Origin of the sequence: Pseudomonas sp. NKUCC02_KPG (assembly GCF_019345465.1) — a bacterium.
Classification (GTDB): domain Bacteria; phylum Pseudomonadota; class Gammaproteobacteria; order Pseudomonadales; family Pseudomonadaceae; genus Aquipseudomonas.
The window spans coordinates 173,014-230,684 of sequence record NZ_JAHKRC010000009.1 but is presented as its reverse complement, the minus strand read 5'-3'; the positions used below and the strand labels follow the sequence as shown (position 1 = coordinate 230,684).

At 58.4% G+C, this 57,671-nt stretch carries 49 protein-coding genes and 1 pseudogene (2 of these 50 only partly in view); 32 read left to right on the top strand and 18 right to left on the bottom strand.

All coding sequences use genetic code 11. The annotated features are described in order from the left end of the window. The 9 genes from hutI to KO536_RS14525 all read left to right on the top strand — a co-directional run. Positions 1-671: the 3' portion of an imidazolonepropionase gene (gene hutI, locus KO536_RS14565; protein WP_133079157.1), read on the top strand. 535 nt of this gene lie to the left of the window's left edge; only the last 671 of its 1,206 coding nucleotides appear in the window; its start codon lies beyond the left edge, outside the window; its stop codon occupies positions 669-671. 11 nt (positions 672-682) lie between these two features. Next, positions 683-1,489: an N-formylglutamate deformylase gene (gene hutG / locus KO536_RS14560; protein ID WP_133079158.1), complete on the top strand. Its 807-nt coding sequence runs from the start codon at positions 683-685 to the stop codon at positions 1,487-1,489. A gap of 174 nt (positions 1,490-1,663) precedes the next feature. After that, a complete protein-coding gene (pip, locus tag KO536_RS14555) occupies positions 1,664-2,635 on the top strand; it encodes a prolyl aminopeptidase (RefSeq protein WP_133076781.1) in 972 nt (323 codons plus the stop codon). After that, positions 2,632-3,069 (top strand): D-aminoacyl-tRNA deacylase, encoded by a 438-nt coding sequence (dtd, locus tag KO536_RS14550; RefSeq protein WP_133076780.1) that lies wholly within the window; start codon positions 2,632-2,634, stop codon positions 3,067-3,069. Before pip ends, dtd begins: the two co-directional genes overlap by 4 nt. Before the next feature lie 231 nt (positions 3,070-3,300). After that, the gene (locus KO536_RS14545) at positions 3,301-4,992 is read left to right on the top strand and encodes a glucan biosynthesis protein G (RefSeq protein WP_133076779.1); all 1,692 of its coding nucleotides are present in this window, start codon (positions 3,301-3,303) and stop codon (positions 4,990-4,992) included. Further along, the gene (gene mdoH / locus KO536_RS14540) at positions 4,985-7,537 is read left to right on the top strand and encodes a glucans biosynthesis glucosyltransferase MdoH (protein ID WP_133076778.1); all 2,553 of its coding nucleotides are present in this window, start codon (positions 4,985-4,987) and stop codon (positions 7,535-7,537) included. Before KO536_RS14545 ends, mdoH begins: the two co-directional genes overlap by 8 nt. A gap of 291 nt (positions 7,538-7,828) precedes the next feature. Further along, complete coding sequence (locus KO536_RS14535; protein WP_133076777.1) at positions 7,829-8,626, top strand: transporter substrate-binding domain-containing protein; 798 nt, start codon at positions 7,829-7,831, stop codon at positions 8,624-8,626. Between the two features lie 107 nt (positions 8,627-8,733). Continuing rightward, the gene (locus KO536_RS14530) at positions 8,734-9,693 is read left to right on the top strand and encodes an amino acid ABC transporter permease (protein WP_374105708.1); all 960 of its coding nucleotides are present in this window, start codon (positions 8,734-8,736) and stop codon (positions 9,691-9,693) included. Then, positions 9,686-10,420, top strand: coding sequence for an amino acid ABC transporter ATP-binding protein (locus KO536_RS14525; protein WP_133076775.1), 735 nt, complete (start codon positions 9,686-9,688; stop codon positions 10,418-10,420). The genes KO536_RS14530 and KO536_RS14525 overlap by 8 nt, the downstream gene beginning before the upstream one ends. Before the next feature lie 49 nt (positions 10,421-10,469). On the opposite strand, the gene KO536_RS14520 is transcribed toward KO536_RS14525, so the two are convergent. The 11 genes from KO536_RS14520 to ubiE all read right to left on the bottom strand — a co-directional run bounded on the left by KO536_RS14520 (position 10,470) and on the right by ubiE (position 20,220). Further along, a complete protein-coding gene (locus KO536_RS14520) occupies positions 10,470-12,035 on the bottom strand; it encodes a methyl-accepting chemotaxis protein (protein ID WP_219262191.1) in 1,566 nt (521 codons plus the stop codon). 97 nt (positions 12,036-12,132) lie between these two features. Then, the gene (locus KO536_RS14515; RefSeq protein ID WP_219262190.1) at positions 12,133-14,049 is read right to left on the bottom strand and encodes a methyl-accepting chemotaxis protein; all 1,917 of its coding nucleotides are present in this window, start codon (positions 14,047-14,049) and stop codon (positions 12,133-12,135) included. A 141-nt stretch (positions 14,050-14,190) separates the two neighbouring features. Beyond that, positions 14,191-14,901, bottom strand: a complete 711-nt coding sequence (locus KO536_RS14510) for a 16S rRNA (uracil(1498)-N(3))-methyltransferase (RefSeq protein ID WP_133076772.1) — start codon at positions 14,899-14,901, stop codon at positions 14,191-14,193. Beyond that, positions 14,898-15,695 carry a twin-arginine translocase subunit TatC gene (gene tatC, locus KO536_RS14505; RefSeq protein WP_133076771.1) on the bottom strand — a complete coding sequence of 266 codons (798 nt, stop codon included), beginning with the start codon at positions 15,693-15,695 and terminating at the stop codon, positions 14,898-14,900. The genes KO536_RS14510 and tatC overlap by 4 nt, the downstream gene beginning before the upstream one ends. 4 nt (positions 15,696-15,699) lie before the next feature. Beyond that, entirely contained in the window at positions 15,700-16,107 is a 408-nt protein-coding gene (gene tatB, locus KO536_RS14500) for a Sec-independent protein translocase protein TatB (protein WP_219262189.1), read from the bottom strand. 10 nt (positions 16,108-16,117) lie between these two features. Beyond that, positions 16,118-16,396 (bottom strand): twin-arginine translocase TatA/TatE family subunit, encoded by a 279-nt coding sequence (locus tag KO536_RS14495; protein WP_019825245.1) that lies wholly within the window; start codon positions 16,394-16,396, stop codon positions 16,118-16,120. 23 nt (positions 16,397-16,419) lie between these two features. Next, the gene (locus KO536_RS14490) at positions 16,420-16,752 is read right to left on the bottom strand and encodes a phosphoribosyl-ATP diphosphatase (RefSeq protein ID WP_016783168.1); all 333 of its coding nucleotides are present in this window, start codon (positions 16,750-16,752) and stop codon (positions 16,420-16,422) included. Further along, the gene (hisI, locus tag KO536_RS14485) at positions 16,745-17,146 is read right to left on the bottom strand and encodes a phosphoribosyl-AMP cyclohydrolase (RefSeq protein WP_133076769.1); all 402 of its coding nucleotides are present in this window, start codon (positions 17,144-17,146) and stop codon (positions 16,745-16,747) included. The genes KO536_RS14490 and hisI overlap by 8 nt, the downstream gene beginning before the upstream one ends. A 79-nt stretch (positions 17,147-17,225) precedes the next feature. Continuing rightward, on the bottom strand, positions 17,226-18,830 hold the full coding sequence (gene ubiB, locus KO536_RS14480; protein WP_133076768.1) for a ubiquinone biosynthesis regulatory protein kinase UbiB: 1,605 nt from the start codon (positions 18,828-18,830) through the stop codon (positions 17,226-17,228). Further along, on the bottom strand, positions 18,827-19,450 hold the full coding sequence (locus tag KO536_RS14475; protein WP_219262188.1) for an SCP2 domain-containing protein: 624 nt from the start codon (positions 19,448-19,450) through the stop codon (positions 18,827-18,829). The genes ubiB and KO536_RS14475 overlap by 4 nt, the downstream gene beginning before the upstream one ends. Continuing rightward, positions 19,450-20,220: a bifunctional demethylmenaquinone methyltransferase/2-methoxy-6-polyprenyl-1,4-benzoquinol methylase UbiE gene (ubiE, locus tag KO536_RS14470; RefSeq protein ID WP_016783172.1), complete on the bottom strand. Its 771-nt coding sequence runs from the start codon at positions 20,218-20,220 to the stop codon at positions 19,450-19,452. The genes KO536_RS14475 and ubiE overlap by 1 nt, the downstream gene beginning before the upstream one ends. Positions 20,221-20,326: 106 nt before the next feature. Here ubiE and KO536_RS14465 point away from each other — a divergent pair, with 106 nt between their 5' ends. The 3 genes from KO536_RS14465 to KO536_RS14455 all read left to right on the top strand — a co-directional run bounded on the left by KO536_RS14465 (position 20,327) and on the right by KO536_RS14455 (position 22,153). Beyond that, positions 20,327-20,602, top strand: coding sequence for a polyhydroxyalkanoic acid system family protein (locus tag KO536_RS14465; RefSeq protein ID WP_133076766.1), 276 nt, complete (start codon positions 20,327-20,329; stop codon positions 20,600-20,602). 242 nt (positions 20,603-20,844) lie between these two features. Next, on the top strand, positions 20,845-21,276 hold the full coding sequence (locus KO536_RS14460; protein WP_133076765.1) for a hypothetical protein: 432 nt from the start codon (positions 20,845-20,847) through the stop codon (positions 21,274-21,276). 139 nt (positions 21,277-21,415) lie between these two features. Further along, positions 21,416-22,153, top strand: a complete 738-nt coding sequence (locus KO536_RS14455; protein ID WP_133076764.1) for a phasin family protein — start codon at positions 21,416-21,418, stop codon at positions 22,151-22,153. Positions 22,154-22,223: 70 nt separating this feature from the next. Here KO536_RS14455 and KO536_RS14450 read toward each other — a convergent pair whose 3' ends face one another. The 6 genes from KO536_RS14450 to KO536_RS14425 form a co-directional block, all read right to left on the bottom strand. After that, a complete protein-coding gene (locus tag KO536_RS14450; RefSeq protein ID WP_219262202.1) occupies positions 22,224-22,595 on the bottom strand; it encodes a gamma-butyrobetaine hydroxylase-like domain-containing protein in 372 nt (123 codons plus the stop codon). A 140-nt stretch (positions 22,596-22,735) separates the two neighbouring features. After that, entirely contained in the window at positions 22,736-24,070 is a 1,335-nt protein-coding gene (gene hslU / locus KO536_RS14445; RefSeq protein WP_133076762.1) for an ATP-dependent protease ATPase subunit HslU, read from the bottom strand. Between the two features lie 68 nt (positions 24,071-24,138). Further along, positions 24,139-24,669, bottom strand: a complete 531-nt coding sequence (hslV, locus tag KO536_RS14440; RefSeq protein WP_003438754.1) for an ATP-dependent protease subunit HslV — start codon at positions 24,667-24,669, stop codon at positions 24,139-24,141. 243 nt (positions 24,670-24,912) lie between these two features. Further along, on the bottom strand, positions 24,913-25,605 hold the full coding sequence (locus KO536_RS14435) for an SPOR domain-containing protein (protein WP_133076761.1): 693 nt from the start codon (positions 25,603-25,605) through the stop codon (positions 24,913-24,915). Position 25,606: 1 nt separating this feature from the next. Then, a complete protein-coding gene (gene argS, locus KO536_RS14430; RefSeq protein WP_219262187.1) occupies positions 25,607-27,343 on the bottom strand; it encodes an arginine--tRNA ligase in 1,737 nt (578 codons plus the stop codon). A gap of 165 nt (positions 27,344-27,508) precedes the next feature. Next, positions 27,509-29,728, bottom strand: coding sequence for a primosomal protein N' (locus KO536_RS14425; RefSeq protein WP_133076759.1), 2,220 nt, complete (start codon positions 29,726-29,728; stop codon positions 27,509-27,511). A 219-nt stretch (positions 29,729-29,947) separates the two neighbouring features. On the opposite strand from KO536_RS14425, the gene rpmE reads away from it, so the two are divergent. From rpmE to KO536_RS14405, 4 genes are all read left to right on the top strand, one after another. Next, the gene (gene rpmE / locus KO536_RS14420; protein ID WP_019825265.1) at positions 29,948-30,199 is read left to right on the top strand and encodes a 50S ribosomal protein L31; all 252 of its coding nucleotides are present in this window, start codon (positions 29,948-29,950) and stop codon (positions 30,197-30,199) included. A gap of 5 nt (positions 30,200-30,204) precedes the next feature. Next, positions 30,205-31,032, top strand: coding sequence for a thermonuclease family protein (locus tag KO536_RS14415; RefSeq protein ID WP_133076758.1), 828 nt, complete (start codon positions 30,205-30,207; stop codon positions 31,030-31,032). 181 nt (positions 31,033-31,213) lie between these two features. Beyond that, positions 31,214-32,482, top strand: a complete 1,269-nt coding sequence (locus KO536_RS14410) for a malic enzyme-like NAD(P)-binding protein (RefSeq protein ID WP_019825268.1) — start codon at positions 31,214-31,216, stop codon at positions 32,480-32,482. A gap of 223 nt (positions 32,483-32,705) precedes the next feature. Continuing rightward, positions 32,706-34,736, top strand: coding sequence for a lipase family protein (locus KO536_RS14405; RefSeq protein WP_257622926.1), 2,031 nt, complete (start codon positions 32,706-32,708; stop codon positions 34,734-34,736). 73 nt (positions 34,737-34,809) lie between these two features. Here KO536_RS14405 and KO536_RS14400 read toward each other — a convergent pair whose 3' ends face one another. After that, positions 34,810-37,233, bottom strand: coding sequence for a penicillin-binding protein 1A (locus KO536_RS14400; RefSeq protein WP_374105707.1), 2,424 nt, complete (start codon positions 37,231-37,233; stop codon positions 34,810-34,812). A gap of 206 nt (positions 37,234-37,439) precedes the next feature. On the opposite strand from KO536_RS14400, the gene pilM reads away from it, so the two are divergent. The 16 genes and pseudogenes from pilM to gspE form a co-directional block, all read left to right on the top strand. Continuing rightward, positions 37,440-38,402 carry a type IV pilus assembly protein PilM gene (gene pilM, locus KO536_RS14395; RefSeq protein WP_219262186.1) on the top strand — a complete coding sequence of 321 codons (963 nt, stop codon included), beginning with the start codon at positions 37,440-37,442 and terminating at the stop codon, positions 38,400-38,402. Then, complete coding sequence (locus tag KO536_RS14390) at positions 38,402-38,968, top strand: PilN domain-containing protein (protein WP_133076755.1); 567 nt, start codon at positions 38,402-38,404, stop codon at positions 38,966-38,968. Before pilM ends, KO536_RS14390 begins: the two co-directional genes overlap by 1 nt. Continuing rightward, positions 38,968-39,588: a type 4a pilus biogenesis protein PilO gene (locus KO536_RS14385; protein WP_219262185.1), complete on the top strand. Its 621-nt coding sequence runs from the start codon at positions 38,968-38,970 to the stop codon at positions 39,586-39,588. Before KO536_RS14390 ends, KO536_RS14385 begins: the two co-directional genes overlap by 1 nt. Beyond that, positions 39,585-40,112, top strand: a complete 528-nt coding sequence (locus tag KO536_RS14380; RefSeq protein ID WP_219262184.1) for a pilus assembly protein PilP — start codon at positions 39,585-39,587, stop codon at positions 40,110-40,112. Before KO536_RS14385 ends, KO536_RS14380 begins: the two co-directional genes overlap by 4 nt. Before the next feature lie 108 nt (positions 40,113-40,220). Beyond that, a pseudogene (locus tag KO536_RS14375) lies at positions 40,221-41,474 on the top strand (type IV pilus secretin PilQ); the annotation flags it as partial. Between the two features lie 4 nt (positions 41,475-41,478). Next, positions 41,479-41,997, top strand: a complete 519-nt coding sequence (aroK, locus tag KO536_RS14370; protein ID WP_133076751.1) for a shikimate kinase AroK — start codon at positions 41,479-41,481, stop codon at positions 41,995-41,997. A gap of 147 nt (positions 41,998-42,144) precedes the next feature. Beyond that, entirely contained in the window at positions 42,145-43,245 is a 1,101-nt protein-coding gene (aroB, locus tag KO536_RS14365; RefSeq protein ID WP_133076750.1) for a 3-dehydroquinate synthase, read from the top strand. A gap of 10 nt (positions 43,246-43,255) precedes the next feature. Continuing rightward, complete coding sequence (locus KO536_RS14360; protein ID WP_219262182.1) at positions 43,256-44,821, top strand: AAA family ATPase; 1,566 nt, start codon at positions 43,256-43,258, stop codon at positions 44,819-44,821. 332 nt (positions 44,822-45,153) lie between these two features. Further along, positions 45,154-49,602 carry a glutamate synthase large subunit gene (gene gltB / locus KO536_RS14355; RefSeq protein WP_133076748.1) on the top strand — a complete coding sequence of 1,483 codons (4,449 nt, stop codon included), beginning with the start codon at positions 45,154-45,156 and terminating at the stop codon, positions 49,600-49,602. Between the two features lie 33 nt (positions 49,603-49,635). Continuing rightward, positions 49,636-51,054, top strand: a complete 1,419-nt coding sequence (locus KO536_RS14350; protein ID WP_219262181.1) for an FAD-dependent oxidoreductase — start codon at positions 49,636-49,638, stop codon at positions 51,052-51,054. Positions 51,055-51,289: 235 nt separating this feature from the next. After that, positions 51,290-52,357, top strand: a complete 1,068-nt coding sequence (gene hemE, locus KO536_RS14345) for a uroporphyrinogen decarboxylase (protein WP_133076746.1) — start codon at positions 51,290-51,292, stop codon at positions 52,355-52,357. Between the two features lie 389 nt (positions 52,358-52,746). Beyond that, entirely contained in the window at positions 52,747-54,219 is a 1,473-nt protein-coding gene (gene gbpA, locus KO536_RS14340) for an N-acetylglucosamine-binding protein GbpA (protein WP_219262180.1), read from the top strand. 73 nt (positions 54,220-54,292) lie between these two features. Then, positions 54,293-54,805, top strand: a complete 513-nt coding sequence (locus KO536_RS14335; protein ID WP_219262179.1) for a cytochrome b — start codon at positions 54,293-54,295, stop codon at positions 54,803-54,805. A 101-nt stretch (positions 54,806-54,906) separates the two neighbouring features. Next, positions 54,907-55,395 (top strand): type II secretion system protein N, encoded by a 489-nt coding sequence (locus KO536_RS14330; RefSeq protein ID WP_133076787.1) that lies wholly within the window; start codon positions 54,907-54,909, stop codon positions 55,393-55,395. A 9-nt stretch (positions 55,396-55,404) separates the two neighbouring features. After that, a complete protein-coding gene (gene gspD, locus KO536_RS14325) occupies positions 55,405-57,330 on the top strand; it encodes a type II secretion system secretin GspD (RefSeq protein WP_219262178.1) in 1,926 nt (641 codons plus the stop codon). Beyond that, positions 57,327-57,671, top strand: the 5' end (the start) of a protein-coding gene (gspE, locus tag KO536_RS14320) for a type II secretion system ATPase GspE (protein WP_307876324.1). 1,302 nt of this gene lie beyond the right edge of the window; only the first 345 of its 1,647 coding nucleotides appear in the window; its start codon is at positions 57,327-57,329; its stop codon lies off the right edge, out of view. Before gspD ends, gspE begins: the two co-directional genes overlap by 4 nt.

The following is a 57,671-nucleotide window of genomic DNA, read 5'->3' as shown; positions in this document are numbered from 1 at the left end:
ACCGTGCCGACGACTATATCGAGCATATCTGCAACGAGATGCTGCCCGCGTTGGCTGCCGAAGGTCTGATAGACGCGGTGGATGCGTTCTGCGAATACCTGGCGTTTTCGCCCGCCCAGGTTGAGCGGGTATTCAAAGTGGCGCAGCAATTGGGCTTGCCGGTCAAATTGCATGCCGAGCAGTTGTCCTCATTGCATGGCTCAAGCCTTGCGGCGCGCTACCAGGCGTTGTCGGCGGACCATCTGGAATTCATGACCGAAGAAGACGCCATTGCCATGGCCGCCTCCGGCACCGTGGCCGTGCTCTTGCCCGGTGCGTTTTACTTCTTGCGTGAAACCCAGTTGCCGCCGATGGACGCCCTGCGCAAGCACGGAGTGAAAATCGCCATCGCCAGCGACCTCAACCCCGGCACGTCCCCTGGCTTGTCGTTGCGCCTGATGCTGAACATGGCCTGCACCTTGTTCCGCATGACCCCCGAAGAAGCCCTGGCTGGCGTCACCCAGCATGCAGCGACGGCATTGGGCATGGGCGAGACCCACGGTTCGCTTGAACCCGGCAAAGTGGCTGACTTTGTTGCCTGGAACATTGATCGTCCGGCAGACCTGGCCTACTGGCTGGGTGGTGATCTGGACAAACGCGTCGTGCGCAGCGGCGTTGACGTAACGCTTTAGGAGAAAAGCTTGTGGACAAGGTTCTGACATTCAAACAAGGCCGTGTGCCATTGCTGATCAGCATGCCCCATGCAGGCTTGAAGCTGACACCTGCGGTCAAGGCCGGGCTGATCCCCGAAGCGCAAAGCCTGCCGGACACCGACTGGCATATCCCGCGGCTCTATGAGTTTGCCGCCGAACTGGGTGCCAGCACCCTGGCGGCGGAGTATTCGCGCTTTGTGATCGACCTCAATCGCCCGCAGGACGATGCGCCGATGTATGTAGGTGCGACCACCGGGCTGTTCCCGGCCACGCTATTCGACGGTGTGCCATTGTTTCGCGAAGGGCAGGTGCCTTCTGCCGCAGAGCGTGCAACGTATCTGGAGCAGATCTGGAAACCCTACCACCTGACCCTGGAGCAGGAACTCAAGCGCCTCAAGGACGAGTTTGGCTATGCGCTGCTGTTTGATGCGCACTCCATCCGTTCTTGCGTACCGCACCTGTTTGACGGGCGCTTGCCGGACTTCAACCTGGGCACTTTCAATGGTGCCAGTTGCGATCCGACCCTGGCCCGCGACCTTGAAGCCATTTGTGCCGAGCATCCGGCCTATAGCCACATCCTGAACGGACGCTTCAAGGGCGGTCATATCACTCGTCACTACGGCAGTCCGGCGGACAACATCCATGCCGTGCAGCTGGAACTGGCCCAGTGCACTTATATGGAAGAGTTCGAGCCGTTCAACTATCGTGAAGACCTTGCGGCACCGACCCAGGTGGTGCTCAAGCAGTTGCTGGCGCGGATTATCGAGTGGGGCCAGCAGCGATACTCCAAGGGCTGAGTCGGGTTGTATGGGAGCGGGCTTGCCCGCGATGCCATCGCGGGCAAGCCCGCTCCCACAGGGTTTAAGCAACAGCCCGATATTCAACCACAGTGTTTTTAAGGGCATGCTCATTGCACCCAATCGGGTTTATGATGCCAGAGGCAACATTATCCCGACCTCCCGGAGTGCGTAATGCAGACCTTGTTCCCGCAGATCAAACCCTACGCCCGGCATGAACTGGCAGTCGATGGCCCGCATGTGCTTTACGTTGACGAGAGCGGTTCGCCAGACGGCCTGCCAGTGGTGTTTGTCCACGGTGGACCGGGTTCGGGCTGCGATGCCAACAGCCGCTGCTACTTCGATCCGGGCCTGTACCGCATCATTACCTTTGATCAGCGCGGTTGCGGGCGTTCAACCCCCCACGCCAGTCTGGACAGCAACACGACGTGGGACCTGGTTGCCGACATGGAACGGATCCGCCTGTTCCTGGGCATCGACAAGTGGGTGCTGTTTGGTGGCTCATGGGGCTCGACCCTGTCACTGGCGTACGCGCAAAGCCATCCGGACAAGGTGCACGGGCTGATTCTGCGCGGGATCTTTCTGGCTCGTCCTCAAGAAATCGAATGGTTCTATCAGGCAGGTGCCAGCCGGATCTTTCCGGACTACTGGCAGGAATACATAGCGCCAATCCCGCCGGATGAGCGTCATGACCTGATGAGTGCCTTTCATAAGCGCCTGACAGGCAATGACCAGATTGCCCAGATGCACGTGGCCAAGGCCTGGTCGACCTGGGAAGGCCGTGCGGCTACCTTGCGGCCAAACCCGCAAGTGGTCGAGCGCTTCTGTGACCCGCACCGGGCACTGTCCATTGCCCGCATCGAATGCCACTACTTTATGAACAACGCGTTCCTGGAGCCCAATCAGCTGCTGCGTGACATGTACAAGATTGCGCATCTGCCGGCGGTCATCGTGCATGGTCGCTACGACATGATTTGCCCGCTGGATAACGCCTGGGAGCTGCATCAGGCCTGGCCGGGCAGTGAGCTGCAGATCATTCGTGAAGCCGGACACGTCGCTTCCGAACCCGGGATTACCGATGCATTGGTACGCGCCACCGAGCAAATGGCCCGCAGCCTGCTCAACTTGCAACCGGACGAAGCATGAGGGGGTTGTTGCAGCGTGTCAGTGGGGCGCGGGTTGAGGTCGCGGGGGAGATAGTCGGTTCAATCGACCAGGGGTTGCTGGTGCTGGTCGCCGTCGAACCCGGTGATACCGAGGCAAGCGCCGCCAAGTTGTTGCACAAGCTCCTCAACTACCGGGTGTTCAGCGATGCCGAAGGCAAAATGAACCTTTCGCTGGCCGATATTGGCGGTGGTTTGCTGCTGGTATCGCAATTTACCCTGGCGGCAGACACCAAAAGTGGCCTGCGCCCCGGCTTCTCCACGGCGGCCCCTCCTGCGTTGGCCGAGGCGTTGTTCAATCATCTGCTGGGAGAGGCCAGACGTCTTCACCCGACAGTAGAATCAGGTCGTTTTGGGGCCGATATGCAGGTGCATTTGGTCAATGATGGCCCTGTGACATTTCTGTTACAAATCTAAAACCCTTAAAAACCGCGTTTTCGTCTGAAAACAGGCGGTTTTAGCGAGAAATACTTGCTGACAGTAGATGCGTTGTCACGCGGGCTACTAGATAATCCTGCGCTACACAGAGACTAATCCGACGCGTCTGGGGAATCATTCATTCCTTTGACGGTCGGAACAGTGCTCGCCAACCTGGCATTTAGATCGCTGGCCGTTGGTTTCATCATCTGTTTTCGGCGAGGTTTGCTCGTGATTGTTAGTCCATTTAATGCACCAAAAATGTCTGCCAAGCGGTTACGCAACGCACTGGTGACGGGCTCTGCGCTCTTTTGCTTGTTCGGTGCGGGTCAACTGTGGGCATTCAGTCTGGATGACGTGGCGGCTGAGGCTAAAACCCTCGCCGAACAGAAATACCAAGCGCCACGCAGCAATTTGCCAAAAGAGTTCCGCGACATGAAGTTCGCGGACTACCAGAAGATTCAATTCAACCGTGACAAGGCCCAGTGGGCGGGCGATAAAACCCCGTTCAAATTGTCCTTCTATCACCAGGGCATGCATTTCGACACGCCGGTGAAAATCAACGAAGTGACGGCCACCACGGTTGAAGAAATCAAGTACGACGCCAGTCGTTTCGATTTCGGTGATGTCCAGTTTGATCCAAAAGCTACCGAGAACCTCGGTTGGGCGGGTTTCCGCGTGCTGTATCCGATCAACAAGGCGGATAAGCAGGACGAAATCATGACCATGCTCGGCGCGAGTTACTTCCGCGTTGTGGGCAAGGACCAGATCTACGGCCTGTCGGCCCGTGGTATGGCGATCGATACTGCATTGCCGTCGGGTGAAGAGTTCCCGCGTTTCACCGAATTCTGGATCGAAAAACCCAAGCCTAACGACAAGCACCTGGTGATCTTCGCCTTGCTGGACTCGCCACGGGCTACCGGTGCTTACCGCTTTACCCTGCGCCCTGGTGTTGACACCGTCGTGGACGTCAAAGCGCAAATGTTCCTGCGTGACAAGGTTGGCAAGCTGGGCATTGCTCCGCTGACCAGCATGTTCCTGTTCGGCGCCAACCAACCGTCCAAAGTCCTGAACTACCGTCGCGAGTTGCACGACTCGTCGGGTCTGGCCATTCATGCCGGCAACGGCGAGTGGATCTGGCGTCCGCTGAACAACCCGAAACACTTGTCGGTCAGCAACTTCTCGGTTGAAAACCCGCGCGGCTTTGGTTTGCTGCAACGTGGCCGTGACTTCAGCCATTACGAAGACCTGGACGACAACTATGACAAGCGCCCAAGCGCCTGGATCGAACCGCAGGGTGACTGGGGCAAAGGCTCCGTTGACCTGGTAGAAATTCCGACCGCCGATGAAACCAACGACAACATCGTTGCGTTCTGGAGCCCGGAAACACTGCCAGAGCCGCTCAAACCGTTTGATTTCGCTTACCGCATGCACTGGACCCTGGACGAAGCTGCCCTGCATCCAACGGATAGCGCCTGGGTCAAACAAACTCTGCGCTCGACCGGCGACGTCAAGCAATCGAACCTGATCCGTCAGCCAGACGGCAGCGTTGCGTATCTGGTGGACTTCGAAGGCCCGTCGCTCAAGGCCTTGCCAGAAAACACCCCGGTACGCAGTCAGGTCAGTGTCGGTGACAACGCCGAACTGGTTGAGAACAACGTGCGTTACAACCCTGAAACCAAGGGCTGGCGCTTGACGCTGCGGATGAAAATCAAGGATCCGAGCAAGTCCACAGAGATGCGCGCAGCGCTGGTTCAGGACATCGAGCAAGCCCCTGTGGCCAAGGCACACGAGAAGAAAGATCACGTGGCCAAGGACGCCAAGGCCCCTGCGGCCCAAGCGCCTGCAGCCACTCCAGAACCGGTGAAGACTGAAAAAGTGTTGACCGAGACCTGGAGCTACCAGTTGCCAGCCGATGAGTAATGCTCAGCCCCAGCCAGCCTCGCTCAGCGAGTACCTGGCGCATCTGCCACTGAGCGATGAGCAGCGCGCGGACCTTGCGAGCTGCACCTCGTTCGCCGAGTTGCATGCGCGTCTGTCCACGCAGGCCGATGTCGATGCTACTGAGGCCGCGCAGGCCTCGGTGGGCACGCGTCTGAACCTGACGTCGGCCGCAGAGCTTGAGGAAGCAGAAATGCTCGCCCTCGATGCCAGCGGCCGGGTGATGCTCAAGGCCACGCCGCCGATTCGTCGCACCAAGGTGGTGCCCGAGCCGTGGCGCACCAACATTCTGGTCCGTGGCTGGCGGCGCCTGACCGGTCGCAGCAATCCGCCTGCGCCGAAAATCGACGAGCGTGTATTACCCCATGCCCGCTGGCGTACGGTGGGTTCGATCCGCCGTTACATCCTGCTGGTCTTGATGCTGGGTCAGACCATCGTTGCCGGCTGGTACATGAAAGGCATCATGCCGTACCAGGGCTGGGCGTTTGTCGACCTTGAAGAGGTGCTGCACCAGCCGTTGATGCAAACGGCGCAACAAGTGCTGCCGTATGCCTTGCAGACCAGCATCCTGATTCTGTTCGGGATTTTGTTTTGCTGGGTATCGGCGGGTTTCTGGACGGCCTTGATGGGCTTTCTGGAGCTGCTGACCGGCCACGACAAGTACCGTATTTCCGGCAAAAGCGCCGGGAATGAGGCAATCCCTGAACAGGCACGTACTGCGCTGGTGATGCCGATCTGCAACGAAGATGTCACCCGTGTTTTTGCAGGTTTGCGCGCCACCTACGAGTCGGTTGCCGCGACCGGCGATCTGGATCGCTTCGACTTCTTTATCCTCAGTGACAGCAACGATCCTGACATCTGTGTTGCCGAGCAACAGGCCTGGCTGGATGTGTGCCGCGAAACAGAAGGCTTCGGGCGAATTTTCTATCGCCGTCGTCGCCGTCGTGTGAAGCGCAAGAGCGGCAACCTCGACGACTTCTGCCGTCGCTGGGGCGGTGATTACAGGTACATGGTGGTGCTCGACGCGGACAGCGTGATGAGCGGTGAATGCCTGACCAGCCTGGTGCGCTTGATGGAAGCCACGCCAGACGCCGGGATCATCCAGACCGCGCCGCGAGCATCGGGCATGGACACCTTGTATGCGCGCATGCAGCAATTTGCGACGCGGGTGTACGGACCCCTGTTCACTGCCGGTCTGCACTTCTGGCAGTTGGGTGAATCCCACTACTGGGGCCACAACGCAATCATCCGCATGAAGCCGTTTATCGAACACTGCGCTTTGGCGCCGTTGCCGGGTAAAGGTGCTTTTGCGGGCGCGATCCTGTCTCACGACTTTGTTGAAGCCGCGTTGATGCGCCGTGCCGGTTGGGGCGTGTGGATTGCCTACGACTTGCCGGGCAGCTATGAAGAACTGCCGCCCAACCTGCTGGACGAACTCAAGCGTGACCGTCGCTGGTGCCACGGCAACCTGATGAACTTCCGCCTGTTCCTGGTCAAGGGCATGCACCCGGTACACCGTGCGGTGTTCCTCACGGGCGTGATGTCTTACCTGTCTGCGCCGTTGTGGTTCTTCTTCCTGTTGCTGTCGACCGCCTTGCTGGCAGTCAACACGCTGATGGAACCGCAGTACTTCATGGAACCGCGCCAGTTGTATCCGCTGTGGCCACAATGGCACCCGGATAAAGCCGTGGCGCTGTTCTCGACCACGATCGTGCTGTTGTTCCTGCCTAAACTGCTGAGCATCATCCTGATCTGGGCCAAGGGCGCGAAAGAGTTTGGTGGCAAGTTCAAGGTCACGCTGTCGATGCTGCTGGAGATGCTGTTCTCGATGCTGCTGGCACCTGTGCGCATGATCTTCCACACCCGCTTTGTACTGGCTGCGTTCCTGGGCTGGGCGGCGACCTGGAATTCGCCACAGCGTGACGATGACTCCACGCCGTGGAGCGAAGCGGTGCGCCGTCATGGTCCGCAAACCCTGCTGGGTGCGGCCTGGGCTGCGTTGGTGTTGTGGTTGAACCCGAGCTTTTTGTGGTGGCTGGTGCCGATTGTCGGTTCGCTGATGTTGTCGATTCCGGTGTCGGTGATCTCCAGCCGGGTCAAGCTGGGCCTCAAGACTCGCGATGAAAGCCTGTTCCTGATTCCTGAGGAATACGCACCACCCCGTGAATTGTCGGCCACAGCCGAATACACCCACGAAAACCGCTACCACGCACTGCATGACGGTTTTGTGCGGGCCGTGGTTGATCCACAGCAGAACGCACTGGCCTGTGCCCTTGCGACGTCGCGTCACCGTGAGGCCGAGCCGATTGAATGGCTGCGTACTGAACGTGTGCGTCACGCACTCAAGGTGGGTCCTCAGGGTGTCAGCGACAAAGAGCGCATGGAGCTCTTGAGCGACCCTGTTGCCCTGGCCCGCTTGCACGCGCTGGTGTGGAACGAAGGTCACGAAGGCTGGCTGAACGCCTGGCGTGAGTCGGTTGCCGCTGACCCTCACGCACCGTTGTTGCCGCTACAGCCTGCTGCCTGATTGATATAAAAGCCCCACCTCGGTGGGGCTTTTGCTTTGTAGTCGCTGCCGAAGGCTGCGAAGGGTTGCGTAGCAACCCGTTTCTCCAAAGGTACCACGCCCCCCCTCGCAGCCTTCGGCAGCGACTACAGTTCCTGCGGCCTATAGTGCTTTTCTCTCGCAAAACTCGTCTCATAACCCTCAGTGAGTTAGCATCCGTTTTCGAATGGGTGAGTGCCCGGCTGTATTGGCTTTTTGAATCGAGCCTGCCGTTGGCCAACGCCTTAATTGAGTAGGTGAGGGGGAGTTGTGATGAAGAAGTTTGTGTCGAAACTGCTGTGCGGTGTGACTGCATTACTGGCGATCAGCGCAGCCCATGCAGGCGCAATTGATGACGCGGTCAAACGCGGCACTCTGAAGGTGGGCATGGACCCAACCTACATGCCATTTGAAATGACCAACAAACGCGGCCAGATCATTGGTTTTGAAGTTGACCTGCTCAAAGCGATGGCCAAGGCCATGGGTGTGAAGCTGGAGCTGGTTTCCACCGGTTATGACGGCATCATCCCGGCGTTGATGACCAACAAGTTCGACATGATCGGCAGCGGCATGACCCTGACCCAGGAACGCAACCTGCGCCTGAACTTCAGCGAACCCTTCATCGTAGTGGGCCAGACCGTGCTCATTCGCAAAGAGCTGGAAGACAAGGTCAAATCTTACAAAGACCTCAACGACCCGCAATATCGCCTGACGTCCAAGATTGGCACCACGGGTGAAATCGTTGCTCGCAAACTGATGTCAAAAGCCCAGTACCACGGCTACGACAACGAGCCTGAAGGTGTTCTGGACGTCGTCAACGGTAAGGCTGATGCCTTTATCTACGACGCCCCATACAACGTTGTAGCGGTTAACAAGTTCGGTAACGGCAAGCTGGTGTTCCTCGACAAGCCGTTCACCTACGAGCCTTTGGCCTTTGGTCTGAAGAAAGGCGACTACGACAGCATCAACTTCATCAACAACTTCCTGCACCAGATCCACGAAGACGGCACTTACGATCGCATCCATGACAAGTGGTTCAAAGACACCGCCTGGCTCAAAGACATGGAATAAGGCTGATTGATCAATCGCGGGCAAGCCCGCTCCCGCACCCTGTGTGGGAGTGGGCTTGCCCGCGATGACGGCCTCCCTAGCGACACAAAACGTGGAACCTGAAAGTGATCAAACAAAAAAAAGTCCAGTGGCCCTGGCACGTATTGACCGTGCTGGTGCTCATCGGTCTGGCGGGTGCGTTGTATTACGCCACTTCGCTGATGTCTTACGAATGGCGCTGGAACCGTGTTCCGCAGTACTTCGCCTATCAGGCCGAAGAAGCCCAGCGGGCAACTGAACGCTCGACCATCATCGAACTGGTACGCAAGGGCGACACTGCCGAAGTCGTGCTGCGTGGCGAAGATGGCAAAGAACAACGCGTAACCGTTGCCGACAACAGCCTGCAACTGGCTGAAGGCGACGAGGTCGATGAAGGCGATGTCATTGGCGTGAACCGCCACTGGGCCGCAGGACCGCTGCTCTGGGGCTTGTGGACCACCGTCTGGCTGTCGCTGGTGTCTGGCGTATTGGGTTTGATCATCGGGCTGGCCACCGGCCTGTGCCGACTGTCGAACAACCCGACCCTGCGCGACCTCTCGACGCTGTACGTCGAACTGGTACGCGGTACACCGTTGCTGGTACAGATTTTCATCTTCTACTTCTTCATTGGCACGGTGCTCAACCTGTCCCGCGAGTTTGCCGGTATTGCCGCGCTGTCGCTGTTCACCGGTGCGTACGTGGCCGAAATCATTCGTTCGGGCGTGCAGTCCATTGCCCGCGGGCAAAACGAAGCGGCGCGCTCGCTGGGCCTCAACAGCAGCCAGTCGATGCGCCATGTGGTGCTTCCGCAAGCGTTCAAACGTGTGCTGCCGCCATTGGCCGGGCAATTTATCAGCCTGGTAAAGGACACCTCGCTGGTGTCGGTGATCGCCATTACCGAACTGCTCAAAAGTGGCCGTGAGGTCATCACCACCTCGTTTTCGCCGTTCGAAATCCTGTTCTGCGTAGCGGGCCTGTACCTGTTGATCAACCTGCCGCTGTCGCATTTCGCCAGCCGGCTTGAGCGGAGGCTCGCGCAAAGTGATTGAAGTTCGCGAACTGGTAAAAGTCTTCGACACCCGCGGCCACATCGTTCGTGCGGTAGACAACGTCAGCACCACTGTCGCCCAGGGCGAAGTACTGGTGGTGATCGGCCCGTCGGGCTCTGGCAAGTCGACCTTCCTGCGCTGCCTCAATGGCCTGGAAGACTTCGATTCAGGCTCCGTCAGCATCGACGGCCTGGACCTGGCCAACCCCAAAACCGACGTCAATGCCTATCGGCGTGAAGTCGGCATGGTGTTCCAGCATTTCAACCTGTTCCCGCACATGACCGTGCTGGAAAACCTGTGCCTGGCACAAAAGGTTGTGCGCAAGCGTGGCAAGGTCGAACGTGAAGCCAAGGCCCGCGCATTACTGGACAAGGTGGGTATCGGGCAGAAGGCCAACGAGTACCCGTCGCGCCTCTCGGGCGGCCAGCAACAGCGCGTGGCGATTGCCCGTGCGTTGGCGATGGAACCCAAGGTGATGTTGTTTGACGAGCCCACCTCGGCGCTCGACCCGGAAATGGTCGGCGAAGTACTGGACGTGATGAAGACCCTGGCCCGCGAAGGCATGACCATGGTCTGCGTGACCCACGAAATGGGCTTTGCCCGCGAAGTGGCGAACCGCGTGCTGTTCTTCGACCATGGCAAGCTGCTGGAAGACTCCGCCCCGGAAGACTTCTTCACCTCGCCCAAAGACCTGCGCGCCCAGGCGTTCTTGCGTCAGGTGCTGTAGTTCTGAATGTGTGGGAGCAAGCCCGCTCCCACACAGGGTTACAAGGCTGTTAAACCTTGAACCGCCCAACCAATGCCTGAAGATGCGTGCCCAGCCGCGCCAGTTCAATGCTCGAAGCCGCAGTCTCTTCGCTCGCGGCGGCGGTTTGCTCTGACACATCACGCACATTCAACACGCTGCGGTTAATCTCATCGGCCACCGCACTTTGCTGCTCGGCGGCGGCTGCGATCTGCTGGTTCATCCCCTGAATCGTCGACACCGTACGGGTGATGTTGCCCAGTGACTCGCCCGCACGGCGGGTCAGCTCAACGCTGTTGTCTGTCAGGGCACGACTGTTGTCCATGCTGCTGGACACCTGCTGGGTGCCGCTTTGCAGGCCGGCAATCAACTCTTCGATTTCTTCTGTGGATTTTTGCGTGCGCTGCGCCAGGCTGCGCACCTCGTCGGCCACGACCGCAAAACCACGACCGGCCTCACCGGCCCGTGCCGCTTCGATGGCGGCGTTGAGGGCCAGCAGGTTGGTTTGCTGGGCGACGGACTTGATCACGTCCAGCACGCTGCCGATCTTGTCGCTTTCGCGTTTCAGATGGCCCATGGCATCGGTGGAATGGCCGACTTCAATGGCCAGCTTCTCGATCTGGGCGATGGCTTGCGCGACCACGTTGTCGCCCTCGCGGGCCTGCTGGTCAGCCGCGACAGCCGCCTCGGAGGCTTCTTCCGCATTGCGCGCCACCTCTTGAACGGTGGCGGCCATTTCGTGCATGGCCGTGGCGACCTGGTCGGTTTCGACTTTCTGGCTGTTAACCCCCGCGCTGGTTTGTTCGGTGACCGCCGAGAGTTCTTCCGCTGCACTGGCGATTTGAGTCACGCCATCGCTGATCCCGCCAATCAACTCGCGCAGGCCTTGGGTCATCCGTTGTATGGCTTGCTGCAGCTGCCCCAGTTCGTCGCGGCGGTCGGTGTGATGGTCTTGGGTCAGATCCCCGGCCGCGATGCGCTCAACGGTGTTGAGCGTGCGTTGCAGCGGGATCACGATCTGACGGGTAATGACCCAGGCGGCGATCATTCCCAGCACCAGCGCCAGCAGCGCGCAACTGATCAACAGGGTCGTGGCCTGATGGCTTTCGCTGTTGCGTTTGGCTGTCTGCAGTGCCGAGAGCTTCTGGCTCTGCTCGATCAGGACATCGCCCTGCTGGTGCATGCGCTCAACGGCCTGTTCGGGGCGGGAGCCCTGGATGAGATCGGTGAAGGCGCGTTTGTACTCGGTAACGGCATTGAGTTGCTGCTCGACCAGCACCAGGTCGTCGGGCGATACCAGCTGTTTGTGTGACTGCTCCAGCGCGTTGTCCAGTGCACTCAGTTGGCCGGTGACACCGGCCAGTGTGTCTTCTCCCGGATGGCGTTCGTATTCAAGGCGGGCAATGCGCAGGTCTTTGGTCAGCCCGATGATTTTCGAGATATTGGCCAGTTTGTCGCCTCTGTCGATCACCGACATCAGGCCATTCCAGCCCGTTGCGGCGATCAGCAGAGTCAGCACCAGTACCAGCCCGAAGCCCAGGCTGAGTTTGCGATTGACGCTTATATTGCCCAGCAGTTGGGCCAGCCGACGGTACATGGTGATACTCCTTCAAGGGGTATCAGGCCATCGGCGCCGGGGGCCGGAACTGAAGGGCAGTTGCCGTTAGTGTGATGGGAGTCGCACTGGCCGAGGGTCAGACCTTGAAGCGGGTGACCAGTGTTTGCAGGTGCGTTCCCAGCCTTGCAAGTTCCACGCTGGCGGCGGCGGTCTGCTCGCTGGCGGCGGCGGTTTGTTCCGACACGTCGCGCACGTTCAGCACACTGCGGTTGATCTCTTCGGCCACCGCGCTTTGCTGTTCGGCTGCTGTCGCGATCTGTTGGTTCATGCCCTGAATCGTCGATACGGTGCGGGTAATGGTGTCCAGGGACTCGCCCGCGCGGCGGGTCAGCTCAACGCTGCTGTCGGTCAGCAGGCGGCTGTTGTCCATGCTGCTGGACACTTGTTGAGTCCCGCTTTGCAGGCCGATGATCAAGACTTCAATCTCTTCCGTGGACTTTTGCGTACGCTGCGCCAGGCTGCGCACTTCGTCGGCCACCACGGCAAAACCGCGCCCGGCTTCGCCCGCCCGAGCGGCTTCGATGGCGGCGTTGAGGGCCAGCAGGTTGGTTTGCTGGGACACGGCCTTGATCACGTCGAGCACGCTGCCGATTTTGTCGCTTTCCTGTTTCAGATGAGCCATCGCCTCGGTGGACAACACCACTTCAGCCGCCAGGCGCTCAATCTGTGTAATGACCTGGGCGACCACGGTATCGCCCTCACGGGCTTGCACGTCGGCGGACATTGCCGCCTCGGAGGCCTCTTCGGCATTGCGTGCAACTTCTTGAACCGTGGCCGTCATCTCATGCATGGCCGTGGCCACCTGATCGGTTTCAATTTTCTGGCTGTTGACCCCGGCGCTGGTTTGTTCGGTCACGGTGGACAGCTGTTGGGCGGCACTGGCGATCTGAGTGACGCCGTTGCCGATGCCGCCGACCAGCTCTCGCAGCCCGCCGCGCATGCCTTCGATGGCCTGTTGCAGTTGGCCCAGTTCGTCGCGACGGGTGGTCGGATGCTCCTGGCTGAGATCACCGGCCGCCACGGCTTTGACAATATCGAGGGTGTCGCGCAAGGGGGTGATGATCTGCCGGGTGATGATCCACGCCGCGATGACGCCCAGCAACAGGGCCAGGCTCGCGCAGATCAGCAGCGCGGACTTGGCCTGGCGGGTATCGCTGTCGCGCTGGCTGAGTTGGGACACCGACAGTTCATTGCTCAGATCCACCAGGGCATTGCCCAGCACTTGCAGTTGCGACAATTGCTTGTCGCTGTGTACCTGAGAGTCGCGAAACTCGATAAAGGCGGCCCGATAGTTTTTCAGTGCTGTGCTGGCCTGCGCGAACTGGGGGCTGTAGGCACTGGGCATGATGCTGCTCAGGCGTGCGAGTTCTGTCAGCGCCTGGTCGATGGCTTCGATCGCAGGTGTAGCCGCTTCAAGATCGCCCGTGTGGGTATAGCCGCCCACCTCGAACCGCGCTTGCAACAGCAACCGGCTGACCTGGTTGACGCTATTGAGCTCGGCCAGGTTGTCACCCTGCAGCACGTCTTTTTCGATGGCGGTGATACTGGCCAGGGCGGCTTCGGACGTTGCACCGAGCTTGCCCCGGCTGACCTCGCGGGCCTGGGTTGCCTCGTCGATAGCCGCGAAGATGGTTTTGTATTGCGACACGGCCTTGAGTTCCTGGTCGCTCAAGCTCAAGTCACTGGCCTGGACCATGCGCTCCTTGGCGGCGGCGAGGTTGGTCCCGATCTCGTTGAGCAGATCGTTGACCAGATCGGGGCCGTTTTCGCCGTTGTCCTTGTCGTAGGTGACGCGGGCGATGCGCAGGTCCTTGATCAGCGTGATGACCTGGGAAATATTGGCCAGCTTGTCGCCGCGATCAATGACAGACATCAGCCCCTTCCAGCCGGTGACGGTGATCAGCAGTGTCAGCAGCAAGACGGTACCGAAGCCCAGGCTGAGTTTACGAATGACACTGATATTGCCCAGGGTGGCAGATAACCAATGGTTCATGGACGAACTCCTTTTTTTGATCGATTGGTATCGATAACAGCCGTCCATGGCTTCTTGAATGATCTTGACGTGTTAATGCATCGGCTCGGTCGAGCAAAACTGAAGCAGGCAGATGATACAAAATGTATTTAAATCGGGCTGTCAGAACAACCGGGCGAGCAGGGCGGTGACGGCGGTTTCGACCCGCAGGATACGTGCCCCCAGTTGCACCGGTTGCAGGCCTGCCTTGGCCAGCAAGTCGATCTCGTAGGGAATCCAGCCACCTTCCGGGCCGATGGCCAGGGTCACGGCTTCATCCAGCCCGCGCGGGCAGGCCGGGTAATCTCCCGGATGGCCCACCAGGCCCAATGTGCCTTCGACCAGCGCCGGCAAACGGTCTTCGACAAACGGCTTGAAGCGTTTTTCGATAATGACTTCGGGCAAGACGCTGTCCCGTGATTGCTCCAACCCCAGGATCAATTGCTCACGAATGGCTTCGGGTTCCAGGAACGGTGTCTGCCAGAAGCTTTTTTCGACCCGATAACTGTTGACCAGAATGACCTTGGGCACGCCCATCGAGGCCACGGTTTGCAGTACCCGGCGCAGCATTTTCGGGCGTGGCAGGGCAAGCAACAAGGTCAGGGGCAGTTTGGCCGGTGGTGGTTGGTCAAGGCTGTGGATAACCAGTTCGGCTTCCCTGGCTTCAAGGCGCACCAGTTCGGCGCTGCCCATCAATCCGCCAATCTTGCCCACGCGCAGGCTGTCGCCGACAGCGGCCCGGTGAACTTCCTGCATATGAGTCAGGCGCCGATCGCGCAGGATCACGCGGTCGGCGGCAATGAAATCAGCCTCTTCGAGGAGCAGCAGGTTCACGCTTGCGGTGCTGGCGGTTGGGCGTCGCTATCAGCCGAGGGTTCGTCCGGGTCTTCGCCGCGTTTGTTCTTGCTGATCAGGCTGCCAAACAGAATGCCGATTTCAAACAGCATCCACATCGGGATCGCCAGCAAGGTTTGCGAGAAGATATCGGGCGGGGTCAGGATCATGCCGACCACGAAACAGCCGATGATCACGTACGGGCGGATCTTGCGCAGGTATTGCACGTCGACAATGCCGATCCATACCAGCAGCACCACGGCCACCGGGATTTCAAAGGCCACGCCAAAGGCAAAGAACAGGGTCATGACAAAATCAAGGTAGCTGCTGATATCGGTCATCATCGCGACGCCTTCCGGGGTGGCGGCGGCGAAGAACTTGAAAACCAGCGGGAATACCAGGAAGTAGGCGAACGCCATGCCGGCGTAAAACAGGAAGATGCTGGACACCAGCAGGGGCACGGCGATGCGTTTTTCATGCTTGTACAGGCCGGGCGCAATAAAGCCCCAGATCTGATGCAGGATCACCGGAATGGCAATGAACAGCGAGACCATCATGGTCAGCTTGAGCGGCGTCAGGAACGGCGAGGCCACGTCGGTCGCGATCATCGTCGCACCCACCGGCAGGTATTCACGCAGCGGCGTGGAGACCAGGGTGTAGATCTGCTGGGTAAAGGCGAACAGCCCGGCAAAGATGATGAAAATCGCCGCGATGCAGCGCAACAGGCGGGTGCGCAGCTCGGTGAGATGCGAGACCAGCGGCATTGGCTGGTCGTGTTCTGGCTTATCGCTCATGCGCTTAAGGGGCTCGCGGTGGCAGAGTGGGGTCGTGTGGCGCTGCCGGTTGAGGCGCAGGGTCGGACGCGGTTTTGCTCAGGCTCACGGGCGCGGGGCTCGCAGGCTCGACAGGCGCTGTGCTGACGGTCGGCTCGGTCGGCGTTGGCGGCTTAACGGCGTCCTGCAGCGGAGCCAGGATTTTCTTGGCTTCTTCTTCCATCGACAGGATGTGTTCGTTGTGCAGCTGCCGACGAATTTCGTCCGCGCCGATTTCACGTTCAACTTCCTGTTTGATCGCATTGAAACTGCGCTTCAAGCGCCCGATCCACAGGCCCGCGGTGCGCGCAGCACCCGGCAGGCGCTCGGGGCCGAGCACCAGCAGGGCCACCAGGCCAACGAGCAGCAGTTCACTGAAGCTGATACCGAACATTAGTTTTGGCTCACACGTCTTTGCGGGTCGGCTCTTCGACTTTTTGCGCCTGCACGTCGATGGTGTGCGGCTCGTTCAGGGTCGAAGTCGTGTGTGGCTGCGGGGCGGCGGTTGGCTGCGCAGGCGGAACCACGGGCTCGGCTGGTTTTTCGTCGTCGTTCATGGCTTTACGAAAGCCCTTGATCGATTCGCCGACATCGGTGCCCAGGTTTTTCAGTTTTTTGGTGCCGAAGACGAGGACGACGACTACCAGAATGACGATCCAGTGTTTCCAGTCAAAAATGCCCATGATGTGATCCTTAACAGAGTGATTTAGGCGGACGGCCGTGAGGCTTTTTCCACGTGGCCAGAGGTTCCGATACGACGCTCCAGTTCATCCAGTACGGCCTGAGGATGCTGCCCCAGCTGGGCCAGCATGATCATGCTGTGGAACCAGAGATCGGCTGTTTCGTAGATCACATCGCTGCAATCACCACTGATGGCGGCGTCTTTGGCGGCGATGATGGTTTCGATCGACTCTTCGCCGACTTTTTCAAGAATCTTGTTCAGACCCTTGTGGTAAAGGCTTGCGACATAGGAGCTGTCGGGGGTGGCGCCTTTGCGCGCTTCGAGCACTTGGGCTACGCGGCTCAAGGTATCAGTCATGGGAGTGCCCTGCGTGATAAATGGCGTGGGGATCTTTAAGCACCGGGTCGACGGTCTTCCACTCGGCATTGTCGTATACGCGATAGAAGCAGCTCTGGCGGCCGGTATGGCAGGCAATGTCACCGATTTGCTCAACCATCAAGATGATCACGTCGGCGTCACAGTCCAGGCGCATTTCATGCAGCTTTTGCACGTGGCCGGACTCTTCTCCCTTGCGCCACAACTTGCCACGGGAACGTGACCAGTAAATGGCACGGTTCTCGGCGGCGGTCAGGCTCAGGGCCTCGCGGTTCATCCAGGCCATCATCAGCACGCGCCCGGTTTTGTGGTCTTGGGCAATCGCCGGCACCAGGCCGTCGTTGTCCCACTTGATCTCGTCCAGCCAGTCTTTCATGTTCGACTCCGACAACCTGCCTCAACCCTGTGGCTGAGGCCTGGTGAATTCACAGTTTGCCAGCCTCGCCCGGAGCTGGCTATCGGCGCACGATCAGATACAAGCCTACGGCCAGCATTATGCCGGCAGGCCAATAGCCTGCAGTGTGCAGCGGACCGATACTGGCCAACAATGCGCCAGCTGCCAAGTGCCCGGCACCGATCAGGCGCAGGAACCAGCCGTCGCGAGACTCGCGAACGATCAATGGCGGGTTGTTGGCGTGTGGTTGCGACATGCGTTCCAGCAGGTCGCGGGTCATGCCGGCCAGGTGCGGGATTTGCTCGACCTGGCTGTGCAGGTTGCGCAGCAGGGTCTTGGGGCTCACGCGCTCACGCATCCAGCGCTCGAGGAACGGCTGGGCGGTGCTCCACAGATCGAGGTCGGGGTACAGCTGGCGCCCCAGGCCTTCGATATTGAGCAGGGTTTTTTGCAGCAACACCAACTGCGGCTGGACTTCCATATTGAAGCGCCGAGCCGTCTGGAACAGGCGCATCAGCACCTGGCCAAAGGATATTTCCTTGAGCGGTTTTTCGAATATCGGTTCGCACACGGTGCGGATGGCCGCTTCAAACTCGTTGAGTTTGGTGTGGGCCGGTACCCAGCCAGAATCAATGTGCAACTGCGCCACACGGCGGTAGTCGCGCTTGAAAAAGGCAAACAGGTTACGCGCCAGATAGTCCTGGTCCTCGGGGGTCAGGCTGCCGACGATGCCGCAGTCGATGGCGATGTATTGCGGGGCCCAGGGGTTAACGGTGCTGACAAAAATGTTGCCGGGGTGCATGTCGGCGTGGAAAAAGCTGTCGCGGAACACCTGGGTGAAGAAAATTTCAACCCCGCGCTCGGCCAGCATCTTCATGTCGGTGCGCTGATCTGCCAGTGCTTCGAGGTCTGTGACCTGAATCCCGTAGATTCGCTCCATCACCAGCACTTTCGGGCGGCACCAGTCCCAGTAGATCTGCGGGACGTACATCAGGGGCGAGCCTTCGAAGTTGCGCTTGAGCTGGCTGGCGTTGGCCGCTTCGCGCAACAGGTCGAGTTCGTCGTAAATGGTTTTCTCGTAGTCCGTCACCACGTCCACCGGGTGCAGCAGGCGGGCATCAGCGCTCAGGCGCTCGGCCGTGCGGGCCAGGATGAACAGCCAGGCGAGGTCGGAACCGATGATCGGCTTGAGGCCCGGGCGCACAACCTTGACCACCACTTCTTCGCCGGTCTTGAGCTTGGCCGAGTGCACCTGGGCCACCGAGGCCGAGGCCAACGGCTGGATGTCGAAGCGACTGAACACTTCGCTGATCCTGGCGCCCAGTTGCTCTTCGATCAGCTTGACGGCCAACTGCGGGTCAAACGGCGGCACGCGATCTTGCAGCAACATCAACTCATCGGCGATGTCGGCGGGCAGCAGGTCGCGACGGGTAGAAAGGATCTGGCCGAACTTGATGAAAATCGGTCCCAGATCCTGCAGGGCCAGGCGCAGGGCCGCGCCGCGGCTCAGCTCCAGCTTTTTGCGCGGGAACCAGCGCCACGGCAGCGCGTAGCGCAGGGACAGCATCCACCACGGCAACGGCAGGGCGAACAGCAGGTCATCCAGTCGGTAGCGAATGACGACGCGCTGGATACGAAACAAACGGCGTATGGCAAGCAGCTTCATGCGTTATCGCTGGAATTGAGGGATCGGGAGAGGCGCTCAACGCGTGCCTCCAGGCGATCCAGGTCGAGTTTGATTTGGTCGAGTTCGTCAAAGCGTGCTTGCGCCTCACGTTCGCCGACCAAGATACGGGCTTCTTCGCTCAGGTATTCGGCCAGGTTCTGATTGAGGCTGGCGAAGCCTTGCTGGTACCAGTTGGCACGGCTGCGCACATGCCCCCCGATCAATGCCGTGGCTACCGGCCCGATCCAGTTCGAGAGTTCGTACTCCCAATCCAGCTCCAGGTCTTGCAGCACCGCTGCCAGTTCCATCAGCACCGCGCTGTCGCCTTCCAGCTCGACTTCAGGGCTGTGCAGGATGGTGCTTTTGTCCTTGCTCAAGGCAAGGCGCAGCAGGCTGGAGGCGGGAGCGCGCAGGGTGCAGTCGGGGTCGGCCGCCCATTGGGTAGCCAGCAGCAGGCCTTCATCGCTGGGCAGAATGAACAGGTGCAGCGAGGGGCTCGCACACTCGACGGCAATCAACTTGCCGGTCAAGGGTCGCAAGCGCGCCAGGGCCGTGCTGTCCAGCCGCACTATGCGGTTGACGCCGAGTTCGACGCTGGCGAGAAGGCCGCGCAGCAACATCAGGGCTTGATGCCGCGATGCAGGGCAACGATGCCGGAAGTCATGTTGTGATACGTCACGCGGTCAAAACCGGCCTCGACCATCATTGACTTCAGGGTTTCCTGATCCGGGTGCATGCGGATCGATTCGGCCAGGTAGCGATAGCTGTCCGGGTCGTTGAGGATCAGCTTGCCCACCATCGGCATGAAGGCGAACGAGTAAGTGTCATAGACCTTGGACATCAGTGCGTTGGTCGGCTTGGAGAACTCCAGCACCAACAGGCGGCCGCCCGGCTTGAGTACGCGCAGCATGGAGCGCAGGGCGTCTTCCTTGTGGGTCACGTTGCGCAGGCCGAAGGCGATCGTCACGCAATCGAAGTAGTTGTCCGGGAACGGCAGCTTTTCAGCGTCGGCCTGAACGAACTCGATATTGCCGGCTACGCCCTTGTCCAGCAGGCGGTCGCGGCCGACCTTGAGCATGGAGGCGTTGATGTCGGCCAGTACCACTTGGCCGGTCGGACCTACCAGGTGGGAAAACTTGCGGGCCAGGTCACCGGTGCCACCGGCGATGTCCAGCACCTTGTTGCCAGGGCGAACGCCGGACAATTCGATGGTAAAGCGCTTCCACAGACGGTGCATGCCGCCTGACAGAACGTCGTTCATCAGGTCATATTTGCCGGCTACAGAGTGGAAAACCTCGGCGACTTTCTCGGCCTTTTGGCTTTCCGGTACGTTTTTGAAGCCGAAGTGAGTGGTGGGTTCGGCATCGCTGCCTTTGCGCTGATCAGTCATATCGCTGTCACCAAAAGAGAATGCTGGCCATTCTAATCCCGGTGGCCGGCTTTGTCTTGGCGAGGGTGAATGTATAGTGGCGGCTTTATTTAACAGGAGCGACGCCATGGCGCGTATCAGCGTTGAACGTACCCACAGCCTGGGCCTTGAGGCTGCACGTGAGAAAGCCCAGCCTCTGGTCGAGAAACTGGCCAGCCAGTACGGCCTGACCCCTACCTGGGCCGGTGACACCGTAAAGTTGAAACGCTCCGGCGTGAACGGCACCCTGCAAATCAGCGAAACCAGCGTCAAGGTCGATGTGGAGCTTGGGCTGCTGATGTCAGCGATGAGCGGCATGATCCAGTCAGAAATCGAACGGTCGCTGGACAAAGCCCTGTCGTGATCGTAACCGCCTGCCCGTCGTGATGATCTGCGGTGGGCGGAGCCGGAATAGGCAGGCATCAGAATTATGATTGTGAGAATGTTCTAAATGAAGCGCTGTAATAGTTGACTTCGTATAAGTGAATATTTTTTGTAGTTGATGTGGAAGGTTTTTTTATATTCCAGGGTCGATTTTGTTGTTTTGAATTTATATGGGTTTTTACCTAGTGTTGTTTTAAACATAAACAACAAAGGTAATCCTGCATGACTTATCACGTGTGTTCCATTACTTATAAAACAACGCTGACTGAGGCCGTAATGGCAGACAGGGTCAGGCGTGTTGCAGAGTCTTTTTCATCTTCGCGAGGCTATCAAGTTGTCCCAGGGTGTGAGGGTGAACGCTTTATATTGCAGAGTTCCAGTTCGCAACGAACGGGTTTTGTAATGGTTGGTTCCGGCGTGGTCCAGTTTTTTGTGTATGTGTTTGGCGCACAAGAAGCGCTGGCCAACGCCCATGCTGTTGAAGCCGAGATGGGGGCGTTAATGAAAAAAGAGTTCGCTGACTCGGAACAAATACCTGGAACGCTGCTAAAACCCCTTCGAACAGTGAAAGAAATCGAATTCCCTGATATCGATGAAGCGCTGCTTAAGATTGACTTGTCTGAAGCGCAACCCGGTGACATCAAGCTCGTTTAATGGGTCGCTAAACCGTGGTGCTCACCTTGATACAAGGTTGTTTAGCGTCTACACCTGAAGCAGGTGAGCACCTTTGTTCATCTTGATGATTCGACGATCTTGCTCACTGACGTCGCGACTTAACATTAAGGGGAACACGATGGCTGCTAAAAAACCGACTGCAAAAGAAAGTCATTCATGGGTTGGCAAGGTTGAAGAGTACTCACGCAAAATCTGGTTGGCAGGTCTGGGCGTGTACTCGAAGATTGATACCGATGGCAGCAAGCTGTTTGACACCCTGGTCAAGGATGGCGAAAAAGCCGAAAAGCTGGCCAAGGACGCGGGTCACAAAGTAGCCGAGGGTGTAAAGGCATCAACGTCATCTGCCCGTTCTCGGGTTGAAGATGTTAAAGATTTGGCACTGGAGAAATGGAGCGAGTTCGAAGAGGCTTTCGATAAGCGTCTCAACAGTGCCATTACCCGATTGGGTGTACCCAGCCGAGAAGAAGTCAAAGCGCTGCATGCCAAGGTCGAGACGCTGACCAAGCATATAGAGAAGCTGACTGCGGCCGCTGCCAAAGTCACGGCCACCAAGGCCCCGGCTGCGAGCAAGCCTGCACCGGCAAAGCCTGCAGTAAAAGCTGCGGCAAAACCGGCGGTTGTAAAATCGACGGCTAAACCAGCGGTAAAAGCGGCTGCCAAGCCCGCCACCAAGCCCACTGCCAAAGCGGTAGCCAAACCTGCGGCCAAGGCACCTGCGGCGGCCAGCAAGCCTGCACCTGCCAAAGCCGCAACAGCCAAGCCCGCCGCCAAAAAGCCTGCTGCCAAAAAGCCCGCAGCGGCTCCCAAAACGCCTACGGCTGAGGCAGCGGCAACTACACCCACAACGTCTGCTTGATTGCAGGCACATTAAACCCTGTAGCAGCTGACGTAGTAACGTAGCTGCTACAGAGATAGGTGCAACGGGATCAAAGCATCAGCTTTACGACCGATACCGACGGGTCGCGGGACTTGCCGGCTTTTTCCAGCTCTTGCAGATAGTCAGCCCACAGCTCTTGTTGGCGTACGCCGAGCTGGTAGAGGTACTCCCAGGTAAACAACCCGCTGTCGTGTCCGTCATCGAAGGTCAGTTTCAGCGCGTACTGGCCTGCTGGCTCGATCTTGCTCAAACCGACATTAATTTTGCCGAATTGCAGAATCGGATTGCCGTGGCCCTGAACTTCGGCGGACGGGGAGTGCACGCGCAAAAATTCGGCAGGCAAGTGGTATTGCTCGCCGGACGGGTATTTAAGCGTGAGGGTTTTGGAGGCTTTGTGCAGGTTGATGGCGCTGGGGATCATGGTCATAACCTTAGGTCATTGCACAAACACTGTAGCCGCTGGCGCAGGCTGCGATCGCCAACGCAGTTGGCGCAAGATCCGTAGATCGTTGAAGGCCTTCGCCTTATCGCAGCCTGCAGCAGCGGCTACAGGTGTTCGGTTTACAAGATGTAGCGCGAGAGGTCTTCGTTCTCGGCCAGTTCGCCCAGGTGGCTGTTCACGTAGTCGGCGTCGATGCGAATAGGCTCGTCTTTCTGTGCGCTGGCAATATCACCGGCGCTGAAAGACACCTCTTCGAGCAAGCGCTCAAGCAGTGTGTGCAGACGACGAGCACCGATGTTTTCGGTTTTTTCGTTCACTTGCCAGGCAATTTCGGCCAGGCGCTTGATACCTTCAGGCAGGAACTCGATGTTCAGGCCTTCGGTTTTCAGCAGTTCGCGGTATTGCTCGGTCAGGGATGCGTGTGGCTCGCTGAGGATGCGCTCGAAATCTTGTGGCGACAGGGCCTTGAGTTCAACGCGGATCGGCAGGCGACCTTGCAGTTCTGGCACCAGATCGCTTGGTTTGCTCAGATGGAACGCGCCAGAGGCGATAAACAGGATGTGGTCGGTTTTGACCATGCCCAGCTTGGTATTGACGGTGCAACCTTCGATCAGCGGCAGCAGATCGCGCTGCACGCCTTCGCGAGACACATCGGCGCCACCGACATTACCGCGTTTGGCAACTTTGTCGATTTCATCGATAAACACGATGCCGTGCTGCTCGACTGCTTCCAGGGCCTTGGCCTTGAGTTCTTCGTCATTAACCAGGCGACCAGCTTCTTCGTCACGCACCATTTTCAGTGCTTCTTTGACTTTCAGCTTGCGGCTCTTGCGCTTGCCTTTGCCCATGTTGGCAAACAGGCTTTGCAGCTGGTTGGTCATTTCTTCCATGCCAGGCGGCGCGGAGATGTCCACGCCAACGGCATCGGCGACTTCGATTTCGATTTCCTTGTCGTCCAGCTGGCCTTCACGCAGACGCTTGCGGAACAGTTGGCGAGTGTTGGAATCCTGCGGTACGGCGGCTTCTTCGCCGAATGTGCGGGCAGGAGGCAGCAGGGCGTCGAGGATGCGCTCTTCGGCGGCGTCTTCGGCGCGGTGGCGAACCTTCACGATTTCCTGTTCGCGCAGCAGCTTGATTGCAGCGTCAGCCAGATCACGGATGATCGACTCGACGTCACGGCCTACATAGCCAACTTCGGTGAACTTGGTGGCTTCAACCTTGATGAACGGTGCGTTGGCCAATTTGGCCAGACGACGGGCGATCTCGGTTTTACCGACACCGGTAGGGCCGATCATCAGAATGTTTTTTGGCGTCACTTCAACGCGCAGCTCTTCGGGCAGTTGCATACGGCGCCAGCGGTTACGCAGCGCGATGGCTACGGCGCGCTTGGCGTCGTCCTGGCCGATGATGTGGCGATTGAGTTCGTGGACGATTTCGCGGGGAGTCATGGACATGGTAGTTGGCGTTCCTCTAGCTAAAGTAAGGTTCACAAACGGGCTGGCACTCCAGCCCGGCAGGCGTCTTATTCAGCGAGGTCCTGCTCCTCAATAGTGATGTTGTGGTTGGTGAACACGCAGATGTCGCCAGCAATACCGAGTGCTGTTTCAGCGATTTCGCGGGCCGACAGATCGGTTTTCATCAGCAGGGCGCGGGCTGCAGCCTGGGCAAATGCACCGCCCGAACCCATTGCGATCAAACCGTCTTCGGGCTCAACCACGTCACCGTTACCGGTGATGATCAGGGATGCGTCCTTGTTGGCAACTGCCAACATGGCTTCCAGGCGGCTCAGCGAGCGGTCGGTACGCCATTCTTTGGCCAACTCGACAGCGGCGCGAACCAGATGGCCTTGATGCTTTTCAAGTTGGCCTTCAAAACGTTCGAACAGAGTGAATGCATCTGCGGTGGCACCGGCGAAACCGGCGATTACCTGGCCGTGATAGAGACGGCGGACTTTTTTCGCGTTGCCTTTCATCACGGTATTGCCAAGAGAAACCTGGCCGTCGCCAGCCATGACGACTTTGCCGTGGCGGCGTACTGAAACGATGGTGGTCAAGGGAGAGTCTCCACGCAGCGGGGCGAAAATGCCTGATGGAAATACATATGGGGGTTGTCGCGGATTTTTCAACAGCGGGGAGGGAATGGGGATGAGCGGGGGGGCAGAATTTTGCGAGGGTGGTGTGGGAGCGGGCTTGCTCGCGATGGCATCACCGCGATTACCCTGACACTCCGGGTCGCCTGCATCGCGAGCAAGCCCGCTCCCACAGGGTGCAGTGGAACCCCGTGGGAACGGTTGCTGTCAGCGTCGTTGTTGCAGCAGCAAGTTGTTGAATCCGCCGCCCGCCAATTGCTTTTGGGCCACGGTCAATTGATCGCGGTTGCTGAACGGACCGACCAGCACCCGGTACCAGGTTTCGTCTTTTACCGTACCGGCTTCAACCGTAGCGGTCTGGCCCAGCAGGATGATTTGCGCCCGTACCTTTTCAGCATCGGCCTGTTTGCGGAACGAGCCCGCTTGCAGGAAGAACTTGGTGACCGGCGCCGCTTTGACGACAGGCGGCGCAGGAGGCGGTGTAATACCGCTCAGGGCTGCCTGGGCGCGGGCGGTGTCGATTTTTGCAGCTTCAGCCGGCGTGACCGGTGCCAGCGGCGCGGTTTGCGGCGTTGGCAGGGTCTTCTCGGGTACGGCTTCTGGCGGCACGATCACTTCAGACTCGGGCAGCAGGGTGTAGAAGTCGTACTTGGGTTTGGCCGGCTGGGTCGGGCTAGGCGCTGTCTTGTTGGCTTCCGCCGCTTTCGTGGCTTTGACCTGCTCTTGCTTGACCCGTTTGACGTCGTCGCCCTGGCCGGGCTCAAGCTTCATCAAAAACACGATAAATGCGCCAACGGTCAGGCCGATGGCCATCCATAGCCAGCCCGGAATCGGCTTTTTAGCCGGTGCCTGGTACCGACTGGCGCCGCGCTTGGGTGCAGGTTTTTTCTTGGCTGCCAACTTACATGCGCTCCAGAGTTTCCAGACCCAGCAGTTCCAGGCCTTGCTTTAGGGTACGGCCCGCCAGAGCAGCCAGGCGCAAGCGGCTTTGTTTTTGCGCTTCGTTTTCTGCGCTCAGGATCGGGCAGTTCTCGTAGAAGCTGGAGAACAGCCCGGCTACTTCGTACAGGTAGGTGCAGAGGGTGTGCGGGGTGCCTTTTTCAGCAACGTTGTTCAGCACTTCACCGAACTGTGCCAGCTTGGCTGCCAGTTCATGCTCTTGCGCAGCTTCAAGCACGATCTGACCCTGCACCTCTTCGAAGCCCTTGCCCAGCTTGCGGAATACGCCCGCGACACGGGTGTAGGCATACAGCAGGTAAGGTGCGGTATTGCCTTCAAAGTTCAACATCAGGTCGAAGTTGAAGCTGTAGTCACTGGTGCGGTGCTTGGACAGGTCCGCGTATTTCACGGCGCCAATCCCGACAACTTTGGCGATGGCGCGCAGTTCGTCTTCCGCCAGCTCCGGGTTTTTCTCTTTGACCAGCGTGTAAGCGCGCTCTTTGGCTTCGTTGAGCAGGTCGATCAGTTTGACCGTACCGCCATCACGGGTCTTGAATGGACGGCCATCAGCGCCGTTCATGGTGCCGAAGCCCATGTGCTCCATTTCCATCGGATGGGTGATGAAACCGGCCTTGCGGGCTACGGCAAACACTTGCTGAAAGTGCAGGGCCTGACGCTGGTCGACGAAGTACAGGGCGCGATCAGCTTTCAATACGCCGCTGCGATAGCGGATGGCTGCCAGGTCGGTTGTCGCGTACAGATAGCCACCGTCTGCTTTGACGATGATGACCGGCAGGGGCTCGCCGTCGGCATTTTTGAACTCGTCGAGGAATACGCACTGGGCGCCATTGCTCTCGACCAGCATGCCTTTGGCCTTGAGGTCGTTAACCACGTTGATCAGGTCGTCGTTGTAGGCGCTTTCGCCCATCACGTCGGCCATGGTCAATTTTACGTTCAACTGCTCGTAGATTTTCTGGCAGTGCGACAGCGAGATGTCCTTGAACTTGGTCCACAGCGCCAGGCAGTCCGGATCGCCGGCTTGGAGTTTGACCACCAGGCTACGGGCGCGATCGGCAAATTCCGGCGACTCGTCAAAACGTTTCTTGGCGGCGCGGTAGAAGTTCTCCAGGTCACTCAGCTCGTCGCTGGTGATCGGGTTTTCTTCCAGGTAGGCCATCAGCATGCCGAACTGGGTGCCCCAGTCGCCTACGTGGTTTTGACGAATCACGTCGTCGCCCAGGAACTCCAGCACGCGGGCCACGCCGTCGCCAATGATGGTGGAGCGCAAGTGGCCCACGTGCATCTCTTTGGCCAGGTTGGGCGCCGACATATCGACCACGGTGCGCAGGGCTGGAGTGGCTTTGCGCACGCCGATTTTTGGATCGGCCAGGGCTGCGTCCAGGCGCGAGGCCAGGGCCTGGGTGTTCTGGAAGAAGTTCAGGAAGCCGGGGCCTGCAATTTCGGTCTTGCTGATTTGCTCATCGGCCGGCAGTGCGGCGATGATTTTTTCAGCCAGATCACGGGGCTTCATGCCCGCAGGCTTGGCCAGCATCATGGCGATATTGCTGGCGAAGTCGCCGTGGGTTTTGTCACGGGCGTTTTCCACCTGAATCGCTGGCGTCAGGCCTTCAGGCAACACACCTTCTGTGACGAGTTGAGCTAGGGCTTGTTGAATCAGCTGGCGAATGGTGTCTTTCATGGTCTTCTCTTTCGACCGCAAGCGCGGTAGCGCTTCAGTGCGCAGGTGGAAAAACTGGGCATTATCCGTTGCCGGGTCGGCCTTGCCAACCATAGCAGGCGGGTTATGGATCTGCGGTGTTCGGTTATTGCTGCAAAACGGTGGGTGCGGGTGTCATGAGGTGACTTAATAAAGGTCTACCGGATCCACATCCAACGACCAGCGAACCTGGCGACCGCTGGGCATTTGTTCAAGGGCCAGCAGCCATTGGCTCAGCAATCGATGGAGCGGCCCCCTGGCGTTGGCTTGCAGTAACAACTGGGCGCGGTAGCGCCCCGCGCGGCGTTCCATCGGTGCGGGCACCGGGCCGAGCAGTTCGATGCCGCCCAGATTCAATTCGGCCAGCAGGCGTTCAGCCTCGGTGCAGGCCTCATCCAGAAAACCTTCCGCCTGTCCGGGTTTATGGGCTTCGGCACGCAGCAGCGCCAAATGCGCGAAAGGTGGCAGCCCCGCAGCCCGACGCTCGCTCAAAGCCTGTTCGGCAAAGGCAAAATAGCCCTGCTCAGTGAGCTGGATCAACAACGGATGGTCGGCCAGATGGGTCTGGATGATTACCTTGCCCGGCTCTTCGGCGCGGCCCGCACGGCCTGCGACTTGAACGATGAGTTGGGCCATGCGCTCGCTGGCGCGAAAATCACCGGAGAACAGGCCGCCATCGGCATCCAGAATCGAGACCAGCGTCACCCGTGGGAAGTGATGGCCTTTTGCGAGCATTTGCGTGCCGATCAAAATGCACGGTTGACCCTTTTGAATGGTGGCAAACAACTGGTTCATCGCGTCTTTGCGCGAGGTGCTGTCGCGATCGACCCGCAGCACGGGGTAGTCGGGGAACAAAATCCCCAACCGCTCTTCAGCGCGCTCAGTCCCTGCGCCTACCGGGCGTAAATCAACCTTGCCGCATTGCGGGCAATTGCGTGGAACGCGCTCGACGTAGCCGCAGTGGTGGCAGCGCAGTTCGCCGGAGCGCTGATGAACGGTCATGCGCGCATCGCATCGTTGGCACTCCGACATCCAGCCGCAGTCATGGCATAACAGTGTTGGGGCAAAGCCGCGGCGGTTCAGAAACACCAGGACTTGTTGGCCGGCAGCGAGAGTCTGACCGATGGCTTGTTGCATCGGGCCGGATATCCCGCTGTCCAGCGGGCGGCTTTTCACATCAAGACGCAGGAAGCGCGGTTGTTTGGCCCCGCCAGCGCGCTCATTCAACCGCAGCAGGCCATAACGACCGGTGTAGGCGTTGTGCAGGCTTTCAAGAGAAGGTGTCGCGGAGCCCAGCACGATGGGGATGTTTTCCTGCCGAGCTCGAACCAGCGCCAGGTCTCGGGCGTGATAGCGCAAACCTTCCTGCTGTTTATAAGAGCCGTCATGCTCTTCGTCGATGATGATCAGCCCGGGGTTTTTCATCGGGGTGAACAGCGCAGAACGAGTGCCAATAATAATGTCGGCCTCGCCATCCCGTGCCGCCAGCCAGCTTTCAAGGCGCTCACGGTCGTTGACCGCCGAATGCACCAAGGCGATGCGCGCATTGAAGCGCTGCTCGAAACGGGCCAGGGTTTGCGGACCAAGGTTGATTTCGGGGATCAACACCAGTGCCTGTTTGCCCGCCTGCAGGGTCTCGCGGATCAACTGCAAATACACTTCGGTCTTGCCGCTGCCGGTCACTCCGGCCAGCAAGAAGGCATGGAAGTGGTCAAAACCTGCGCGAATCGCTTCGTAGGCCGCCCGTTGCTCGCTGTTGAGCGGCAGCTCTGGCTGGGCCAGCCAATGTTCGTGACGCTCGCTGGGTGCGTGTCGGCGCACTTCAACGGTCACCAGTTCTTTGGCCAGCAGCAGGTCGAGGCTGTCTTTGCTCAGCATCAGCTTGCTCAATAGTTGATGCGCCACGCCGTGGGGGTGTTGGGCAAGCGTGGCCAGTGCTTCACGCTGGCGCGGTGCGCGGGCGATGCGCGGATCGTCCATCCGGGCGCCGGGGGCTATCTGCCAGAAACGCTCCTGGCGAGTCTCGGCCAGTTCGCCCTGGCGCAGCAAAACCGGCAGTGCCCAGCTCAGGGTGTCGCCCAGGCTGTGCTGGTAATACTGGGACGTCCACAGGCACAGCTTAAATAAGGAAGCCGGCAGCGGCGGCACGGCGTCGAGCAGGGCAATCGCCGGTTTGAGCTTGTCGGCCGGGACTTCGCTGTGATCGACCACTTCGACCAGGATGCCGATCATCTCGCGTCGCCCAAACGGCACCCGCAGGCGCATGCCCGGCTGGAGTTGACTGCGCAGCACGCCAGCAGGCGCCCGGTAATCAAACAGTCGGCGCAGGGGGGAAGGCAGGGCAAGGCGCAAAATGGCGTCGGGCACGCGGGGCTCTCAAGTGATGAACGGCAAAGATGGCCCGGAGCCTAGCAGACAAAGCCCTGCGGGACTAAAAGGCCAGGTGCTGAAAGATGAATGATTTTTGATGGAGCATGCTTGGCCGCTTGCGTCAATGCAAAGGTCTGGTATTATCGGCGCCCTAATTTTACGTGCGGTATTCAACAATGGTGTTGAGTGGCGGCACGCTAGCCCGAGGAATACCCCATGAAAGCCGATATCCATCCAGCGTACGAAACAATCCTGGTAACTTGCAGCTGCGGCAACAAGTTCGAAACTCGTTCGAACCTGTGCAAGCCACTGGGCACTGACGTATGCAACGAGTGCCACCCGTTCTACACCGGTAAGCAGAAGACTCTGGACATTGGCGGTCGTGTTGATCGCTTCAAGACTCGTTTTGGTGCTTTCGGCGCTAAAGCAGCAGCTCCAGCAGCAGAAGCAGAAAAAGCAGCCGAGTAAGGCTGATGACCTTGAGCAGCCTTTCGGGTCTGGTCAGGTTATTGAAAAAGGCGTCCCTTGCGGGCGCCTTTTTTATGCCTGCGATTTGGTTTTCCGGCGCTTGGGCTGCGCCGCTTTGCCCGGCCCCTGGCGCTGTTTCCTACGCGTTGGTAGAGCGCGTGTCCGACGGCGACACCTTGCGTCTGAAGGATGGTCGCAGCGTGCGCATGATCGGTATCAATGCTCCTGAAACAGGTAAGAAAGGCCAGTCCGCCGAGCCTTTTGCTGACGCAGCCCACAAACGCCTGCAAGCGCTGGTTGCGCGCAGCGATGGCCGGGTCGGGCTGTTGGTGGGTACGCAGGCCCAGGACCGTTATGGTCGTACCCTGGCCCATGTGTTTGGTGCTGATGGCAGCAATCTAGAAGCCCAGCTGCTGGCAGATGGCCTGGGGTATCAGGTGGCGATAGCGCCCAATGTCGCACTGCTCGATTGTCAGCAAGCGGCTGAGCGCAGTGCCCGGGCAGCAGGCCTGGGGCTTTGGCGGCAATCGCCGGTGCTGGCGCCGCAGCAAATCAGCCGTTCAGGCTTTGCTCTGGTGGGCGGTAAGGTCGACAAGGTGCAGCGCAATCGTGGGGGGCTTTGGATCGATATGCAGGGTGGTTTGGTGCTGCATATTGCACCCAATCAGTTGGCCAATTTCGATCAGAAAACCCTTGCTGGCCTGCAAGGTAAACAGGTCGAGGCCAGAGGCTGGGTGCTGGATCGTTCGCGTCGAGGCGGGTTAAAGGAAGGGCAGGCGCGCTGGATGTTGTCTTTGACTCATCCGGGGATGCTGAAAGTGGCAGCGCATTAAAAATTGTAGACAATTTTTAATTTGGATTGTGAACACTCTAGCCCTTATGGGGCGCGGCTCTTGGGCCAAAGTCGTAAGGCAAAGCCCTTGACACTGCTGACTGGTCAGTCTTGTCGGGACTTTGCGACACGCGTATGCTCGGCGATTCGTCTGTCCAACAGCAAAAAAGCGGAATGCCCACATGTCTGATTTGAAAACCGCCGCTCTCGAATACCATGCCCAGCCCCGTCCAGGGAAACTGAGTGTCGAGCTCACCAAACCTACCGCTACAGCCCGCGATCTAGCGCTGGCTTACAGCCCGGGTGTAGCCGAACCAGTACGCGAAATCGCCCGCGACCCTGAACTTGCCTACAAATACACTGGCAAAGGCAACCTGGTAGCCGTGATTTCCGATGGCACCGCTATTCTGGGCTTGGGTAACCTCGGCCCATTGGCCTCCAAGCCTGTTATGGAAGGCAAAGGCGTGTTGTTCAAGCGCTTTGCCGGTATCGATGTATTCGATATCGAAGTTGACTCCGAGAGCCCACAGGCTTTCATCGACACCGTAAAACGCATCTCCATCACCTTCGGCGGCATCAACCTCGAAGACATCAAGGCACCTGAGTGCTTTGAGATCGAACGTGCTCTGATCGAGCAGTGCGATATTCCTGTATTCCACGATGACCAGCACGGCACCGCTATCGTGACCGCGGCCGGCATGATCAACGCCCTGGAAATCGCTGGCAAGACCCTGTCTGACGCCAAGATCGTTTGCCTGGGCGCCGGTGCAGCAGCCATCTCCTGCATGAAGTTGCTGGTGAGCATGGGTGCAACCATCGAAAACATCTACATGATCGACCGCACCGGCGTGATCCACTCCGGCCGTGACGATCTGAACCAGTACAAGGCGGTATTCGCCCACGCAACCGAGAAGCGCACCCTGGCTGACGCCATGAACGGCGCAGACGTGTTCGTTGGCCTGTCGGGTCCGAACCTGCTGAGCGCTGAAGACTTGCTGCGCATGGCACCTAACCCGATCGTGTTCGCGTGCTCGAACCCTGATCCGGAAATCTCGCCGGAACTGGCTCACGCCACCCGTGACGACGTGATCATGGCCACCGGTCGTTCGGACTACCCGAACCAGGTCAACAACGTACTGGGCTTCCCGTTCATCTTCCGTGGTGCTCTGGACGTTCGCGCCAAGCGCATCAACGAAGAAATGAAAATCGCAGCGGCCAATGCGCTTCGTGAACTGGCCAAACTGCCAGTGCCACAAGAAGTGTGTGACGCCTACGGCGGCATCAAGCTGGAATTCGGTCGTGAATACATCATCCCGAAACCAATGGACGTGCGCCTGATCACCCTGATCTCCGACGCAGTTGCCAAAGCGGCTATCGAGACCGGTGTTGCAACCCTGCCATACCCGAAGAACTACCCGCTCAAAAGCGTTGATGACGTCTTCAACGGCTAAACCCGTGTAGCGTGTCAACTCAAGCCCCGGCGCTGCAAAGCGTCGGGGCTTTTTAGTTTTTGCAGGGCTGGATCATTTATCAACTCGTAGGAAGACGGGATTATTCCACATAAAAAATAGGATCTTTCTTACATAAAGTCCCGCGATCATCCGTTAGCGTCACTCCTTTATTTTAAGGGTGCTTTTTTCTGAAGTTTGCCCTCTGTGCCTATAGGAATCACGGATGTTCACGCCCTCACGTCAGAAGCGTAATAGCAGGACCAGTTTTCAATTGATTGACGAGCGAGGCGCAGGTGAGCCCTATGCAGGGTTGGTCTATGAGCTCGTAGACAGGGAAGGAAAGAAGCACAGCGGCCATCTGGATGCCACTGGAGGCGGTGAGGTTGGCAATCATCTTGTAGAGCCAGTTGCCATCACGTTCAGGCAGTTATATAGCGGTCGCAATGATGTGTATTCGCGGCTAATCCATCGCAAGCATTACCCCCTCAAGATTACCGAGCTTCAGGTCAGGGCCGAGCACACCCGATACCTCAATAAAAGCGGCGCCCGCACGCAGCATAAACCGCTACCTATCGATGCCTGTACCGATTACTTCCAGGTTGAGGTCCGACACCTTGTCGAGCATGTTTCGCACTTGCCGCCTATGGTCGATTGTCACCACCCCCTTGAACGCGGCCCACTTGGGGTATCCCTGGCGGTCGGTCGTCATGCCTTGCTGGAAGTTCGGCCCTTGCGAGCCTTGTGCCCGTTGCTGTCTACCGATTCGCAGTTTTGCGCGCTGAATCTTTACCAGTTGGCATTGATGGCCACGTTGAGCAATTGTCCTTTCGAGCACGCCACAGGCAAGTCGCGAGTGACCACGCCCTGTGCGGAGTTGAGCATGGGGGACTGGCAGGTCAGCCCGGAGCAAGCCAAGTCCTATTACCCGCTGTATGAAGAGGTGGCGTACTCCAGACGACTGGAAATTGTTCCTTTTGACCCTGTGCTGTATCCGGTCAATAACCCTCTTGGTGGGGCGGATCAGCAGACTCCGGCCAGTGTGCATTTTCGCGGTGATATTCGTTTTGGATCAAAAGGTACAAGTGCACAAACCTTTGTGACCCATAACGACAAAGTCATTTTGATTGCTGTTCGAGGCACCTGCTCCTGGTCCGACCTCTTGCAGGATGCCGATGCCCCTCAAGTGCCGTTTGAAGAAGGCGAGGGAAAGGTGCATGGCGGTTTTTACGAAGCTGCACGGCAGGCGTTTGAGCTTGTTGATGCTTATCTGGATAAATTCCATGCCGGGCAAAAAGTACTGGTCTGCGGTCACAGCCAGGGAGGGGCAATTGGTTTGATCCTTGCGCAGATGCTGCGTTTGCGCCGGGCTTGCGACGTACGGCTCTACACCTATGGAGCCCCTCGTGCAGCAGATGGGGCCTTCGTCAATGCAGCCAGTGGGCTGGTGCATCAGCGCATGGTCAACCATCACGACTCGATCCCCAGTGTCCCTGGAAGCTGGATGAACAGCCCGTTATCGGCTTATCGCGCAGGTTCGGTGCTCAGCTTTACGAATGTGCCTGCAGGTTTTGGGGTGTTTGTGGCAGGCCTGAGCCAATTGCTTGGGGAGCCTTATCAGCATCACGGAACCTTGCGTCACTTCATGCCGGTGGAGTTTGGTCAGGGGCAGGTGTCGCATGTGATGTGGGGGCCGTTGAGCGATACCGTCACCCAGCATGCTGTGAGTCACGCGATGCTTGAGCAAAAAATCGGCGTGCCAGAATCCGATGGGCTGCTCAAGCAACGGGTCGACGTTGGCCAGCAGTTCATGGTCGACAGTTACATTCCGAGCAGTTGGGCGGTTCTGCGTCGAAGCCAGCAAGCGCTGAATGCCCATTGCTCGCTGGTGACGGAGCGTGAAGTACTGTTTGTGGATCAGGCACTTGAACACGTCGCCCAACAACTGCGGGCTCACTACCGTGAGGTAATGACGCGGGCCGACGGTGTATTTGAACAGCAGGTACGAGTCATGAATCTGTTGATGCGCGAGATGGGCAACGTCCAGAAAACCCGCGAGGGGCTATACCAATTGAGGTTCAGGGTGCCCAGTCGCAGAGATGTATATGGAGGGTTCGCGCAGCACTGCGATGTCCTGACCGAAAGCCTGGCGCGCTGGGAGGCACACGCCGAAAGTACCCGTATCGATCAGCTGGCCATGGCGCCGGTAGCTGAGATGCTCGACGGGACTGGTTCCTTGAAGTACATGCTCGCTTGAGCAAACTACAAGTTACACGTGAACAACCGCTCTTCACCTGCAACTTGTAGCTAAGCGCTCGCTGCTCTCTTCGTCAGAAGAGATCTATTGGAGCCCCATCATCTGCCGGCAGCGGGCTGCCAGGCGCTACGCTGTTGCCCAGTTCGCTGTTGGTCGGCGGCGTATCTTCGCTCTTGAACAGCTCAAAGTAGGCGCCTGGCGTTCCAGGGGAAGCGATACGGCCACTTAACGGGTCAATACGCAAGCTGAGGATGCCTTCGGGTTCAGGCAACGTATGAGCCGGCTTGCCCTTGAGCGCGCCACCCATGTAGGTCATCCAGATCGGCAGGGCTACGGTGCCACCATATTCCCGACGGCCGAGGCTTTCAGGTTGGTCAAAGCCGGTCCATACGGTAGTCACGTAATCGGCGTTGTAGCCTGAGAACCATGCATCCTTGGACTCGTTGGTCGTACCGGTTTTACCCGCCAGGTCGGTGCGTCCCAGCGCCAGGGCGCGGCGACCAGTACCGAGCTTGATCACGTCCTGCAGCATGCTGGTGAGAATGTAAGTGGTGCGGCCGTCAACAATGCGTTCGGCCACCGCTTGCGTCTCGACGGTAGGCAGGCCGGGTGCTGCATTGATGGTGTCGATGGTCAGCGCTGCAGCTTCTGGCGGCACATCCTTGCCTGCGGCTTTGGGCACGCTTGGCGGGTTGGCCACGAACAGGGTCTCGGCGTTGCGGCTTTCGATCTTGTCGATCAGATACGGCGTGATTTTGTAACCACCGTTGGCGAACGTGCTCCAGCCGGTAGCGATCTCCATAGGCGTCAGGGTTGCAGTTCCCAAGGCCAGCGACAGGTTGCGCGGCAGGTCCTGCTTGTTGAAGCCAAACTTGCTGATGTAGTCGACGGTGCGGTCGACACCCAGGCTTTGCAGCAAGCGGATCGAGACCAGGTTGCGAGATTTGTACAGGGCCTCTCGCACGCGAATCGGGCCGAGGAAGGTGTTGGTGTCGTTCTTTGGACGCCAGACCTTGTCCAGGTACTCGTCGACAAACACGATCGGTGCATCGTTCACCAGAGTGGCGGCGGTGTAGCCGTTATCCAGCGCGGCGCTGTAAATGAAAGGCTTGAAGCTTGAGCCTGGCTGGCGTTTGGCTTGCATCGCACGGTTGTAGTTGCTCTGCTCGAAGGCAAAGCCTCCCACCAGTGAGCGGATAGCGCCGTTGTTCGGGTCCAGGGATACCAGCGCACCTTGTACGGTGGGCACCTGGCTGAACTTGTAGCTGCCATCGGTCTGCGGCTGCACGCGAATCAGGTCGCCGACCTGAGCGACATCCGAAGGCTGCTTGGGCATTGGGCCCATGCTGTTGGTATTGAGGAACTTGCGTGCCCATTTCATGGTGTTCCAGGAAACGTGAACTTCGCCGGTGCGGGTCAGCACTTGCAGGCCGTCCTTGTCGACCTGGGTCACGATTGCAGGCTCCAGGCCGCTGATTGCCCGTTGCTTGGCCAGCTCTTGAGTCCAGACGGCCAGGGTCTTGCCCGGCAGGCGCGACTCGGGGCCTCGATAGCCGTGGCGCTGGTCATAGGCAATCAGACCTTCGTGAACTGCAGTGTTGGCGAGCTCCTGAAGGTCGCTTGGCACCGTTGTTGTGACGCGAAAACCTTCGGTGTAAGCCTCGCTACCATAGCGTCCGACCATTTCGGCCCGGGCCATTTCAGCGATGTAAGGCGCGCTCACTTCCGGGGTTGGCACGTGGTAGCTGGCGTTTACGGGCTCTGCGACAGCAGCTTCGTAGCTGGCCTGATCAATCTTGCCCAGCTTGTACATGCGGCCCAGGATCCAGTCGCGGCGCTCTTTGCTGCGTACCGAATTGGCCAGTGGATTAAAGCGCGAAGGGGCCTTGGGCAGGCCGGCAATCATGGCCATCTGCGCCAGGCTCAGGTCGCGGATCGACTTGCCGTAGTAAACCTGCGCAGCGGCTTCGATGCCGTAAGCGCGGTTGCCCAGGTAAATCTTGTTCACATACAGCTCAAGGATTTCGTCCTTGGTCAGTTCGCGTTCGATTTCCAGTGCCAGCAGGATCTCGTTGGTTTTGCGCGAAAAGCTGCGCTCGCTGGACAGGAAATAGTTCTTCGCCACCTGCATGGTGATGGTGCTGCCACCTGATTGTATGTGTCCGCTTTTTACCAGTTGGGTAGCGGCACGCATCAGGCTACTGGGATCAACCCCGTAATGATTGGCGAAGTTGTCATCTTCTGCAGAGAGCAGGGCATTGATGAAATTGGGGGGAATGTCGGCGAACTTGATTGGAGAGCGGCGCATTTCGCCAAACTCTGCGATCAACTTTCCGTCGCTGGTGTAGACCCGCAAAGGAATCTGCAACTGGATGCTTCTCAACGACTCTACGGACGGCAAGCCAGGACTAAGATAGAGAAACGCGCCGCTCAACACGAGCAACAGCCCGCAGAACACAGCAACGAAAGACCACCCGAAAAACTTCAGCAGACGAATCAAGGCTTTTGGATTTCCAGATTAAGAAATGGGTTTGCACGTCAGGGTAGTGCGCAGCTGCGCCGGGTCGACGATACGGAAAAAAACGCACGGCATTATAAGCATTTTTCGCTCATGGGCGTCATGAGCCGCATGTCAGAACAGGTTTTGAACGGATCTCATTTTTTACCCTCCGTAAGTTACGGATTGCATTAGGGAAAACAAAAGTGCCCGGATTTCTTCCCAGAACACGCCATCGCTGTCTCGGCGTTGATATCAGCCAGCAAGCAATCAAAATCGTCGAACTGAGCCGCTCCCAGGGCCGGCTCAAGCTCCAGGGTTATGCCATAGAACCGCTGCCAGCCGGGCTTACGGAACTTCAGACCGGCGCCGAGTCCAAAAGTGTCGTTCGAGTGCTCCTCGGGGCGCTGGAAAAAGCTGCCGCTGTGACCCGTGATGCGATTGTCGGGATGCCTGATGGGCAAGTCATCTGCAAAACCCTGGAGATCGAGGCGGGTTTGAATGAAGTCGAGCTTGAACTTCATGTACGACTGGAAACGGAGCCATACATTCCTTATGCGCTGGATGACGTGGCGCTTGATTTCGAGGTTGAAGACGTTTCATCGACCCATCCCGGACGGGTCCGCGTGCAGATGGCGGCGTGCCGCCAAGAGGCTCTTGAGTGGCATCGTTCGGTCTTGACCGGCGCAGGCCTGACCCCTCGGGTGGTTGCTGTCCAGGCCCATGCCCTGGCGTGCGGGGTTGAGGCAATGACAGCGGGCATGGCGCTGCAAGGTGCAGTGGCAGTACTCGACCTTGCAACCCATGCAGCGCTGTTGAGCGTTGTGTACCAAGGGCAGGTTGTTTACTACCGCGAGTTGCTCCCTGAGCACGGAGACACAGAGGCGCACGGATTCGAAAGCAGGGTGTCCGGGCATCTGGAGCGCGGGCTGGAGCTGTTTTTTCAGTCCGGCGTTGAAGGCACGATCGACATGATCATATTGGCTGGCAAGGCGGCAGCGACTCCGGGGCTGAGTCAGTGGGTTGAAGCCCGGCTCGGAAGGCCTGTACGCGCCGCCAATCCCTTTATGGGCATGAACGTTGAGCCTGGGCTCGCACCTGAAGCCTTGCTCTGCGATGCTCCTGTGTTGTTGACTGCCTGCGGTCTGGCCTTGAGGGGGTTTGATTGATGGCGAGAATCAATTTGTTGCCCTGGCGCGCGTTGTTGCGTGAAAAGCGGCGCAAGCGGTTTTTGATGGTGCTGGCAGTCCTGTCGGTGGGAACAGTGGCCGGATTGTTTGCTGCTGACCAGTTTATCGACAACCTGGTAGAGCAGCAGCTGGAGCGCAATGACTTGATCCGCAGTGCCACGTTCCAGCTGGACGGCCGTGCGGAGCAAATCGATCAGTTGAAAGTACGCCGCGAGCAATTGCTTGAGCGTATGCAAACAATCGGGGCGCTGCAGAGCAGCCGATCGAGCAGCGGGATTATTCTGGAGCAATTGGCGCGCAGCTTGCCCGAAGGCGTGCACTTCACTGACGTGAAAATGACCGAGGGCACAATAGTCATCACGGGGGTTGCCCAGTCCAATACCCTCGTCGCGCAATTGATGCGCAATCTGGATGCTTCACACTGGCTGGAAACGCCCGAGCTCAATGACGTCAAGGCCGATCCTGCCCATGCCGGCGGGCCAGAGCGTCAGTTTCAACTGACGGTGCGCGAGGCCCGGCATACACCCGCTGCGGGGGCGTTGTGATGGCCGCGCAGTGGCTACACAGCCTGCGCAGCTTTGACCTTCGGGAGCTGGACCTCGGGCATCCGGGAGTCTGGTCGCCAAAACGCAAAAACCTCGTCGCGCTGGCGTGGTTGGGCATGATCCTGACGCTGGGGTATCCGTTGCTGTTGCAGCCCTCGCTTGCCCGGTTGCAATTGCAGCATGAAGCTCAAGCCAGACTAAAGACCGAATTTGAATCCAGGGTTGCCCAGGTTGCGAACCTGGATGCCTACTTGAAGCAAATGCAAGGGCTGGAAGCCGCCTTTGGCGTATTGCTCGAACAACTCCCTGCCCAGGCGCAAGTGCCCGGTTTGCTGGATGAGATTTCGCGACTGAGTCACCTCAACGGCCTGGTGGTCGAGCATATTGAGTGGTTGCCCGAAGTCCTTCAGCCGTTCTATGCCGAACTGCCCCTGCAGATGACTCTCGCCGGTGGGTACCACGAGTTGGGGCTCTTCGTCAGCGCCATGGCGAGCCTGCCACGCATAGTCACCCTTCATGATTTCGCACTTGCTCCGCTCAACAGCTCAGGTAGCGGCCAGTTACGCATGACGCTGCTGGCCAGGGCCTACCGCACCCACGATCAAGGACTGATCCCATGAGCGTCTGTTTTCGACTGTTTGGCGCTGGATTGCTGGCGACCCTGGCGGGGTGCGATGGCCCGCAGGGTACCGTTGATCTGCAAAGGTATTTGCAGACCGCTCAGGTGCACCCGGGTGAGGCCATTGAGCCTCTTCCGGAAATCAATGCAGCGCACGTGTTCACCTATGACGCGTTGACGCTGCGCAATCCTTTTCAGGCCGTGCCCAGGGGCGGGGCTGGCAATTGGCAGGTCAGCCTCGTCGGTGACGAGCTTGACGGTGACCGGGCACGTCAGTTTCTGGAAGGCTTCGATCTTGAGCAATTCGAGATGGTCGGGACGCTGTCCAATGATCTGGAAACCAACGCATTGCTACGGGTTAACGGTGTCATCCACCGTTTGAAAGTAGGTGATTACCTGGGGCGCAACAATGGCCAGATTGCTTCGGTGGACGTGACCCAGGTTGAAGTGTTTGAAGTGATTTCCGATGGTCGGGGCGGCTGGTTGGAAAGGTCCCTGACGATCCCTTTAAAGCAACACTCTTAACGGATAAATACCATGAAAAGGATTTTACCGGTCTGCGTACTGGCGCTATGGAGTGCGCTGAATTCGCAGTCAACGCTGGCGGCTGCCCAGGCCACAGTCATCCCCTCTTCGTATGTCGGCGAAACAATGTCCCTGAACTTTCAGGAGGTCGAAGTGCGCGCAGTGCTTCAGCTACTGGCAGATTTCACGGGGTTCAATGTGGTGGTCAGCGACGCCGTACAGGGCAGCATTACCCTGAACCTGCAGGACGTACCGTGGGATCAGGCGCTGGATCTGGTGCTTAAAAGCAAGGGTCTGGGCAAGCGCCTTGAGGGTAATGTGCTGTTGATCGCGCCCTCTGAAGACATCGCGGCTCGCGAGCGTCATGAACTTGAGGCCCGCAATCAACTGGCCCGCCTTGCGCCTTTGCGCAGAGAGCTGGTGCAGGTCAATTACGCCAAGGCTGCAGATATTGCCAAATTGTTCCAGTCTGTGACCGGTGCTCAGCCCGACGTTGACGGGCAGGGCACAATCGCCGTGGATGAGCGCACCAATAACATAATTGCCTTTGAGTCTGGTGAGCGGCTGGAGGAGTTGCGCCGCCTCGTGGCTCAGCTGGATGTGCCGGTACGTCAGGTGATGATCGAAGCCCGAATTGTTGAGGCGGGTGTGGACTATGAGAAAAGCCTGGGGGTTCGTTGGGGTGGCACCCTGCGCAACGAAGGCCACTGGAGTGCGGGCGGTATTACCCGCGCGCCTGCATCAGGGGCAGTGCCCGGCGATCTGAGCGCGCCCTTTGTGGATCTGGGCGTTTCGGGTAATACCTCAGGGCTGGGCATCGCCTTTATCACCAACAATGTGTTGTTGGACCTGGAGCTGGCAGCCATGGAAAAAACCGGCAACGGTGAAATCATCTCTCAGCCCAAAGTAGTTACCTCCGACAAGGAAACCGCCAAAATCCTCAAGGGCACTGAAATTCCCTATCAAGAGTCCAGCTCAAGCGGTGCCACATCGGTATCGTTCAAGGAGGCCTCGTTGTCCCTGGAGGTGACACCGCAAATAACCCCTGACAACAGCGTCATCATGGAGGTCGTCGTAACCAAGGACGAGCCCGATTACATGAACCGGGTCCATGATGTGCCGCCAATCAAGAAGAATGAGGTCCGGGCCAAGGTGCTGGTCAAGGACGGTGAAACCATCGTGATTGGGGGAGTGTTCTCAAATACTCAGAGCAAAGTAGTAGATAAAGTGCCATTTTTAGGAGATCTGCCGTATGTTGGCCGACTTTTCCGTAGAGACGTTGTCCTGGAAAAAAAATCCGAACTGCTGGTGTTCCTGACTCCGCGTATCATGAACAACCAGGCGATTGCTGTGAGTCATTGATTCTGTGAGAAATTTGATTCTTGTTGGGCCAATGGGGGCTGGAAAAAGCACCATCGGACGTTTGCTGGCCAAAGAGTTGCACCTGCCGTTCAAAGATTCCGATAAGGAAATTGAAGTGCGCACGGGTGCCAATATCCCGTGGATCTTCGACAAAGAAGGTGAGCCCGGCTTTCGTGACCGTGAAACGGCCATGATTGTCGAACTGTGTCATGAAAATGGCATCGTGCTGGCGACCGGTGGTGGTGCCGTCATGCGTGCGGAAAACCGCCAGGCGTTGCGCAATGGCGGACGAGTGGTTTACTTGCATGCTTCCATCGAGCAGCAGGTTGCGCGTACCTCACGTGACCGCAATCGGCCTTTGCTACGCAACGCAAACCCGGAAAAAATCCTGCGCGACTTGCTGGCCATTCGCGATCCCCTCTATCGGGAAATCGCTGATCTGGTGGTCGAAACCGATGAGCGACCGCCTCGCATGGTGGTTCTGGATATTCTCGAGCGACTGGCGCAGCTTGCTCCTCGGTAAGACCGCTGTGCTGGACCATTAAAGTGCGGTACGAAATGCGCTATCCTCGGCGCCAGCAAAGGCTATCGGGTCGTGTCAGAAAAGAGGCGACCATCACTTGATAATTGCGAAGCAGGTCGCCGGTGACCTGTTTCAACGCGGGGATTCATGCAGACACTGAAGGTTGATCTAGGCGAGCGTAGCTACCCGATTCATATTGGCGAAGGTTTGTTGGATCAGCCGCAGTTGCTGGCCCCCCATATCGCGGGTCGCCAAGTGGCCATTGTGACCAATGCAACGGTCGCACCCCTCTATCTTGAGCGCCTGACGCGCAGCCTCGCGCAGTACTCGGTAGTGCCGATTGTCCTGCCCGATGGCGAATCATTCAAAAACTGGGAAACCCTGCAGCTGATTTTCAGCGGCCTGCTCACGGCTCGCCACGATCGGCGCACCACGGTGATTGCCTTGGGCGGCGGCGTGGTGGGTGACATGGCGGGTTTTGCCGCTGCCTGTTACCAGCGCGGTGTTGATTTCATCCAGGTGCCGACCACCTTGCTGTCTCAGGTCGATTCGTCGGTGGGCGGCAAAACCGGGATCAACCACCCGCTGGGCAAGAACATGATCGGTGCTTTTTATCAGCCCAACCTGGTACTGATCGACACCCAGACCCTCAACACTCTCCCGGCCCGCGAATTGTCTGCAGGGCTGGCAGAAGTCATCAAGTACGGCCTGATTTGCGATGAGCCGTTCCTGACCTGGCTTGAGGACAACATGGACGCGTTGCGTGCGCTGGATCAGGTCGCCCTGACCGCTGCGATCCAGCGTTCGTGCGCCGCCAAGGCTGAAGTGGTGGGTGCCGATGAACGCGAAACGGGGGTACGTGCCACCCTCAACCTCGGTCACACCTTTGGCCATGCCATCGAAACCCATATGGGCTACGGCGTATGGTTACATGGTGAAGCGGTAGCCGCTGGCACCGTAATGGCTCTGGAAATGTCCGCCCGCCTGGGCTGGATCAGCCATGCAGAGCGTGATCGCGGCATTCGAATTTTTCAGCGCGCCGGTTTGCCAGTAGTGCCGCCCGGCGAAATGACGCCAGCCGACTTCATGCAGCACATGGCGGTTGACAAGAAAGTGATCGACGGCCGCATGCGGCTGGTGCTGTTGCGTCGTCTGGGCGAAGCCACGGTGACTGACGATTATCCACACGAGGTTCTCCAAGCCACGCTGGGTGCGGATTACCGCGCGCTGGCTCAGCTTAAAGGTTAATAAGATCCCGATGACTAGTTTGCATGCCGACGAGGCGTTCCTCGGTCACTTCCAGCTCAACCACGACCCTTTTGCGCCACGGGTGCCGGGCTTCAAGTTTTTCCCTGCCCAGCGCAAGCCGGTGCTGGGGCAGTTGCATCACCTTGCCCGCTACAGCCAGTTGTTGCTGGTGGTTACCGGGCCTGAGGGCAGCGGTAAAACCTTGCTGCGCCAGGCGCTGGTCGCGAGCACCAACAAACAGTCTGTGCAGAGTGTTGTGGTTTCTGCGCGGGGTGCTGGCGATGCGGCTGGCATTCTGCACCAGGTGGCACAGACCCTGAATGTTGCACGCCCCGATGTCGGCTCCATTCTGGCCCAAGTCGTGCAATTGGCACTGACCGGACAAGAAGTCTACTTGTTGGTCGATGACGCCGAGCAGCTGGACGAGTCGGCACTGGAAGCATTGCTGGCGCTGGCTGCGGGAGCGCCGGAAGGCCGTCCGCATGTGTTCCTGTTCGGTGAGCCGTCGATGATTGCCGGGCTGGAGCAGTTGAGCCCGGATGAAGAACGTTTTCATGTCATCGAATTGCAGCCGTATACCCTCGATGAAACCCGTGAGTATCTGGCTCAGCGCCTCGAAGGTGCTGGGGCAGGAATCGAACTCTTTAGCGCTCAGCAGATCTCAGATATACACGAGAGCTCCGAAGGCTGGCCTGGCACTATCAACCAGGTCGCCCGCGATGCAATGATCGAAGCCATGATTGCCAGCCGCTCAGCGGTCAAGCGTCCAAGTATGGGGTTCAAGATGCCGAAGAAACACGTATTGGCCATTGGTGCAGTAGTGGTAGTGGCTGTCGCTGCTGCTGTATTGATTCCTGGCCGTGGCAAGGCGCCAGTCGCGCCGGGTGCCGAACAGACACAACTGGGGCAGGCCGCTCCAAATGGCGGCGCCAAGCCGTCTGTTGATTTCGCTGGCTCTTCGCAGCCGATGCCATTGCCGCTGGTGGGGCAATCCCAACCGGTGATGCGTGGTCCGTTGGCCGAAGCGGCCGGTGATATGCCTGAGGGTGACGATGGCGGTGTGCCTGCGGTCGACGGCGGTGTAGCTTCGCCGCCAACCGTCACCACCACGGCGCCACCGGTTGGCGTGCCATCGGGCCCTGCGCCAGTGGCGACCCCGGCGCCAACCGTGGCTACGGCCAAGCCAGCGCCTGCCCCTGTCGCCAAGCCTGCTCCGGCCCCAGCCCCGGCAGCCAAGCCGGTGGTCAAGCCAGTCGAGAAGCCGGTCGTTGTTGCCAAGGCCGCACCGGGCGGCAGCTGGTACTCCAGCCAGCCTGCCAACAACTATGTGGTGCAGATCGTCGGCACCAGCTCTGAAGCGTCTGCGCAAAATGTCGCTAAAGAACTGGGCGGCGATGCTCGCTATTTCAAGAAGTCCTTGAACGGCAAGCCGCTGTACGTCGTCACCTACGGCAATTTCCCAAGCCATGCCGCAGCCACCGCGGCAATCAAGAACTTGCCAGCGAAGACACAGGCTGGTAAACCTTGGCCTCGCACTGTCGCCAGCGTCCAAAAAGAGCTGGCTACAGCTCGCTGATGATCCGGCGACCTTACCCAGGTCGCCGTTCTAGCACATCAAATTCCTGCTTGTGCATACGGGCTTATCAAGCCGTGTGCCTTGTGGTGTCTGCGCCGCGCAGCAGTCGACATCAAAAATGTTTTGACTAGCACGAGCAATCGCTTTAAACCTTTCATAAATGCGACACGAACTTACGGTTAATCGCCGTTAAATTTGTGGGCCTATGTGACGGTGTGTAGAATGACCACCCTTTTGCCCCTGCCAAGCTGGCGTACGTTCAGCGCGGGGAGCAAGTGGTTGAATTAAAAGAAATTTGCCCCTTTTTGGGGCAGCCTGGTGAGAAAGTGTCTATGAAAGCAGGTCTGTACCACCCCGATGAATTCAAGGATAACTGTGGTTTCGGCCTGATTGCCCATATGCAGGGCGAGCCTAGTCATACCCTCCTGCAAACCGCCATTGAAGCCCTGACCTGCATGACCCACCGCGGTGGGATCAACGCAGATGGCAAGACCGGTGACGGTTGTGGCCTGCTGATTCAAAAGCCTGACCTGTTCTTGCGTGCAACCGCCAAAGAACAGTTCGGCGCAGATTTGCCCAAGCAATACGCCGTCGGCATGGTGTTTTTCAACCAGGACCCGATCAAGGCTGAAGCGGCCCGCGACAACATGAACCGCGAAATCCTCGCGGCGGGCCTGCAATTGGTGGGCTGGCGCAAAGTGCCGATCGATACCAGCGTTCTGGGCCGTCTGGCATTGGAACGTTTGCCGCAGATCGAGCAAGTGTTCATCGCTGGCGAAAACCTGAGCGATCAGGACATGGCGATCAAACTGTTCAGCGCCCGTCGCCGTTCATCGGTGAGCAACGCCGCTGACACCGATCACTACATCTGCAGCTTTTCCCACAAGACCATCATTTATAAAGGCCTGATGATGCCGGCGGACCTCACCGCCTTCTATCCAGACCTGAGCGATGAACGCCTGCAAACCGCAATTTGCGTGTTCCACCAGCGTTTCTCCACCAACACCCTGCCGAAATGGCCGCTGGCCCAGCCATTCCGCTTTCTCGCCCACAACGGCGAGATCAACACCATCACCGGCAACCGCAACTGGGCCCAGGCCCGTCGCACCAAGTTCGCCAATGACCTGATCGGTGACCTCGACGAGCTCGGCCCGCTGGTTAACCGCGTGGGTTCTGACTCCTCGAGCATGGACAACATGCTGGAACTGATGGTCACCGGCGGTATCGATCTGTTCCGTGGCGTGCGCATGCTGATTCCACCGGCGTGGCAGAACGTTGAAACCATGGACCCCGACCTGCGGGCGTTCTATGAGTACAACTCCATGCACATGGAACCGTGGGACGGCCCGGCTGGCGTAGTGATGACCGACGGTCGTTATGCTGTCTGCCTGCTCGACCGCAACGGTCTGCGCCCTGCGCGCTGGGTGACCACCACCAACGGCTATATCACCATCGCTTCTGAAATCGGCGTGTGGGACTACAAGCCAGAAGACGTGATCGCCAAAGGCCGTGTTGGTCCGGGCCAGATCCTGGCCGTGGACACCGAAACCGGTCAGGTGCTGGACACCGACTCCATCGACAACCGCTTGAAGTCGCGCCACCCGTACAAACAGTGGCTGCGCAAGAATGCCCTGCGCATTCAGGCGACCATGGAAGACAACGACCACGGTTCGGCGTTCTACGACGTTGATCAGCTCAAGCAATACATGAAGATGTACCAGGTGACGTTCGAAGAGCGCGACCAGGTGCTGCGTCCGTTGGGCGAGCAAGGCTACGAAGCCGTAGGCTCGATGGGTGACGACACGCCAATGGCCGTGCTGTCCCAGCGTGTTCGCACGCCGTACGACTACTTCCGCCAGCAGTTCGCGCAGGTGACTAACCCGCCGATCGACCCGCTGCGTGAAGCCATCGTCATGTCGCTGGAAATCTGCCTCGGTGCCGAGCGCAACATCTTCCAGGAATCCCCGGAGCACGCTTCCCGTGTGATCCTCAGTTCGCCCGTGATCTCGCCTGCCAAATGGCGTTCGCTGATGAACCTCGACCTGCCGGGCTTTGAGCGTCAGATCATCGACCTCAACTACGACGAGAGCGTGGGTCTTGAAGCGGCCGTGCGCAATATCGCCGATCAGGCCGAAGAAGCCGCGCGCGCCGGTCGTACCCAGATCGTTCTGAGTGACCGTCATATCGCACCGGGCAAGTTGCCGGTTCACGCCTCGTTGGCTGTGGGCGCCGTGCATCACCGCTTGACCGAAAAAGGCCTGCGCTGCGACAGCAACATCCTGGTTGAAACCGCTACTGCCCGTGACCCGCATCACTTTGCGGTGCTGATCGGCTTCGGCGCCTCGGCGGTCTATCCGTTCCTGGCTTACGAAGTACTGGGTGACTTGATCCGTACCGGTGAAGTGCTGGGCGACCTCTATGAGGTCTTCAAAAACTACCGCAAAGGCATCACCAAAGGCTTGCTTAAAATCCTGTCGAAGATGGGTATCTCGACCATTGCTTCGTACCGCGGTGCGCAGTTGTTCGAAGCCATCGGCCTGTCCGAAGAAATCTGCGACCTGAGCTTCCGTGGCGTGCCAAGCCGCATCAAGGGCGCACGCTTCGTCGACCTTGAAGCCGAGCAAAAGCTGCTGGCAGCCGAGGCCTGGAGTGCGCGCAAGCCGATCCAGCAAGGCGGTCTGCTCAAGTACGTGCACGGTGGCGAATACCACGCCTACAACCCGGACGTAGTCGCTACCCTGCAAGCCGCTGTGCAGCAGGGTGACTACAGCAAGTTCAAGGAATACACCGCGCTGGTCGACAAGCGTCCGGTGTCGATGATCCGCGACCTGTTCCAGGTCAAGACCCTCGACACGCCGCTGGCCATCGACGACATCGAACCGCTGGACTCGATTCTCAAGCGTTTCGACTCGGCCGGTATCTCGCTGGGCGCCCTGTCACCAGAGGCCCACGAAGCCCTGGCTGAAGCCATGAACCGTTTGGGCGCACGCTCCAACTCCGGTGAAGGCGGCGAAGACCCGGCACGTTACGGCACCATCAAAAGCTCCAAAATCAAGCAAGTGGCCACTGGCCGTTTCGGCGTGACCCCGGAATACCTGGTCAACGCCGAAGTGCTGCAAATCAAGGTTGCCCAAGGCGCCAAACCGGGCGAGGGCGGGCAACTGCCGGGCGGCAAGGTCAACGGCCTGATCGCCAAACTGCGCTACGCCGTACCGGGCGTCACCCTGATTTCGCCACCGCCGCACCACGACATCTATTCCATCGAAGATTTGTCGCAGTTGATCTTTGACTTGAAACAAGTCAATCCGAAAGCGCTGGTATCGGTGAAGCTGGTAGCAGAAGCAGGCGTAGGCACCATCGCCGCAGGCGTGGCCAAGGCCTACGCCGACCTGATCACCATCTCCGGCTATGACGGCGGCACCGGTGCATCACCGCTGACCTCCATCAAGTACGCGGGCGCTCCGTGGGAGCTGGGCCTGGCTGAAACCCACCAGACCCTGCGCGGCAACGACCTGCGCGGCAAAGTGCGGGTACAAACAGACGGCGGCCTGAAAACCGGTCTGGACGTGATCAAGGCTGCGATCCTGGGCGCAGAGAGTTTTGGCTTCGGTACTGCACCGATGATCGCACTGGGCTGCAAATACCTGCGTATTTGCCACCTCAACAACTGCGCCACCGGCGTTGCGACCCAAAACGAATCGCTACGTAAAAATCACTACATCGGCACCGTCGACATGGTGGTCAACTTCTTCACCTACGTGGCCGAAGAAACCCGCGAGTGGCTGGCCAAGCTGGGTGTGCGCACCCTCGAAGAGCTGATCGGCCGTACCGACCTGCTGGAAATCCTGCAGGGCGAGACCGCCAAGCAGCACAACCTGGACCTGACTCCTCTGTTGGGCAGCGATCACATCCCGGCGGACAAACCCCAGTTCTGCCAGGTCGACCGCAACCCTCCGTTCGACAAAGGCCTGCTGGCCGAGAAGATGGTCGAACTGGCCACTTCAGCGATCAACGACATGAGCGGTGCCGAGTTCGACCTCGACATCTGCAACTGCGACCGTTCGATCGGTGCCCGTATCTCGGGTGAAATTGCCCGTGCCCACGGCAACCAAGGCATGGCCAAAGCACCGATCACCTTCCGCTTCAAAGGCACTGCAGGTCAGAGCTTTGGCGTGTGGAACGCCGGTGGTTTGCACATGTACCTGCAAGGCGATGCCAACGACTACGTGGGCAAAGGCATGACCGGCGGCAAGCTGGTGATAGTGCCGCCTGCGGGCAGCATCTACAAAACCCAGGACAGCGCCATTGTCGGCAACACCTGCCTGTATGGCGCAACCGGCGGCAAGCTGTTTGCTGCGGGTACGGCGGGTGAGCGTTTTGCAGTGCGTAACTCCGGTGCTCACACCGTGGTTGAAGGCACGGGCGATCACTGCTGCGAATACATGACCGGCGGTTTCGTCTGCGTACTGGGCAAAACCGGTTACAACTTCGGCTCGGGCATGACCGGCGGTTTCGCCTACGTGCTGGATCAGGACAACACCTTCGTCGACAAGGTTAACCACGAACTGGTGGAAATCCAGCGGATCAGTGGTGAAGCGATGGAGGCCTACCGCAATCACCTGCAACACGTGCTGGACGAATACGTTGAGGAAACCAACAGCGAGTGGGGTCGCAACCTCTCGGAAAACCTCGATGATTACCTGCGTCGTTTCTGGATGGTCAAGCCCAAGGCTGCCAGCTTGAAATCGTTGCTTTCCAGCATCCGTGCCAACCCGCAGTGATATGCGCCTGAAAAGTTTGATGAGGTTTTAACCATGGCTGAACGTCTGAGTAACGACTTCCAGTTCATCGATGTCGGGCGCAAAGATCCGAAGAAGAAACTGTTACGTCAACGCAAAAAAGAGTTCGTGGAAATCTACGAACCCTTCAAACCCCAGCAGTCGGCCGAGCAGGCCCACCGCTGCCTGGGTTGCGGCAACCCGTACTGTGAATGGAAATGCCCTGTGCATAACTTCATTCCCAACTGGCTGAAACTGGTGGCCGAGGGCAACATCCTCGCCGCCGCCGAACTGTCGCACCAGACCAACACCCTGCCCGAAGTCTGTGGCCGGGTGTGCCCGCAAGACCGCCTGTGCGAGGGTGCCTGCACCCTCAACGACGGTTTTGGCGCAGTGACCATCGGTTCGGTGGAGAAGTACATCACCGACACCGCGTTCGCCATGGGCTGGCGCCCGGACATGTCCAAGGTCGTCCCGACCGGCAAGCGTGTGGCCATTATCGGCGCGGGCCCTGCGGGCCTGGGCTGTGCCGACGTGCTGGTACGTGGTGGTGTGACCCCGGTGGTCTTCGACAAGAACCCGGAAATCGGCGGCCTGCTGACCTTCGGTATCCCGGAGTTCAAGCTGGAGAAAACCGTACTGAGCCACCGTCGCGAAGTGTTCACCGGCATGGGTATCGAGTTCCGCCTCAATACCGAAATCGGCAAGAACATCAGCATGGAACAGCTGCTGGCCGAGTACGACGCCGTCTTCATGGGCATGGGCACCTACACCTACATGAAAGGTGGTTTTGCCGGTGAAGACCTGCCAGGCGTGCACGATGCACTGGACTTCCTGATCGCCAACGTCAACCGCAACCTGGGCTTTGAAAAGTCGCCGGAAGACTTCGTCGACATGAAAGGCAAAAAGATTGTGGTACTCGGTGGCGGCGACACGGCCATGGACTGCAACCGGACTTCGATTCGCCAGGGCGCCAAATCGGTGACCTGTGCGTATCGTCGTGACGAAGCCAACATGCCCGGCTCCCGTAAAGAAGTGAAGAACGCCAAGGAAGAAGGCGTGAAGTTCCTTTACAACCGTCAGCCGATTGCCATTGTTGGTGAAGGCAAGGTTGAAGGCGTGAAGGTGGTCGAGACCCGTCTCGGCGAGCCGGATGCCCGTGGCCGACGCAGCCCTGAGCCGATCCCGGGTTCTGAAGAGATCATTCCGGCAGACGCCGTGATCATCGCCTTTGGTTTCCGCCCAAGCCCGGCGTCATGGTTCGAGCAGTTCGACATCCAGACCGACAGCCAGGGCCGCGTGATTGCGCCCGAGCAGTCGAAATTCAAGCACCAGACCAGCCACCCGAAGATTTTTGCCGGTGGCGACATGGTGCGCGGCTCGGACCTGGTCGTGACCGCGATCTTCGAAGGCCGTACTGCGGCTGAAGGGATCATGGATTACCTGGGCGTGTAACCCGATCCCCTGTAGTCGCTGCCGCAGGCTGCGATCGAGCCCGAAGGGGTCGCTCTTCTCCTTGAAGAGCGAAGGTCCTCCGGCCCTTTTCGCAGCTTTCGGCAGCGGCGACAGGAAATTGTATTTGTGGGTTAAACCGCGACAAATCGCCCCGATAGATAAAAGGCACGGCACTTGCCGTGCCTTTTGCGTCCGTCTCTGAGAAAATGCCCCCACTTTTTTTCCGGATGCTGACATGACTGTTCTCAAGAATGACCGTTTCCTTCGCGCTTTGCTCAAGCAACCCGTAGACGTAACCCCTGTGTGGATGATGCGTCAGGCCGGTCGCTACCTGCCGGAGTACCGTGCCAGCCGCGCCAAGGCCGGCGACTTCATGAGCCTGTGCAAGAACGCCGAATTCGCGTGTGAAGTCACCATGCAGCCTCTGGACCGTTTCCCGCAGCTGGATGCGGCCATCCTGTTCTCCGACATCCTGACCATCCCCGATGCCATGGGCCAGGGCCTGTACTTCGAGACCGGCGAAGGTCCCCGCTTCAAAAAAGTCGTCAGCACCCTGGCCGACATCGAAGCGTTGCCGATTCCCGATCCGCAAAAAGACCTCGGCTACGTGATGAACGCCGTCAGCACCATCCGCAAGGAACTGAATGGTCGCGTGCCCCTGATCGGCTTCTCCGGCAGCCCGTGGACTTTGGCCACCTACATGGTTGAAGGCGGCTCCTCCAAGGACTTCCGTAAAACCAAGGCCATGCTCTACGACACCCCGCAAGCCATGCACTTGTTGCTCGACAAACTGGCGCAGTCGGTCACTTCTTACCTCAACGGGCAGATCCTGGCCGGTGCGCAAGCGGTGCAGATCTTCGATACCTGGGGCGGCAACCTGTCGTCTGCGGCGTACCAGGAGTTCTCCCTGGCTTATATGCGCAAAATCGTCAGCGGCCTGATCCGCGAGCACGAAGGCCGCAAAGTGCCGGTCATCCTGTTCACCAAGAACGGTGGTCTGTGGCTGGAGAGCATTGCCGATGCTGGCGCCGATGCGCTGGGTCTTGACTGGACCTGCGACCTGGGCGAAGCCCGCAAGCGAGTGGGCAACAAGGTTGCGCTGCAAGGCAACATGGACCCGACCGTGCTGTACGCAAACCCGGAAGCAATCCGCACCGAGGTCAAGCGCATCCTGGCCAGCTACGGCAAGGGTTCGGGCCATGTGTTCAACCTGGGTCACGGCATCACCCCGGAAGTGAAGCCGGAACACGCAGGCGCCTTCATCAGCGCGGTGCACGAGTTCTCGGGGCAGTATCACGAGTAAGCTCGACTTTTAAAAAACCCTGGCGAATGCCGGGGTTTTTTTTGACTGCTATTTGCATCAGTTATGGGTTGTGACTGTGACAATGGCTATTGAATAACTAATTCATACTCCTACATCCTTGCAGGAAGTTTCCTACATACATTTCGATACGCCTCCGTAAAATCCGAGCGCTATTGCTTTATTTGTTTCAGTAAAAAATATTACTTGGGGTGGCATGTTCATCAAAGGATTGTCGATTTTGGTGGGGGTTAAATATGTCTACATGTTTCTTTGCTGAAGTCATGACTTAACGGTCATCGTTTTTTGTGATGTTGCGTGCGTTGTTCGAATATGCAGTGCCAAAAATAGCGGTCGTAACGGCTGCCTAATAAAAACTAAGGAACTCTTATATGAAATTTGCACTTTCTAAGTCTGGGGCTTTGATGGGGTGTGCATCTTCGCTGACTCTACTGGCGTCACTGTTCGCGTCACAACAGGCGGTTGCACATGGTTATATGAACGAGCCACCGTCACGCGCGTATGCCTGTCGCTTGGCCCTGAACACCAACTGTGGTCCAGCTGAATATGAACCGCAAACAGTGGGTGAAGCTCCTAAAGGCTTCCCGGCATTTGGTCCTGCCGATGGCAAGATCCCGAGCGGTGGCAATGCCATGTTCTCGGCTCTGGATGCCCAGTCTGCAACCCGCTGGCATCTGAGCGAAATCAAGAACCGCAACATTGAATTCAGCTGGTTCTACACCGCTGCCCATAAAAGTACCAAGTGGGAATACTTCATCACCAAAACCGATTGGAACCCTAATCGGCCCCTCACCCGCGATGACTTTGATACGACCCCGTTTTGCAGCGTTGAAGGCGGCGGTGGCGTACCCATCGATGGCGCAGCGGGCGGCAATGGCCCGGCAGCCAAAAAACACGCCTGTGTGATTCCGGCAGACCGCACGGGTCAGCACGTGATTTTGGGAGCATGGACAGTAGACGACACTGCGGCGGCTTTCTACGACGTGGTGGATGTCAATATCACCGCTGAAGGGGCAGCGCCTGACGGCTGGACCAAAGTCGGAGCGTTGACGCCGACTCACTCATTGCTGCCAGGCGACACCGTCAAGGCTCGAGCCTTTACCGGCAGTGCGGAAAGTGCCGAATACAGCTTCTCGATCGGCATCGACTCCATAGCAGAAGGCTTGCCAGAAAACTGGTCCTACAAGTTGGCGCAAACCGTGAACGCGAGCAACAAGTCGGTACGTGCCGGTATTCGCAACGAAGAAGGCGTCATTGAGCCAATCAAAGGTGCCAATACCTTCTACGCCAAGGCCCAAAGCGGTGTCACCAACTACCAGTTGCTGACCCAGATGATTCCAGACCCGGCCGCCTACATGCACGTGCATGACGTTGCCGCCGAGTACGTATTGGACAAAGGCAAAGGCGCTGTTGGCTTGACCCTGATGACCAACAAAAACCTTACAGTTGAAGCGACGGTCTACAACGAAGCCAACAAACAAGTGGGCTACACCAAGCAAAACGTGAACGCGACCACTGCACCGTTGAGCGTTGACGTCAGCAGCGCCCCGGGTGCTCACGCCTTGAAGCTGATTGCCAGCAGTGCAGATGGTCGTGAAAACTTTCAGGAGTTGAAAACCTTGACCCTGACCGGCGAAGGTGGCGGTCAGCAGTACGATGCCATCTACCCTGAAGGTTTCAAGGCTTACAAGGCAGGTACCACTGTGTTGCAGCCAAAAAACGGCCAGGTGTACGAGTGCAAGCCGTGGCCTGCTTCGGGTTACTGCGCACAGTACTCGCCTACAGCCACTCAGTTTGAACCGGGTACCGGCTCGCACTGGAACATGGCATGGACTGAGAAGTAAGCAGTCCTGAACAACACCGGGCTGTTTATCATGAACAGCCCGGTTTGTTGAAGAGATCAGGGAATAAGCTTCGATGAAGACTATTAACTACTCGACATTGCAGAAAGTGCTCCATGGGTTCTCTGCAATGTTGATTATTTGGTTGATGGCGTCGGGTTTTTATATAGGGCTTGTCGCTGAGGCAGTCAGTTATAAGCAAGTTATTGGCAGCATGAATGTTTCGTTAGGGCTGCTGCTGACACCCGTTTTTATACTCAGGCTTTGTGTGTCTTTTGGTCGAGGTTGTCCGGTTACAGTGGACGTTAATAATCTTGTGCCATGGCTGGCTTTTTTTATCCATACCCTGCTGTATCTGACGGTTGTAACGGTTCTGGTTTCAGGTGTTTTGATGATGGACGTACCGATCAGTTTTTTTAATATTGTGAGTTTCCCAGCGCCCATGGAAAACAGCCAATTGCATGAATTATTTGCCCTTATTCATACACAAGCCTGCGCAGTATTGGTGTTGTTGGTGAGTGTGCATGTGGCAGCGGTGATCAAGCACCACTGTGCAGGCCGACCCATCATTAAACGCATGTTTTCGTAACGCACAATTAACTGCAGGGCCTGGCGGGACTGCAAAGGCACCCAGGTGAGACGGTCTTGAACAGTTTTAAGCGCGTGATTAGCCGTTATGGGGCATCTGCAATGAGCGGGGGGCTGCTGGTATTGCCTTTGGTCTATGGCAGTTATCTGGCATGGCAAGAACTGCAGTATCGCGACGCCTTGGGCCCGGCCCGCGAGTTTGCTCCTGTCAGTGCGCCGGTTGTGCCTGCGGCCCAGCCTTTTAAAGCCCAAGCCATTGCCACGGTGATGGGCCTGAACACCCAGGCTGCCTGGGTGCCGAGCGCGGAAGCCTTGCAGTTGCGGGCCAGTTTTGTATCGACTCAAGGCCCGTCTCAAGCGCTGTTGGCTGGCGCACAAGGCAGCCGCTTTTACTCGGTAGGTGATCTTTTACCCGGTGGCAGCGTTTTGCGTCGTGTCGAGGTTGGCCATGTAGTGCTGTGGCGAAATGGTCGTGAAGAGCGCCTCACGCTCAAGCCCGCCAGTCGGCATGTGTTACCTGCATCAGCTACCGGCAGCCCTGACCCGCTAGCCACTTCAGTCCATCTGCGGCCCCTTGTTGGCCAACCATAGAGAAATGCCATGACCCCATTCAATACGTTAAGCATCGGCCAATTTTTGGCATGCGGGGTCATGTCCTGCGCGCTGCTGTTTCACACCTCGGCCACTGCCGCCGGGCAGTACTGGAAGTTGGCAATGAAGGATGCCGAGCTGCGTGATGTGGTGCAGGAAATGTCTGCGGTACTGGGCACTACCGTGGTGCTCGATCCTCGGGTGCAGGGGCGGATCACAGTAATCTCCGAGCAGGAACTGGATCGGGAAGGCGTGCGCCGGTTGTTCTACGCAGTGCTGGATGCGCAGGGGTTCTCCGTCATCGATCAAGGTGATCGTTTATTGATCATTCCAGTAGCCGAGGCCAAGGCCCAGGCAGGGAATACGGATACCCGATCTGCCCCGGCCCAGGCATTTGTTACCCGTGTGATCGAACTCAATGCCAGCGTTGCCGCCGATCTGGCAGGCCTGTTGCGGCCTCTGGTGTCGAACAATGGCTATGTGGGACCTTCGGCCTCGACCAATGCGCTGGTCATCACCGACACCGTAGCCAATACCCGGCGTATTACCGATATCGTGCGTCAGCTGGATGCCGGTACCCGTTATGGCCATTCCGTGGTCGAGCTTAAACATGGGCTGGCCAGTGACATCGCCAAGGTCATGGAGCAGTCACTGGATAAAAAAGCCACGGGCGCGAGCAGCCAGGTGATTGCAGACATGTCGGCCAATCGTCTGGTGATTTTGGGCAGTGAAGCCATGCGCAAGCGTTTAAGCGCGCTGGCCCGTTCGCTGGACACACCGGCCAACGCCCAGCAAGAAAACTCGCGGGTCATTCGTCTGCGTCACAGTGATGCCAAGCTGTTGGCCGAGGTACTGCTGGCCGTGGGTCAAGGCATGAAGCAAGAGACCGCCCTGGCCGGTGCCAGCCAAAAAGCGTCGTCTCGCGAGGTGATGGTGGCGGCCGATCAAAGCCAGAACGCCTTGGTGCTGATGGCTGATCCCGCGCAGGTCAGGACCCTTGAAAGCATCGTGCGCCAACTCGATCAGCCTCGCTCACAGGTGTTGATCCACGCCGCCATTGTTGAAATTTCCGGGGATATTGTTGAAACCCTTGGCGTGCAATGGGGAGTGAACACCGGTGGTGCCACGGGCGGGATCAGCTTTCCCGGCACCAACATTCAGATCGGTGCCTTGTCCGCGAGCAATGCCAAACTGCCTGAAGGAGGCGTGTTGCAAGTGGGCGGCGATCGTTTCAATGCGCTGATCTCGGCCCTGGCCAGCGATACCAACAACAATGTGCTGTCCACGCCCAGCCTGCTGACGCTGGATAACCAGGAAGCCGAAATTCTGGTGGGGCAAAACGTACCGTTCAAAACCGGCTCCTACACGGGCTCTGGCGAGAATTCCAACAACCCCTTTACCACCGTGACCCGCCAGGACATCGGCATCAGCCTCAAGATCAAACCCCACATCAACGATGGCAGTTCGCTGCGCCTGGAAGTCGCACAGGAAAACTCCGAGATTGCGCCTTCGTTGCAAGGCATCGATTCGACCGATTTGATCACCAACAAGCGCGCTTTAAAAAGCACCATCCTGGCTGAAGACGGCGAAATCATCGTGATTGGCGGGTTGATCAAAGACAGTGTGCGCACCCAAGTGAGTGGCGTGCCATTGCTGCGCAGCATTCCGTATCTGGGTGCGTTGTTTCGCTGGAACAAGGATACCCACACCAAAACCAACCTGATGGTGTTTTTGCGCCCGACCATTGTGCGCAGCAAACAGGACCTGCGTGAGATCAGCGAAGCCCGCTACAACACCTTGCGCAACCTGAGCCAGCCCGCTGGCAAAGACAAAAACGCTCGGTTGTTGCCCAGCAAAGCGAATCAAATGTTCGACGCCAGGCTGCAAGATCCATCGGCGGTGGATCTGCGTCAGCCCAAAGCCCAGCGCCCATGACTCTGATCCCCGCACGTTTGCCATTCAGCTTCGCCCGACGTTTCGGGGTGCTGCTGGACGCCTCTTCAATCCCGCCGATCCTGTTGGTTCGAGCAGACACACCCTTGAGCGCACTGGCCGAAGTGCGGCGCTGGGCAGGCCATGAAGTGACCGTGCAGGTGATCGCGGATGCGCAATTCGGCGAGCGCCTGGCCAAGAGCTACAGCGCCGGCCACAGTGCCGCCGAGCAGGTGGCCCAGGGGCTGGACGACGACCTTGACCTCATGAGCCTGGCCGAACAAGTCCCCCAGACCGCCGACCTGCTGGAGCAAGAAAATGATGCTCCGATCATTCGGCTGATC

Bases quoted from the DNA above. Each gene is read 5' to 3' on its own strand.
- pip (WP_133076781.1), top strand. From the start codon at position 1,664: ATGCAGACCTTGTTCCCGCAGATCAAACCCTACGCCCGGCATGAACTG.
- dtd (WP_133076780.1), top strand. From the start codon at position 2,632: ATGAGGGGGTTGTTGCAGCGTGTCAGTGGGGCGCGGGTTGAGGTCGCG.
- mdoH (WP_133076778.1), top strand. From the start codon at position 4,985: ATGAGTAATGCTCAGCCCCAGCCAGCCTCGCTCAGCGAGTACCTGGCG.
- KO536_RS14535 (WP_133076777.1), top strand. From the start codon at position 7,829: ATGAAGAAGTTTGTGTCGAAACTGCTGTGCGGTGTGACTGCATTACTG.
- KO536_RS14520 (WP_219262191.1), bottom strand. From the start codon at position 12,035: ATGTACCGTCGGCTGGCCCAACTGCTGGGCAATATAAGCGTCAATCGC.
- KO536_RS14515 (WP_219262190.1), bottom strand. From the start codon at position 14,049: ATGAACCATTGGTTATCTGCCACCCTGGGCAATATCAGTGTCATTCGT.
- tatC (WP_133076771.1), bottom strand. From the start codon at position 15,695: ATGAGCGATAAGCCAGAACACGACCAGCCAATGCCGCTGGTCTCGCAT.
- tatB (WP_219262189.1), bottom strand. From the start codon at position 16,107: ATGTTCGGTATCAGCTTCAGTGAACTGCTGCTCGTTGGCCTGGTGGCC.
- KO536_RS14495 (WP_019825245.1), bottom strand. From the start codon at position 16,396: ATGGGCATTTTTGACTGGAAACACTGGATCGTCATTCTGGTAGTCGTC.
- KO536_RS14490 (WP_016783168.1), bottom strand. From the start codon at position 16,752: ATGACTGATACCTTGAGCCGCGTAGCCCAAGTGCTCGAAGCGCGCAAA.
- hisI (WP_133076769.1), bottom strand. From the start codon at position 17,146: ATGAAAGACTGGCTGGACGAGATCAAGTGGGACAACGACGGCCTGGTG.
- ubiB (WP_133076768.1), bottom strand. From the start codon at position 18,830: ATGAAGCTGCTTGCCATACGCCGTTTGTTTCGTATCCAGCGCGTCGTC.
- KO536_RS14475 (WP_219262188.1), bottom strand. From the start codon at position 19,450: ATGTTGCTGCGCGGCCTTCTCGCCAGCGTCGAACTCGGCGTCAACCGC.
- ubiE (WP_016783172.1), bottom strand. From the start codon at position 20,220: ATGACTGATCAGCGCAAAGGCAGCGATGCCGAACCCACCACTCACTTC.
- KO536_RS14465 (WP_133076766.1), top strand. From the start codon at position 20,327: ATGGCGCGTATCAGCGTTGAACGTACCCACAGCCTGGGCCTTGAGGCT.
- KO536_RS14460 (WP_133076765.1), top strand. From the start codon at position 20,845: ATGACTTATCACGTGTGTTCCATTACTTATAAAACAACGCTGACTGAG.
- KO536_RS14455 (WP_133076764.1), top strand. From the start codon at position 21,416: ATGGCTGCTAAAAAACCGACTGCAAAAGAAAGTCATTCATGGGTTGGC.
- KO536_RS14450 (WP_219262202.1), bottom strand. From the start codon at position 22,595: ATGATCCCCAGCGCCATCAACCTGCACAAAGCCTCCAAAACCCTCACG.
- hslU (WP_133076762.1), bottom strand. From the start codon at position 24,070: ATGTCCATGACTCCCCGCGAAATCGTCCACGAACTCAATCGCCACATC.
- argS (WP_219262187.1), bottom strand. From the start codon at position 27,343: ATGAAAGACACCATTCGCCAGCTGATTCAACAAGCCCTAGCTCAACTC.
- rpmE (WP_019825265.1), top strand. From the start codon at position 29,948: ATGAAAGCCGATATCCATCCAGCGTACGAAACAATCCTGGTAACTTGC.
- KO536_RS14415 (WP_133076758.1), top strand. From the start codon at position 30,205: ATGACCTTGAGCAGCCTTTCGGGTCTGGTCAGGTTATTGAAAAAGGCG.
- KO536_RS14410 (WP_019825268.1), top strand. From the start codon at position 31,214: ATGTCTGATTTGAAAACCGCCGCTCTCGAATACCATGCCCAGCCCCGT.
- KO536_RS14405 (WP_257622926.1), top strand. From the start codon at position 32,706: ATGTTCACGCCCTCACGTCAGAAGCGTAATAGCAGGACCAGTTTTCAA.
- KO536_RS14390 (WP_133076755.1), top strand. From the start codon at position 38,402: ATGGCGAGAATCAATTTGTTGCCCTGGCGCGCGTTGTTGCGTGAAAAG.
- KO536_RS14385 (WP_219262185.1), top strand. From the start codon at position 38,968: ATGGCCGCGCAGTGGCTACACAGCCTGCGCAGCTTTGACCTTCGGGAG.
- KO536_RS14380 (WP_219262184.1), top strand. From the start codon at position 39,585: ATGAGCGTCTGTTTTCGACTGTTTGGCGCTGGATTGCTGGCGACCCTG.
- aroB (WP_133076750.1), top strand. From the start codon at position 42,145: ATGCAGACACTGAAGGTTGATCTAGGCGAGCGTAGCTACCCGATTCAT.
- KO536_RS14360 (WP_219262182.1), top strand. From the start codon at position 43,256: ATGACTAGTTTGCATGCCGACGAGGCGTTCCTCGGTCACTTCCAGCTC.
- gltB (WP_133076748.1), top strand. From the start codon at position 45,154: ATGAAAGCAGGTCTGTACCACCCCGATGAATTCAAGGATAACTGTGGT.
- KO536_RS14350 (WP_219262181.1), top strand. From the start codon at position 49,636: ATGGCTGAACGTCTGAGTAACGACTTCCAGTTCATCGATGTCGGGCGC.
- hemE (WP_133076746.1), top strand. From the start codon at position 51,290: ATGACTGTTCTCAAGAATGACCGTTTCCTTCGCGCTTTGCTCAAGCAA.
- gbpA (WP_219262180.1), top strand. From the start codon at position 52,747: ATGAAATTTGCACTTTCTAAGTCTGGGGCTTTGATGGGGTGTGCATCT.
- KO536_RS14335 (WP_219262179.1), top strand. From the start codon at position 54,293: ATGAAGACTATTAACTACTCGACATTGCAGAAAGTGCTCCATGGGTTC.
- KO536_RS14330 (WP_133076787.1), top strand. From the start codon at position 54,907: ATGAGCGGGGGGCTGCTGGTATTGCCTTTGGTCTATGGCAGTTATCTG.
- gspD (WP_219262178.1), top strand. From the start codon at position 55,405: ATGACCCCATTCAATACGTTAAGCATCGGCCAATTTTTGGCATGCGGG.